Raw genomic sequence first — 57,671 nt, forward strand, 5'->3', positions numbered from 1 at the left:
ACCTATGAATCTTCAGGGCATTTGGAATTCATCTTTAGAACCATCATGGGGGAGCAAATATACGACTAACATAAATTTGGAGATGAACTATTGGCCGACCGAGGTTTTAAATCTCTCTGAATTGCAGGATCCTTTATTCCAAATGATTCAAGATTTGCATGTGGCGGGTGCAGAAACGGCCAAAGAATATTATGCTGCCCGGGGTTGGGTTTTACATCACAATACGGATTTATGGCGGGGTACAGCTCCCATTAATAATTCCAACCATGGTATATGGCCCACAGGTGGAGCTTGGTTGGTGAGACATCTTTGGGAACATTATCTTTACACACAAGATTTACACTTTTTAAAAGAATATTATCCAATTATTAAGGATGCTACCTTATTTTTTAAGGACTTTCTTGTCAAGGACAAAGTAACGGGATGGTTGGTCAGCTCACCTTCAAACTCCCCCGAGAATGGAGGGTTGGTCAAGGGACCTACTATGGATCATCAGATTATTCGCTCCTTATTTGATATTTTCAACCAAAGCTCCAAGATACTGGATAGCGATAATCTTTTACGGGATTCGATTAGCAACATGCGGAATCAGATTGCACCTAACCAAATCGGGCAATATGGACAACTGCAGGAGTGGTTGGTAGATATGGACGATCCGCAGAATAAACATCGACATGTATCCCATTTGTGGGGTTTATTCCCGGGAAATGAAATCAATCTGATTGGTACACCACAGCTGGTTGAAGCTGCAAAGCGCTCGTTGGTGTTACGGGGAGATGAAGGGACAGGTTGGAGCTTAGCATGGAAAATTAATTTTTGGGCGAGATTAAAAGACGCTCAGCATGCGTATCACATGGTAAAAATGCTATTGCGGCCGGCGGATAATGGAGGTGGTTCTTATCCAAACCTATTTGATGCCCATCCACCGTTTCAGATCGATGGGAATTTCGGTGGGGCATCGGGAATTGTGGAGATGTTACTCCAGAGCCACACGGATGGAATTGAGCTATTACCGGCATTACCGTCGGAAATCGGAACAGGAAAAGTCCAAGGAATCAAAGCGCGAGGCGCATTTCAGATCAATATGGAGTGGAAAGACGGTCAGTTGTTAGGGGTTACCGTTGAATCGCTTTCAGGAGAAGACCTCCATTTGCGTTATCAGAACCATGAAGTAAAGATTCAAACAAAGAAGGGCAAATCTTATGCCTTTGATAAAGAATTGAAGTTAAAGAAATAATGAAGATTAGATTGACGTTGTTCAGAAAACTGTTTTATTGCGTTTGTATGCTATTGTGCGGATCATTTTCGTATGCCCAAAAACTCCGTAAAACGATCACATTGGATTTTGAATGGGAAACCATAATGCATCAGAAAGATTCCGCAAGATACAATGGATTTCACAATGTGTCTTTTAAGACAGATAAGGACTGGCGGAAAGTGGATGTTCCTCATAATTGGGATGGCTACGAGGGTTATCGTAGATTGCTTCATGGCAATTTACATGGTTATTCTTGGTATCGAAAAAATTTCTCGATCAAACAGCAAAAGAACAAAAATAGGTTCTATTTATTCTTCGAAGGGGTAGGCTCCTATGCGACCGTTTGGTTAAATGGTATGCGCGTGGGATACCATGCGGGTGGAAGAACCACATTTACACTGGATGTCACTGATGCAATTAAATTGGATGGTACGCCCAATCTTTTAGCTGTACGAGCAGACCATCCGGCACATATTATGGATCTACCCTGGGTAGATGGGGGCTGTTCGACGGAAAGGGGATTTTCTGAAGGATCGCAGCCAATGGGAATTTTTAGGCCAGTGAGCCTATTGATGAAAAATGAAGTCTCTATTACGCCTTTTGGTGAGCATTATTGGAACGATGAGACTGCCGATCATAAAAAGGCTATTGTGCATCAAGCCGTCGAAATAAGTAATAAAAGCCAGGAAAGTAAATACTTGGAGATTGTAACCGAAGTTTTGGATCAAAATGGGAAATCAGTTCTTCGGTCTGCATCGAAAAATCAGGTTAAAGAAAATACAATAAAGGAAATTCGGCTGAAAGACCTGGTTTTGGCCAATCCGCAATTATGGTCTGTGGATTCACCCTACCTCTATCGCATAAAAATGCAGATCAAAATTGGTGGACAGATTACCGATGAGGTTGAAACACGTTATGGAATTCGGTCTGTTCGTTGGTCAAAAGGTTTAAAGCCCTCTGGCGACCCACGTCTCTTGGTTAATGGAAAGCCTATATTTATTAATGGCATTGCGGAGTATGAACATAAATTGGGGCAATCACATGCCTTTGATAAAGAGGAGATTGATGCCCGGATTAGACAAATTAGAACGCTCGGATTCAATTCTTTTCGTGATGCACATCAACCCCATAACCTGCGCTATCAACACGCATGGGATCGTCATGGCATTTTATTGTGGACACAGCTTGCCGCCCATATTTGGTTTGACACACCAGCATTTCGAGAAAATTTCAAAAAATTGTTAACAGAATGGGTACGAGAACGTAGAAATAGCCCTTCAGTAATTTTGTGGGGCCTTGAAAATGAGAGTACACTACCCGAAGATTTTGCACGGGAATGTACAGCACTAATTCGGAAATTAGATCCTACAGCATCTATACAACGGCTGGTGACTACCTGTAATGGCGGTAATGGTACCGATTGGGATGTTCCGCAAAATTGGACAGGCACTTACGGGGGAAATCAAAATACCTATGGAGAGGATCTCAAAAAACAGCAGCTTGTAGGAGAGTACGGCGCTTGGAGGAGCTTGGGCTTACATGCCGAACCACCCTATCTTCCCAACGAAAATAACTACAACGAAGAGCGCTTTGTCGATATACTACAAACAAAAGTTCGCTTAGCAGACTCTGTTAAAACCAAAGCAATTGGTCATTATCTATGGCTTTGGAACTCACATGATAATCCGGGGCGTATTCAGGGGGGAGAAGGAAATCGTGATATCGACAGGATTGGCCCGGTTAATTATAAAGGTTTATTAACCCCCTGGGGAGAACCTACGGATGCTTATTACATGTATCTGTCGCATTATGGTAAAAAGGAGCATCCAATGGTTTATATCGCCATGCATTCTTGGCCAAATCGGTGGTTGGCCCCTGGAGTGAAAGACAACATTCGTATTTTTTCGAATTGTGAGGAAGTCGAACTTTTCAATGATTTAGGATCCCTATCACTTGGAAAAAAGCAACATCCTGGTTTTGGAAAGCATATTGAATTTAATAATGTTGAGGTGAGGTATAATATATTGTACGCCGAGGGACGAATAGGGGGAAAGGTCGTTAGCCGTGACACCGTTATACTACATAATTTCCCCGAAAGTCCACATTTTCGAGACTTTTCCGTAGGCTCATCCAAGATGCTAAAACCAGATCTTGGATATCATTATCTCTACCGTGTGAATTGCGGTGGCGATAATTATACAGATGAATACGGGGCAGAGTGGAAAGCTGACCAACCATATCGGTCGAAATCGGGCTGGGGCAGTAAATCTTGGGCGGATAGTTTTGAAGGGATGAACACTTATTTTGCCAGTCAACGTGTTATTTTTGATCCAATTAAAGGAACTGGAGGCTGGCCTCTTTTTCAGAGCTTCCGCTATGGGCTGGATAAGTTGGGCTATCAATTTGACGTACCTAATGGAGAATATTTAGTTGAATTATATTTTGCCGAACCTTGGTATGGTAAGTTTTCGTCAGGCAACGGCGATCGAGTTTTCGATATTGCTATCAATGGTCAACTTGTAGAACATAAGTTTGATATTTATAAAAATGCGGGATTCCAGCGTGTAGTCAGAAAAAGGTATTCTGTCAAGGTAGTTGACGGAAAGATTGTTATCAATTTCCCGCGTGTTTATGCTGGACAAGCAGTGTTACAAGCGATTTCCATCGCCACAAAGAAGCATGTTCACCTAGTTTCAGAATCAAGCGGTCAAGATCATTATAATCTAGATTTAGCGCGTCAGAATATAAAACTCCATAGTTGGCTGGATATAGGCAGTGTATTGAAAAAGGATGGCGCTAGCGTAACATCGTTTTTTTCCTTGCCACCATCCTTGTTTGGCTCAGATTATTTTGAGCTTGATAGCAATAGCATCTATCATCTACGTTTTAAAGAACCTACCACTGCTTTCTATCTAGGAAATGAGAAACCTAAAGATTTTGAAGAGACCAAAGACAGTGTACAATTGAATACAGGAAAATATTTTGCCGTATTCCGTAGGGTGCTAAAGGCAGGCGAGGAAATTTTGCTGAAAACTGACCGCGGCGGAGATATTGTGGTCTTTCAGCAGCAAAGCGGGCTTCTTCCAGTATATGACTTGAAAGAGGTCAAAAACTATAAAGCCTATCAAACCCTTTGGCGGGAAGGGGTTTCCGAAATTGAGTTTGCCGGACAAAGACGTCTGGTATTTAATGCTAGTGAGAGTTATATCGCTTGGGAGTTTCAGGTCGGTGCAGCGGATGTGTATTCATTATTGATGAAGTATCATAATCCATTTAAGGAAATTCGTCGTGCTTATTATGAAATTTTAGACAAAAATAAGTACGTGTTGGTGCCTAAAACTCTTGTATCATTGCAACCTACGCGTTCTGGAAAGTGGAATTATATCAATACTGATACAAAGACAATGATCAATGCTGGGACCTACTTTATTAAACTCTATAGTGTTGATTCTAAGGGTGTTGTTGTGGACAATCTAGAGGTCAAATAGCAAGTGGGTCAGGATAGTACATGACGGTTGCCGATGAAATTTTCAGTTATATTGAGCACTTGAAATTTTGTGTCGTTTTGACGTTTATTTTGAGCAATTATAACGGAAATAAAGTTAAGGGACTTTATTTAATATTTAATAACCAAAAAAGGGATAAACCATTTCATGCCTATGAAACGTTTTACATTATTCACAATTTTATTTTTAAGCGTGTCTATGACATTTAGTCAAACAGAGGGCGCCTATTGGAAAACTATTACAGATCGGTCTGCAAAAATTGTGGCTAAACTAGCGCTAGCAGATCAGGCCAAGCAAGAGAGAGCGGTTCACATTATTCGTGATCAATATTATCTTTTGAATGCCTGTTATTCGCTTCGTGATTTGAAAATCAAGGAGAATACGGATAAGAGTCTAAAAGAGCAGATCGCACAGGAGACGCTTCAGGAAACTACCAATTTAAATCAAGCTTTCGTAACCCGGTTAAAACAAGTTTTAACACCGGCAGAAGTTGAAGCAGTTAAAAACGGCATGACCTATCATGTTTATCCGAACACCGTGAAGGCCTATCAAGATATGATTCCTAGTCTTTCAAAAGATGATGTACATATGATTGACAGTTTACTTTATGAAGCTCGAGATTTTGCCATGCAGGCCGAATCTTCGGAAAAAAAACACGCCTGGTTCGGTAAATACAAAGGCAAAATCAATAACTATTTAGCGTCTCACGGCTATAATTTAAAAGAGGAAGGTGACAAGTGGGCCGCGAGACTCAAAAAAACAAACCAATAAACAAGGACCTAAATTATGAATTACTTTATATTCCCAAGGAAATCTTCTATTCGGTTGGCAAAGCTGCTCACTATTGGAATAATGACAGGTGGGGCCATTCCATGCTTCTCTTATGGTGCGAATCCAAGTGAACTCAATCTGCTTTTTTTTAAAAATATAACAGGAAAGGTGGTTGATCAAAATGGAAAACCGCTTGCAGGGGTAACGATATCCATTAAAGGATCAAAGACTGCGACTTCAACGGATGCAGATGGTACGTTTAGGCTAAACTTGCCCGCTGGAAATGAAATTTTGGTGCTCAATTTTGTTGGCTATAAAAGATTAGAAATACCGGTTGGCAACCAAAGTGTGTTAAATATACGCATGGAGGCTGAAAGTCAGGAGCTCGATGAGGTTGTTACGGTTGGTTATACCACACAGAAAAAAGCACATTTGACAGGATCGGTTGTGGCAATAAAAGCGGAAGAGATAGAAGATTTGCCTACGACGAACGTGGCCGCTGGATTAGCGGGGCGACTTTTGGGAGTAAATGTTAGTGGGGGCGTATCAAGACCTGGCTCGAAAGCTACCATAGGTGTAAGAAGAAGTATGGCGGCCGGAAAAGATGGCGGGACTTCTGAACCATTGTATGTTATCGATGGAGTAGTTCAGGTTAATGGACAAAATCAACCTGATGCAACGCAATTCAATAACTTGGATCCCTCTGAAATAGAAAGTATCTCTGTGTTGAAGGATGGTGCTGCCGCAGTGTACGGGGTACGTGCTGCCGATGGTGTCATTCTGATCACAACAAAAAGAGGTAAGATCGGTGCGCCAAGAATCAGTTATAACGGTTCTTATGCCATCAATGATGAGGCCTATCGAACAAAAGTCATGAATGCCTATCAATTTGGGATGTACTTTAATATTATGAATGGACCGAACGGGAATAATACCGATCCCTCAAGGCCTGGTTTTGAAAAAGCATTTTTCTCACAGGATGAATTGGATTATTTTAAAGACCATTCTTACAATTGGTTGGATGATGCATGGAAATCCAGCTATTTGACCAAACATTCCTTAAATATTTCTGGTGGAGCAGATAAAGCTACCTATTTTGCGAACGTTGCTTATAACAAACAGAATGGTAATCTATCCACTTTAGACTATGACCGTTGGAACTTTAGAGCAGGTAGCGATATTCAAGTAGCCAGTAATTTCAAGGCGGCGATACAGGTTTTTGGAAACGTGGGAGATTTACAAAAAACCTTTAATAAAATTGGTGGTGAAAATGATGATAACGATTATAGGAACTTATTATTGGCCGCTCCGTATGTTCCTGCTTATGTAAATGGGCTCCCTGCACGATTGCCCGGAACATCAGGAGATTTATCTGCTTATCATTTCTTTGAGTTAGAGCGGTTAAATAATTTAGCAACCTCAGATTCTAGACAATTTGGCGTTAACCTAAGTGGGGAATATCAGGCACCGTGGTTAAAAGGTTTGGTCATTAGAGGATCTTATGCTAGAAACTTTACAAGTTCCCGTGGCACGCAGATCGGAACGAAATATCAAACATATACATTTACCAATGGTGGAGATAATAGACATATTTACGACGTCGGTACCAATCCCATTGCGGCAACTTTCAGCAATGGTAATCGTGTTTATTTTTCCAATGCGAATGGTAATAATTATCAGGCGAATTTTACTGCACTATATGATAAGAAATGGAAACAACACACGTTTTCAGGCCTGTTCTCCATAGAAAAAGGAGAAGCAAAGAGTTCACAGGAAGACGTTTGGAAAGACGATCCACTTGCAAACACCAATGGACAATTCGGTACAGCGTTTGGAGCCGTGGATGGACGTACTGCCGCTTACGAGTCAGGCACGCTAGGTTATGTCGGTCGTATCAACTATCGGTTTGGAGAAAAGTATTTGGCAGAGGTATTGTTTCGTTCGGACGCATCTACAAAATTTGCTCCAGAAAACTATTGGGCGAATTTTTATAACATCTCTGCAGGTTGGGTAATCAGTGAAGAAGAGTTCTTTAAAGTTGATGGGGTAGATTTCTTAAAATTGAGATTTTCGCATGGAAAATTGGGCAGCGATAAAATTCCATTGTGGAGTTGGCTACAACGCTATAGCTATCAGACTGGTAAAGGTGCCGTATTTGGCGGGAATGCCGGGGCGACGACTGGTATGAAAATGGAGAAAAGCCCCAATCGCGACGCTACTTGGAGTGCAGAGTATAAAAATAATGTTGGTATTGATGCTCGTTTTTTACGTAGCCGTCTATCGGCCACAATCGAAGGATTCTATTACAAAGGTCATGATGCATTGATCGAACGTACAGGTAATATTCCGATTACAGTTGGGGGATCAGTTGCTGCAGAAAATTTTGGGAGAGAGAATAATTATGGAATAGAGTTCGAATTAGGCTGGCAAGATAAAGTTAATAATTTTAACTACGGCGTTAGTACACGTTTTTCTTGGTCCGATGGAAGGGTCATTCAGGGTAATTTCAATGATATTGATATGTTATATCCTTGGAAACCCAGACCTAATGCCTCTTCTGACCTTGGGGCTTGGGGATACGATTACTTAGGAATGTTTAAGACACAAGCAGATATTGATAACTATGTAAGTCAGTATAACATTACACAAGTATTTGATCAGTCTGTCGATAAATTAAGACCGGGAATGCTATATTATCGGGACGTGAGGGGGCCCCTTCAGTCAGATGGTACTTTCGCAGGGCCTGATGGTATCATTAACGATAATGACCTGATCCAGTTGGCTAAACGTAAGGATAATCATTATACATTAGGCACTACATTAAGAATCGGTTATAAGGGATTTACGGCAGAGTCTGTTATTACAGGTTCGTTCGGAGGTTATTCGGAGATCACAGAGCGTAACAAGCTCAATAATGATATTTCTCGTGTGTATACCAATCTTCCTGACATTTGGGGAAATGTATATGATCCTGTTTTAAATCCCACCGGTACTATGCCGAATCCGCAATGGTCCAGTATTTACAATCAGCCTTCCAGTTTCTGGACTGTTTCGGCCTTTCGCATGCGGATGGCAAGCTTTAATATAGGCTATAAGTTGCCTCAAAGAATGACGCAGTATTTGCGGGTATCGAACGCTAGAGTTTACTTAAGCGCAATGAATCCAATGTCTATCTATAATCCATATAGTTATAAAGATGGAAATGGATCGGCTTGGGATGTCTATCCGAATTTGAGGACATATTCTTTTGGTATTAACCTGACTTTATAAGATTACGATGAGAAAGTTAACGATTTTAACGATGATGCTGGCTTGTTTAGCTTTGACAAATCAGAGCTGTAAGGACAAGTTTTTGGAGGATAAAAAAGACTTTACAGCAGTAAATGGCGATGACGTCTTTAAGGATCCGGTATTGGCTCAGGCGTATGTGGATTACGTCTACGGATTATTTTTGCCAGCAAATAATTCCCAGTCTTTTGTGGCTACAATGGACGCCGCGGAAAACGGTACCTATAATAATGTGTTCACGCAGACAACTGATGAATTAGCTGGCGAGACTGATTTTAATAAACAGTGGAATGCCATTTCTTTTATCAATAACCATGCAAATAAGTATTTTGGTCAACGGATGGGCGCCAACATTGCGAATAACGTGTGGACCCGAATGAAGGAAATTAACCTTTTTCTAAGCAAAATCGATCTTTATGGTATTGATGAGGCTACCCGTAATAAGATGAAGGGGCAGCTCTATTTTTGGCGCGCCTTTCAATATTTTCAACTCGTCAGGATGTATGGCGGTGTTCCTTTAATATTAGAGCCGCAAGTGCCAATTGTAGGTAACAATGAAGCAAATTCTATTCCGCGTAGTGCTACATCAGAGTGTATTGCCCAGATTGTGAAGGATTTGGATTTAGCAAAAAGTCTGTTGCCAGGAAAGTGGGACGCTGGAAATTGGGGGCGGATTACTAGTGGCGCAGCAGCGGCTTTGAAAGGACGGGTTTTATTAACTTATGCCAGCCCACAATTTAATCCAAACGATTCGCGAGATCGTTGGGAGGCAGCATATTCCGCAAATACTGAAGCCAAAACCTTATTAGAACAGAATGGCTTTGGGTTGTTTAGGACTGGGGGAGAGGCTAATGGTAAAGCCTGGGGAGACATGTTTTTGAAAGAAGTAGACAATCCTGAAGCAGTAATTGTTTATGGGTTTAATAATGCGGCAGCAACATCCACTGCTGTAAAGAATAATGGTTGGGAGCAAGCAATTCGCCCTAGAGAGCTTTCCGGTGCAGGATCGATTTCACCAACTAAGCAGATATTTGATGCATTTCCTATGCTGGATGGTAAAAATATTGATGATCCAACCTCTACCTATCCATACGACTCCAAGAAATTTTATAAAAACAGAGATCCGAGGTTTTCAAAAACTTTCGTATATAACGGGGCCTTATTTCCCTATGCAAATGGAACAAATTATCGCCAATGGACCTACTATTGGAAAAATGATAAGGGTGCGTATGTATCTACGGAAACAAGAGGTTCGAACGCAAGTGGCATCTATTTGCGTAAAGGATCTGATCCTGCAGCGTCGGGTACATCAAATGCCGCAGCCGGATTTCAGCAAAGTGGTACAGACTACATGGAAATGCGCTTTGCTGAAGTGCTATTGAATTTAGCTGAATCCGCTATTGGTGCGGACAAATTGATGGAAGGTTTGAAAGGTATTACTGATATCAGGGCACGTGCAGGTTTGGAAAATAAGGATGGATCTTATGGTTTAAGTAGTATCAGCGGAGACCGAAATAAACTTTTCGGCGCAGTGCTTAATGAACGTAAATTAGAATTAGCGTATGAAGGTAAACGATTTTATGACCTTAGACGTTGGAAGCTTTTTGAAGAGGATTCACCTACCGCCCAACGTATTGGTGTAAAACCATTAAATGGAACAAGAAGAACAGGCTTATTAATTACAGTGAAAAACAATGGCATGGATTATACCGGTGCTTCAGATCCGTTGGTTCGAAATGGCTCAAGTGTTCCTGTCGTTGAACGCCAACCATCAACTTATCCTGCTGGAATAGCTAACCAGGATCAATACCTCGATTACCTGTATGATAATTATTTTGTAATTGCCGAAAAAGATGATTTAGATCCGACAAATATCCCCTGGAAATTTAGATGGTATACGGAATATTACTTCTTTGGATTAAATCAAACAATCTTGTCTACTTCACCTTATTTACAACAAACTACTGGTTGGGACAGCATGAATGGAGCAGGAACTTTTGATCCTTTAAAATAGTTTCCCACATACAGAATCTAAAAGCAATGTATGCGTATTGTGACAGACATTGCTTTTGATAAATGTACAGTTGACATATATTTGAAATAGAAATTATAAACCCTACTAACTAGATAAACATGTTACATAAAATAACGCTAACAGCTTTGTTGAGCCTTTTCACATGCATTGCCTTTTGTCAATATCCCAAAATACCAGAAGACGTTAAGAAGTCTACAGATGAACTAATGAAAAAAGCATATCAGCAATCTGACGAAGCATGGCAAAAAGCTTTACCTGTCATAGAAGAATACGCAAAACAAGGTAAACCTTATATTCCATGGGCGGGACGACCGGACGATCTCCCACAAGCTAAGATTTTGGCTTTCCCGGAAGCGGAAGGTGGTGGTAAATTTACTTTTGGTGGTCGTGGCGGCCAGGTATATGTAGTGACTAGCTTAGAAGATAATGGTCCTGGTTCATTGCGGGAGGCCTGTGAAAAAGGTGGTCCTCGCATTATCGTATTTAACGTTTCTGGTATCATCCGCCTAAAAACGCCATTGATTATTCGTGCGCCGTATGTGACTATCGCCGGACAATCTGCACCAGGTGATGGTGTCTGTGTGGCCGGTGAATCTGTTTGGATCAATACACACGATGTCCTGATCCGACATATGAGATTTAGACGGGGCGAAACTTACGTTGGCCGTCGGGATGACGCCATCGGTGGTAATCCTGTCGGAAATATTATGATCGACCACGTTTCGGCAAGCTGGGGCTTGGACGAAAATATGTCCATGTACCGCCACATGTATAATGATAGTACTGGAAAAGCAGAAGAAAAACGTGGTACTGTAAATATTACCATCCAAAATTCTATTTTCTCTGAAGCTTTAGATACATGGAACCATGCATTTGGTAGTACTTTAGGTGGTGAGAACTGTACATTCATGCGCAATCTTTGGGCAAATAATGCGGCTCGTAACCCATCTATTGGGTGGAATGGTCTGTTCAATTTCTACAACAATGTTGTGTACAATTGGGTACATCGATCAATTGATGGTGGAGACTATCAAGCGACATACAACATTGTTAACAATTACTTTAAACCAGGACCAGCGACACCTTTAAATCAGCCTGTAAGTTATCGCATTTTGAAGCCTGAATCGGGTAGAAGTAAATTGCCTTATGTCGTATTCGGCCGGGCGCATGTCAAAGGTAATATTGTAGAAGGAAACGAGAAAGTAACGGCTAACAACTGGGATGGTGGTGTGCAACTGGAAAATAAAAAAGGGGATGCGATGACTTATGCTGAAGCTCAGCCTTATTTCGCTGCAATGAGCGTTAAGGAACCATTCCCACATGCTAGTTTCCCGGTAATGACTGCGAAGGAAACTTATGGCTTTGTTCTCGAACATGCAGGAGCCACCTTGCCTAAAAGAGACCCTATCGACACACGGGTTGTTGGTGATGTGAAAAATGGTAAACCAGTCAAATTATTAAGCAATGTGAAATTGCCGGAAAAAGATTTTGAACATCGAAGATTACCAAAGGATTCGTACAAAATTGGTATTATTACCGACATATCTCAAGTTGGCGGATATCCAGTATATAAAGGTACACCGTACAAAGATTCGGACAATGATGGTATTCCAGATACAGTTGAGAAAGAAATGGGGCTCAATCCAAATGATCCGAGTGATTCAGCGAAGATTACAGCATCAGGTTACGCGAACATCGAAATCTATCTGAATAAATTAGCTGCTAAATAAAGCTATGACATCTTTACTGAATCGAAATACTGTGTTGCTATTCGGGCTAATAAGCCCCATAGCGGCATTGGGCCAATATCCGGTTATTCCAGATTCCCTGAAAAGATTGGCTACAGAACGGGAAAATGCAGAAATCATACGCTCAGAAAAAGTCTGGGCAGAAGCACAAAAAATTATAAAGGAAGAAGGGAAGCCCTATATCCCTTGGGCTGCAAAACCGAGTGACTTACCGCAGGCAAAAATTAAAGCATTTCCTGGTGCTGAAGGTGGAGGCGCTTATACCGCTGGTGGACGGGAAGGAAAAGTTTTTGTCGTGACTAGTCTTGCGGACACTGGTCCTGGAACATTGAGAGAAGCCTGTGAGGCCGGTGGTTCCCGTATCGTTGTATTTAATGTTGCTGGTATTATTCAACTTGAAAAACCAATTGTTGTCAGAGCGCCTTATATTACGATTGCCGGACAGACAGCGCCAGGGGATGGGGTATGTGTGGCCGGAGAATCTTTTCTGATTGATACGCACGATGTCATTTTAAGGTTTTTACGTTTCCGCCGCGGTGAAACCGATGTAACGAGACGTGATGATGCTGTAGGAGGTAATGTGGTTGGCAATATTATAATTGACCACGTATCCGCAAGCTGGGGTTTGGATGAAAATATGTCTATCTATCGACATGTATACGACCGTGAAGGTAAAAATCTCAAATTACCTACTGTCAATATTACGATCCAAAATTCTATTTTTTCTGAAGCATTAGATGCGTACAACCACGCTTTCGGAAGTACAATAGGTGGTCTAAACAGTACCTTTATGCGTAACCTATGGGCATCAAATATCAGTCGGAATCCTTCCATAGGAATGTATGGTGACTTTGGATTTGTTAATAATGTGATTTGGAACTGGTGGAATAGAAGTGCTGATGGCGGAGATAATAAATCCTTATTCAACTTTATCAATAATTACTATAAGCCGGGGCCAATTACACCCAAAGATAGGCCAATTGCGTACCGTATCTTAAAGCCAGAATCTGGAAGAGATAAAGCCTTTAAAGATCAGTATGGGAAAGTATATGCACATGGAAATGTGGTAGAAGGTTTCCCAGAGGTCACTAAAAATAACTGGGCCGGAGGCATCCAGATTGAAGATCTACCGAATGTTGGTGATCGTGAAAAAGAAATCCGTGTGGATAAGGCGTTTCCAATGGTTCCTGTTACCACACTATCTGCTCAGGATGCTTACAACTATGTTCTTGAAAATGTAGGTGCATTTCTACCAAAACAGGACGCTGTTGATCAACGGATTATTAGGCAAGTGTCAGAGAATAAAGTGTATTATGATACAACAAAAGCCCAACATGGATTTGTGTCTGCATATGTTAAACGACGCCTTCCAGAAGACTCCTACAAACAAGGGATTATATCCCATATTGCACAAGTAGGCGGATATCCGACTTATCAGGGGATGCCTTACCAAGATTCGGACAACGATGGCATTCCAGATAATGTAGAAAAAAGTATGGGGTTGAATCCAAATGATCCAAGTGATTCTAGAAAGATAGCGAAAAACGGCTACGCCAATATTGAGAATTATTTAAATGGGGTGGTTGCAATAGATGCCGTCGTGCCAAAAAATAAAAAATAATCATGATAAAAAGAAGTTCGCTCTTTTCTTGTATCGCATTATATGCTTTCACCTGCATTGCTTATTTTGCACATGCACAAAAAATGAAGGCATATAGTCCTCTGGTATGGGATGAGGGCAAATTTGTGTACCATGCAGATTCCTTAGGAAATCAGATCCCTGATTTTTCTTACGCGGGTTATAAAGGGGGCAACGAAGCTATTCCTACCGGACAGATTGCCGTGGTTGTTCCTCTAAAAACAGGTGATGCTACACAGCGTATTCAAGCTGCTATCAACTATGTGTCAATGCTACCGTTGGGTAAAGATGGGTTACGAGGAGTGGTGCTTTTACAAGCGGGAGTTTATTCTGTTTCCGGTTCTCTTAAAATAAGTGCCTCAGGTGTTATTCTGCGTGGTAGTGGTTTCACAACAAATGGAACTGTCATCATTGGTGAAGGAACAACAAGAGAAACACTCATCCGTATTCTCGGAAAAGACGATATCACGTTTGCAAAAAAGACAAACGTAACAAGTACTTACGTCCCTGTCAACGCGCGGGTATTGGATATTGATCATGCAGCTTCCTATAAAGCTGGCGATAAAATTAGGATTACAAGACCTTCCACGCAAGATTGGATTAATCAGCTGGGTACTGATCATTTTGGTGGTGGCATTACTTCGCTAGGTTGGAAACCCGGGCAACGCGATGTTACTTGGGATAGAACGATTGTCGCAGTGAAAGGTAATGGTATCGAGATTGATGCACCAATCACAACAGCATTGGACAGACGCTATGGCCAAGCGACTGTTGAGCAATATAATTGGAAAGGAAGAATCGAAAATGTCGGTATAGAAAATATCACACTTAAATCTGCTTTCGATGCGAATAACCCGAAAGACGAAGACCATCGCTGGATGGCGATTACTATTGAAAATGCGGAAAATGTATGGGTGCGTCGCATGCAGTTCCAGCATTTCGCAGGATCAGCCGTTTACGCTTTAGCAAGTACCCAAAAATTAACTGTTGAGGATTGTATTTCCCGGGACCCGGTTTCAGAAATTGGTGGACAACGAAGATATACTTTTTTTACAAAAGGGCAACAAACCTTGTTTCAAAGGCTTTATTCTGAGTACGGCTATCATGACTTCGCTGTAGGCTACCTGGCAGCAGGTCCAAATGCTTTTGTCCAATGTCAGGCTGTAGAGCCGTTTAGCTTTAGTGGCGGAATAGGCAGTTGGGCGTCGGGAGTTCTTTTTGATAATGCAGATATTGATGCACAGGCACTAAGCTATAAAAACAGAGGCCAAGATGGGCAAGGGGCAGGTTGGTCGGCTGCAAACTCAGTATTTTGGCAATCAACAGCTGGACTTGTGGAATGTTACCAACCGCCGACGGCGCAAAACTGGGCTTTTGGTATCTGGTCCCAATTTCAAGGGAATGGCTATTGGGAGCAATCGAATGAATATATTAAACCCAAAAGCTTGTATTATGCCCAGTTACGGGAAAGAATTGGCCTAGCGGCTGATGAACGCGCAGTACTGTTGCCAGTGCTGACCGAAGCATCCAGTAGCCCTCCTGCCAGTGTTGCCATGGAGCTGACACGTCAGTCTGAAAATCCAATGACGAAACTGGTTGACTTTATTGCAGAAGCCGGTGATCGTTATCCCTTAAATACGACCGCAAATGTAAAAACCATCGATCAAATCGGCTATAAAGAGACTACTCCAGCAAAAAAACAAGCCGATATGCGTGTCGAAAACGGTTGGTTGGTACGTGGTGATGAAATACTCGTAGGAGCCAAATCGGATGTTCCCTGGTGGAGTGGCAGCGCTCGACCGCATGGTGCTGAAAAAGCTAAACCACATATCACGCGCTATGTGCCTGGAGAGGTTGGCGCGGGGTTGACGGACGATCTTGAAGAGATGACGGATTCATTAAAAAAAGATAATATTATCGCCATTGATCACAATTACGGACTTTGGTACGATCGGAGACGTGATGACCACGAGCGTATTCGTCGGATCAATGGGGAGGTGTGGCCTCCGTTTTATGAACTGCCATTTGCGCGTAGTGGCCAGGGCTTAGCTTATGACGGCTTGTCTAAGTATGATTTAACAAAGTACAACAAATTTTACTGGGCACGCTTGAAACAATATGCAGATCTAGCAGACCAAAAAGGTTTGGTATTGCTGCATCAAAATTATTTTCAACATAATATTATCGAAGCTGGTGCACATTACGCGGACTTCCCATGGCGTGCAGCTAATAATATCAATAATGTCGGATTTCCAGAACCGGTTCCTTATGCGGGTAATAAACGAATTTTCATGGCCGAACAGTTCTACGATATCGATAACCCTGTTCGTCGTTCATTACACCGCGCATACATCCGTCAATGTTTAAATAATTTTAAAGACAACTCGGGCGTTATTCAGATGATTAGCGCCGAATATACCGGACCGTTGCATTTCGTTCAGTTTTGGATTGATGTGATCAAAGAATGGAAGGCTGAGACGGGTAAAAATCCAATGATTGGTTTAAGTGCTACGAAAGACGTACAGGATGCTATTTTGGCGGATACCGAACGTGCCAAAGAAATCCAGGTCATTGATATCCGCTACTGGCACTACCAAGCCGACGGAAAGACCTATGCGCCACAAGGAGGGCAAAATCTGGCACCGCGTCAACATGCACGCTTGTTGAAACCAAAGAAAACATCGATGGAGGCTGTTTATAAGGCCGTATCCGAATACCGTACAAGATATCCAGATAAAGCAGTATTATACTTTGCGGACAACTACCCAACGATGGCATGGGCCTCCTTTATGGCCGGTGGTTCTATGGCAAACTTACCTAAGATAGGAAACAACGATTTCTACCGTGCAGCATCAGCGATGAAAGCAACAGAAATCAATGGCGCCTGGTTGCTAAAAGGTAGCCAAGGTCTGATCATTTATAAGGAAAAATCCGATGCAGAAGATATTGATCTATCCGATTATAAAGGCGGTTTTGAAATGACACGCATTAATCCGAAAAACGGAACGATCATCAAAATAGAGAAGATCAATCTCGGGAAGCATATTCATTTGAGCAATTATACAAAAGAGCCAGAAATAATTTGGCTAAATAAGAAATAAAAATATGTCTATTCGTAAGAAACTTATATTATTTGCAATTGCAGGAGCACTCTTTTCGTGTGCATCCAATAAAGAGACGAAGCACCTGTCACTATTGAAGATATCGGAAAATGGTAGGTACATGATGACAGAAGATGGAGAGCCCTTCTTTTGGTTGGGCGATACAGGCTGGTTATTATTTAATAAACTAAACCGTTCTGAAGCTGATCAATACCTAGAAGATCGAAAACAAAAAGGTTTCAATGTCATTCAGGCCATGGTGCTGCATACCGTTCCTTCTGTAAATAGTTATGGGGACTCTTCGGTGGTCAACAAAGATATTTCCAGACCGCTGGTGACCGAAGGGAACAATCCGGATAATGCGTTGGAATACGATTATTGGGACCATATCGATTACATCCTTGATAAAGCTGCCGAAAAGGGACTCTATGTTGCTTTGGTCCCGATTTGGGGGTCACCAGTGAAGGAAGGAAAAGTATCGGTAGAGCAGGCAGGAAAGTACGCCACATTTCTTGCGGAGCGTTGGAAAGATCGCCCAAATATCATTTGGTTAAATGGTGGAGACATCAAAGGATCAGATAAGATGGAAGTGTGGGAGAAAATTGGGCAAACAATAAAATCCATCGATCATACGCATTTAATGACTTTTCATCCTAGAGGACGAACGGCTTCTTCGGATTGGTTTCACGATAGACCCTGGCTGGATTTCAATATGGTGCAATCTGGACACCGTACCTACGCTCAGGACACTTCCGCGAATGAACAGAAACATTATGGCGAGGATAACTGGAAGTTTATGGCAGCCGACTGGGATATAAAACCCATTAAACCAACGATCGACGGGGAACCTTCTTATGAAGGCATCCCACAGGGATTACACGATATCACCCAACCGCGCTGGAAAGATGCTGACGTCAGAAGATACGGTTATTGGTCTGTATTTGCGGGCGCATTTGGGTATACCTACGGACAGAACTCGGTTATGCAGATGCATGGAAAGCAAGACTCTACCTCGGCCTATGGTTCGGATGAAGTATGGAGTTCGGCTATCAATGCACCTGGTGCTGCTCAGATGAAGTACTTAAAAGAACTTATGCTTTCCAAAGACAATTACTTTGATCGTGTTCCAGATCAGTCTTTAATTGCGGATAATGGCGAGAAATACAATCGCTTACTCGCAACAAGAACATCGGACTATGCATTTATCTACAATTACAACGGGAGGGAAATGAAAATTAATATGGGAAAAATCAATGGGGACAAAGTAAAAGCGTCCTGGTTTGATCCCCGAAATGGGTCGACCAAAGTGATCGGGGAGTTGGAAAATAAAGGTGTACAAACTTTTGTGCCTGCGGGAGGACAAAAGGACGGAAACGACTGGGTATTGATCTTAGATAGCATTTAATGAAGAATCCGGTCAAATTGTTTATTTTATTTAGTGTGGCATCGATCTTGGCTTCCTGTCAGCGGGATGTTTACCTATTTACCTCGTTCCACGAACCCGCCAATGAAGGTTTGCGCTATCTGTATAGCAAAGATGGCTACCATTGGAATGCAATTAATGGGGTTTATTTAAAACCAGAATTAGGAAAACAGAAAATCATGCGCGATCCGTCGATGATCCGGGATAAACAAGGAATTTATCATCTGGTATGGACCATTGGGTGGCAGGGAAATGAAGGAATCGGCTATGCACGTTCAAAAGACTTGATCCATTGGGAAAATCAACAGATCGTTCCAGTGATGCAACAAGAGGCAACCACCGTCAATGTTTGGGCGCCAGAGTTATTTTATGATGATATAGAAGACCGGTTTATTATTATTTGGGCTTCCACCATTCCTTATCGTTTTGCAAAAGGCGTAGAAGAAGAGAAAAACAATCACCGCATGTACTATACGACAACAAAGGATTTTAAATCCTTTACGGAGACGAAATTATTTAGCGATCCGGGCTTTAGTATCATTGATGCGGTCATTGTCAAAAAAGAGCAAAAGGATTATGTGCTTGTATTAAAGGATAATACGCGGCCCAATCGAAATCTAAAGGTGGCCTTTGCGAAAAATCCGTTGGGGCCATTTCAGCAGATCTCTGAGCCTTTCTCGCCGTATTTAAGTGAGGGACCTGCGGTGCTTAAAGTCAAGGATCAATGGTTAATCTATTTCGATTCATATGGTAGCAAAAGCTATGAGGCTGTGTCCACCAAAGATTTTAAGGTCTTCGAAAAAATCAACGACAAGATTTCCGTTCCAGAAGGGCATAAACATGGAACGATCTTCAAAGCATCCAATAAAGATTTAAAAAATTTGCTTCGGGTTGAAGCCAAAAAGAAATAGTATGTGTATCAAATTAGTATTAGTGGGGCTATCGCTGTCTTCTGTTATGAACCAGGCGGTAGCACAACAAGATACAGTAAAGTATATAGGAAAGACATTATCCAATGTAGACTATCACCACGGTCAGCTGACACCTGCTGTGGGTACGCACAATATCCAGGTATTTCGAGCAAACAGAGAATTCCCTGAATTAGCAGGCGGACACAACTTTACGTATAACCATCAGCCTTTTTTAGCCTATTGGATTGATACTTATTATTTACAGTTTCTGAGCAACCCTATTGGTGAGCATATCGCGGAAGGAAAGACCTTGTTGCTGACGTCAAAAGATGGCCGCAATTGGTCTAATCCAACGGATTTATTCCCGACTTATCTCGTTCCGGAAGGTTTTACCAAGCCAGGACGTACGGATAAGGCTGGGAAAAATTTATATGCAATCATGCACCAACGTATGGGCTTTTATCATGCAAAGAATGATAAACTGCTGACGCTCGCATATTACGGTGTAGCACTGGATGCCAAGGACGATCCAAATGATGGAAATGGTCTTGGGCGTGTAGTCCGAGAAATTCACAAAGATGGTAGCTTCGGACCTATTTATTTTATTCACTTCAATGCCTCATTTGATGAGAAGGGTGCCAAATATCCCTTTTATAAAAAGAGCAAAGACAAGGCCTTTGTACAAGCTTGTGACGAGTTGCTCGGCACACCACTTATGATGCAGCAATGGGTGGAAGAGTCCGACCGAAACGATCTGTTAATTCCTTTGCAACGTCCGGTAAAAGCATTTTCCTTTTATCATCTCAATGATGGAAGGGTCGTCGGTTTATGGAAGCATGCATTGACATCGATGAGCAAGGACAATGGAAAAACCTGGCAATATTCACCTTTGCGTGCGCCCGGGTTTGTGAACAGCAATGCGAAAATCTGGGGACAGAAAACTTCGGATGGCCGTTACGCAACAGTGTATAATCCATCAGAATTCAGATGGCCCTTGGCCGTATCGACCAGTAATGATGGATTGAATTACACGGATTTGTTATTGGTTAACGGGGAGATCACTACAATGCGTTATGGCGGTAACTATAAGTCTTATGGACCGCAATATGTCCGTGGTATCGTCGAAGGAAATGGCATGGTTCCCGATCGTAACATGTGGTTGACGTATAGTATGAACAAAGAAGATATTTGGACTGCAGTTGTACCTGTTCCGATCAAGTCTACTGTAGATGAGGCCGTGAACGACGATTTTGCGAAAAATGCAGGACAAGCCTATAACAACTGGAATATTTATAGTCCGCTGTGGGCAACTGCCAAGGTCGAAGGTACAGCGTTGGTTTTGCGAGATAAAGATCCTTTCGACTATGCAAAGGCAGATCGCGTCATTCAATCGGCCCAAAAAGGGACCATTGAATTTACGGTGACGCCACAGCAAAATGATCATGGCTCTTTACAGATTGAGTTGGTGAATGATAGTGGCTTAGCAGCTGCGAGAATTATCATGGACAAAGACGGAATTATTAAAAATAAAGCCGGGTACCGAAATGCATCGTTGACGAAATATGAGATGGGAAAGATGTATCATTTTGCGTTGACTTTCGATGTGAGCACCCGCTCTTATCAAGTTGCCATCAATGGAGAAGATAAAGGGACAAAGTTATTTTTCCAACCGGTAAGCAACGTGAGCAAGGTGTCGTTCCGTACGGGCGATGTCAGAAGATTTCCCAATGCGGATACGGAAACAGACCAAGATTTTGATGTTGAAAATGCAGGTGCTTCGATCAAAGAAGCCATTTATCAGATTACTTCGCTGAAAGCGGAAAAGGTAAAATAAATGAGACAGTTTATTGTACATATTGCTTTATTGGTAGCCGGTTTTTCGGCAAGGGCGAATGTCATATTGCCGAATATTTTTGCGAATCACATGGTTTTGCAACGCAACCAACCGGTCGCCATTTTTGGTTCAGCGAGCCCTGGCGAGCAGGTAAGCGTAGCTTTTCAAAACCAGTTGAAGACGACAGAAGCCGATCAAAATGGTCGTTGGAAAATTGAACTAAAAGCCATGCCGGCTACTGCGGTTGGACAGACGTTGACCATCAGGGGAAACAATACGATCGAACTTAAAGATGTTTTGGTCGGTGAAGTATGGTTGTGCTCGGGCCAATCGAATATGGAATACCAAATGCGTAAAATTGAGAAAGTTAAAGCTCCGTTGAGAGGTACCTGTTTCCCTAAAAACGAAGTTTCCGAAGCAAACAATCCCAATATCCGAATTTTTTTAGTACGCCGAAAATTTCTGGCCAAGCCGGATGGCCAATATGAGGGCTGGGCTGTAGCCCGGGATTCGGCACTGCGTCAATTTTCTGCACCGGCCTATTTCTTCGGGAAAACCCTACAGCAAGAATTAGGTGTTCCTGTAGGCATTATTTCATCAGCTGTGAGCGGCAGCAGAATCGAGCCCTGGTTCTCCGAAGAATATTGGACAAGTTCACCTTATCTGAAAGATAAAAAGAAAGAAGGCGATCCCGGTAAATTCTTTCATACGATGATTGCACCATTAGCGCCTTATACCTTAAAAGGATTTATTTGGTACCAGGGTGAATCCAATACCTTTCTAAAAGAGAATATTAGTTATAGCTATAAAATGAAGGCGCTGATCGAAAATTGGCGGACTCTTTGGGAGAATCCCAAATTACCGTTTTATTTTACCGAGATCGCACCTTTTTATTATTCTCTGGACGAAAAAGGCCATGTCCGTATGCCGAGAACAGTGTTACCAGAATTTCGGGAAGCCCAAGATCTGGTTTTACAATTGCCGCATACAGCACGTATCATTACGACAGATTTGGTCGATGATCCACACGATCTCCATCCAAGTTATAAATGGGAAATCGGTCGTCGTCATGCCCTTAAGGCTTTAAAATATGTCTATCATAAAAATATTGTAGCCGATGGCCCTGAACTAGCGGCCGTAAAATATCAAGGCAAACAAGCAAGGGTAAAATTGAAACATGCTGCCGGATTAAAGTCCGTAGACGGCAAGCCCTTAACATCATTTGAAGTTGCGGGTGAGGATGGCATCTTTTATCCAGCACAGGCTGCTATCAACGGACAGACAGTCGTACTTGAAAGTGAACAGGTACAACAGGTCCATCAGGTCCGGTTCGGATGGGACGAAGCTGCCCAGCCTAATCTGGTGAATGCTGCAGGTTTGCCCGCGGCACCTTTTAGAACAAATAATCCACTACAACATATTAAATTGAAATAGTCTTTAGCGATCATGAACTTGAAAACAAAAATAGCGTTATCCTTACTTTTTTTTGGGACTATGGGATTGCAGGTATCTGCCCAAAAAACAGCGAGCCAGTACCTCTCTGGAACAGGAAAGGATGATGGTGTGTTATGGGATTTTTATGTGACCGAAGGCTTGAATGCTGGGAAATGGACGAAAATACCAGTTCCCTCCAACTGGGAACAACAAGGCTTCGGAAAATATAATTACGGGTTCAATAAAGAGGCTGATAAAGGCAAAGAGGTCGGTCACTATAAATATAGCTTTAAGGTATCCGATGACTGGAAAAATAAGCAGGTTCGGATTGTTTTTGAAGGTTCGATGACCGATACCGAAGTCAAGATCAATGGTAAGCTGGCCGGCGCTATCCATCAAGGATCATATTATGTTTTCAAATACGATATTACGAAGCTATTGAAATTTGGCGAAGAAAATCTATTGGAGGTCAATGTTGCTAAGCATTCGGCAAACAAGTCGGTGAATGCGGCGGAACGGGAAGGTGACTTCTGGATTTTCGGCGGCATTTTTAGACCGGTCTATTTGGAGGCCCTGCCCCAGCATCATATTGAACGTGTTTCATTGGACGCAAAGGCCAATGGTACATTCCGGGCAAAAATAGCGACAGCGGGAGAAGCGGACGAAATTATGGTTCAACTGCTTGATGCAAAAGGAAAGAAATTTGGCAAACAGCTGAAAGCAAAGCTGTCAGACAAAAACAATTGGCTCGAGGGACAATTTTCAGCTCCGCAATTATGGTCTGCCGAATTTCCGAACTTATATACAGCGCAATTTACCTTGTCGAAAAATGGTAAGGTACAGCACCAGCTGGAGCAAAAATTTGGTTTTCGGACTATAGAAGTCAAAGAACGTGATGGCGTTTATGTCAATGGCATAAAGGTCCGATTAAAAGGTGTCAATCGGCATGCGTTCGTTCCGGAATCCGGACGGACGACGAGTAAAGAAGTTAGCATTGCCGATGTGAAGATCATGAAGGAAATGAATATGAACGCTGTCCGGATGGCCCATTATCCACCAGACAATCATTTTCTGGCTGTCTGTGATTCATTGGGGTTATATGTCATGAACGAGATAGCGGGCTGGCACGGACACTACGATAAGGAAGTTGGTACCAAATTATTGCGGGAGATGATGGTCGTATCCGAAAATAATCCATCCGTTGTTTTTTGGGCAAATGGGAATGAAGGTGGGCATAATACGGATCTCGATCCCATCTTCGCAGAGGAGGATATTCAAAAACGCCCTGTGATTTATCCTTGGGCCATACATGATGGTTTTGAAACAACTCATTACCGGGAATATAACTATGGTATTGGTACCTATGATCATGGGCACAATATCATTATGCCGACAGAGTTTTTGCACGGTATGTACGATGGCGGGCATGGTGCCGGATTAGATGATTATTGGAATGCGATGCTTGCCAATCCCCTTGCTGCAGGTGGTTTTCTTTGGGATTTTCGTGATCAGGGAATCGTCAGGACGGATAAAGGCGGTATTATAGATACTGATGGAAATCGTGGTCCGGATGGTATTATTGGCCCACATGGCGAAAAAGAAGGAAGCTTCTTTACGATAAAAGAGGTATGGAGTCCTATCTTCTTTGAAAAGCGGGAAATGACCAAGGGATTTGATGGGGCATTCCATATTGAAAATAGATACGCATTTACCAATGTTAACCAGTGTACCTTTTCGTACGAACTCAAAAAGTTGGGCGGTTATGATGAGGTTAAGGAAACAAAAAAAGGAACGATTGTCGCTCCCAATATCCGCCCCGGTGATAAAGGGATTTTAAAAGTTGATTTCCCTACAGGTTGGGAGGACTTTGATGTCTTATATATTACCGCAAAAGATGTGCATCAACAGGAACTCTTTACCTGGAGCTTTCCGATTATATTGCCGAATCAGGTGGCAAGTAGCCTCCTGAAACCAAATGGAACAGGGGATATTGCCGTACAGGAGACCGCGAATGCCTATCTGGTGAAAGCGAATGGCATTAGCTATCAAATCAATAAGACAAGCGGATTGCTGGAGCAGGTTCAAAATGCCAAAGGAGTAATTCCTTTCAAAAACGGACCTGTTTTGCAGGAAGCGGCGACAAATTATAAGAATTTCAAATTGGACCGTGAGGATGGAAAGGTGATTATCGCATCTACTTTTGATAAAAAAGAGAGTTACAATACCTTGCGTTGGGAAATCCTTGCTTCGGGACAGTTGAAGATGCATGTTCAATATTTTCCTGAAAGTTATTTTACACGTTTTGTTGGGGTGAATTTCGATTTTCCAGAAGATCAAATCGAAGGTGTTGAGTATCGGGGAATGGGCCCTTATCGGGTTTGGAAAAACCGGATGAAAGGGAATCAGTTTGGCGTGTGGAAAAAGAAGTACAATAACACGGCAACGGGCGAATCGCCATTCGAATATCCCGAATTTAAAGGGTACCATGCCAATATGTACTGGACCAAATTTATCGGAAAGGATCAAAGTTTCCGCGTGTTTACCGATCGGGAGGATGTGTTTTTGCGTTTATATACGCCAAAAGAACAGCAAGATACCGAATGGAAAAACATGGAACCTACTTTTCCGAAAGGCGATATTTCTTTTATGAATGGTATTTCAGCCATCGGCACGAAAACACAAAAGCCAGAAATGACCGGGCCGATGGGTATGAAGCATGTCTACTATGATTTTGAGAAGGAGCCAGCTCGGGCTTTGCATATGGTACTTTATTTTGATTTTGAAAACTAATGAAAGCTAATACTCTTGCATCCTTTTTATCCATGTTCTTGTCGATCTTGTGGCATCAGGCTACAGCGCAGATCACTGTTGCAAACCTGCGGACTGAATTACGTTCGAATCCGATCGGTATAGATGTCATTGCTCCAAGACTGAGCTGGCAATTGCAGGGCAGTGAGCGGTCTATCCGACAAGAAGCCTATCAGGTACTTGTCGCTTCCTCACAAGAAAAACTGGATCAGAATATCGGCGATTTTTGGGATTCTGGGAAACAGGTTTCGAATAATTCCACGTATGTTATTTATGCAGGCAGAGCTCTGCAGAGCCGCATGGAAGTGTTCTGGAAAGTAAAAGTGTATACGAATAAGGGTGAAAGTAGCTGGTCTGAGCCGGCTGGTTGGACTATGGGGCTGCTGCATTACAAAGATTGGACAGGACGCTGGATTGGTTTTGATCAGTATTTCCCATCAGACAATGAACAGACCGGGCAATTGGCTGCCCGTTATTTCAGAAAGGAATTTACAACAACCAAGCAGATTAAGCAGGCTACAGCCTATGTGATGGGGCTAGGACTTTATGAATTATATATTGACGGCAAGAAGATGGGCGATCAAGTGCTGGCTCCAGTGCCTACGGATTATACAAAGAACATCAAGTATAATGTTTTGGATGTAACAAAATCCCTCTCAGCAGGTAAGCATGCGATCGGAGTGATCTTGGGAAATGGACGGTTCTATGCCATGCGTCAAGCAAAACCTTATAAAATAAAAACTTTTGGTTATCCAAAAATGCAAATGCAGCTTATGCTGACTTATACGGATGGATCAACTGAGATCATTAAGACCGATGATTCGTGGAAAGGAACGACCGAAGGACCCATAACGGCAAATAACGAATATGATGGTGAGGATTATGATGCCAGAAAGGAGCTAACGGGATGGGCAAATCCAGATTATGACGATAAAACATGGCTAAAGGCTGCTTTTGTGCAGGAGCCCGGTGGCAATTATGAAGCGCAGTCGGAAGGTATGAAGGTGATGCAAGATATTGCACCAGTTTCGATTGTCAAAAAGTCTGAAGGAAAATACATCCTCGATTTCGGACAGAATTTCTCGGGTTGGGTAAAGATGACGGTGTCCGGTAGGCGTGGAACAGCAGTGACACTCCGTTTTGCAGAATCTTTGACAGAAGATGGCGAACTATTTACAACAAATCTGCGCGATGCCAAAGCAACGGATCATTATATATTAAAAGGTGGCGGAAAGGAAACCTGGGAACCGCGATTTACTTACCATGGATTTCGTTATGTGGAAGTCAGCGGCTATCCGGGCATAGCTTCAAAAAATAATTTTGTTGGCCGCTTTGTCTACGACGATATACCCAATACGGGAACCTTTGTGTCTTCCAACACACTCATCAATCGGATCCATCAAAATGCATGGTGGGGGATCGCCTCAAACTACAAAGGTATACCGGTAGATTGCCCACAACGCAATGAGCGTCAGCCTTGGTTGGGTGACCGTCCAGTCAGTGCATACGGTGAGAACTTCCTCTTTGATAACGCCAATTTTTATACTAAATGGCTCGAAGATATTCGGCTGTCCCAAAAGGAGGATGGCGCGTTACCGGATGTTGCACCAGCCTTCTGGTGCTACTATAGTGATAATATCAGCTGGCCAGGAACATACCTATTTATCGCCGATATGCTCTATCAGCAGACTGGCGATCTGCGCATTTTGGAAAAACATTATCCGGCCATGAAAAAATGGATGGATTATATGCAGTTACGTTATACAGGAACGGATGGTATTATTACCAAGGATAGTTATGGTGATTGGTGCTTCCCACCGGTAACCATTGAAGCCGGAAGAGGAAAGATTGCCGATAAAAAATATCCAAGTGCATTGATCGCAACTTCCTATTACTATCATTTGCTACAAATGATGAGCCGATTTAGTGTCCTCGTCGGCAACGGACAGGATCAAGCTAACTTTTTGGATCGTGCAGCGAAGATGAGAGTAGAATTTGATACCGCGTTCTATCACGATGCAGGCTATTATGGTAGCAATTCATTGACCGATAACCTACTACCAATGTCTTTGGGATTGGTAGAGGATGCGAATAGAGAAAAGCTCAGTAATCGGATCGTTGAGATTGTCGAAAAAGAAAATCAGGGGCACCTGAGTACAGGACTTATCGGGACACAATGGATTATGCGCACGCTGACCAAAATAGGTCGTGTGGATCTTGCCTATAAAATTGCAACCAATAAGACCTATCCTTCCTGGGGTTACATGGTCGAAAATGGGGCCACAACAATTTGGGAGTTGTGGAATGGGAATACTGCCCATCCCAAGATGAATTCACAAAATCATGTGATGATGTTGGGCGATCTCTTGGTATGGCTCTATGAGGATCTGGCGGGTATCAAATCAAAGGAGCATGCCTTTCAGACTGTTGTCATGAAACCGCAGGTCGTAGCAGGGTTCGATCATGTGGACGCGAGCTACAAAAGTGTTTATGGAACCATTCAATCCAATTGGAGCAAAAGCAAATCGACTTTTGAATGGAAGATTTCTATTCCGGCCAATACCAAAGCAGAGATCTATCTGCCCACAACGGTACTGTCATCTATCCTGGAAAGCAATCGAAAATTAAAAAACGAGAAAGATATTCAGATTCTACGACAGGAAAAATCAGGCACTTGGTTCGCTATTGGATCTGGAGATTACCAATTCAAAATTAAACTATAAGCAGTATTTAGTATACATGTATAATATTAAAAATACATTTATGAAGATAAAGATTAAATTAGCAACAGCCCTATTGTTTTTATATTCCTTGTGTTCTTACGGACAAAATCCGACATTAAAAGAATGGCAAAAAGGGGTCATAAAAGATGAGTTTATTTATGATACGGCATCTTTCCCTTCCTGTCATTCCGCTACAATGGCAGAGACCGATCAAGGTTTGGTTTATGCCTTTTTTGGTGGAACGAAAGAACGTCACCCCGATGTGGAAATCTATGTGAGTAGATACGAAAATGGACACTGGACGGCTCCTGCGTCAGCCGCAGATGGTATACAACCGGATGGGAAGCGCTTGCCGACCTGGAACCCAGTTTTATATCAAATACCCAACGGAGATCTCTTGTTATTCTATAAAATTGGACCGAAGCCATCGGAATGGTGGGGGATGCTCAAACGTTCCAAAGATGGCGGTAAGACTTGGTCTGCTGCCGAGAAGTTGCCCGAGGGCTTTATTGGACCGGTGAAAAATAAGCCTGTTCTTTTGCAAAATGGCACCTTGCTGAGTCCTTCCAGTACAGAAGGAAATGGCTGGAATGTACATTTTGAGGCGAGTTCGGATTTAGGTAAGACCTGGCGTAAAATAGGCCCTATCGCCCGTGGTGCAGATAATCTGGATGCCATACAACCGAGCATACTTGACCACGGAAATGGTCGATTGCAAATATTGGCGCGCACACGCAACCGTGCGGTCGTAACATCTTGGTCTAAGGACTGGGGCGAACATTGGACCCCACTGGAAAAAACGACGCTCCCAAATAATAATTCGGGGACGGATGCCGTAACGCTAAAAGACGGACGGCATGTGTTGGTGTATAACCACGTGCTTCCGGAAGGTAACTTAGCCAAAGGGGCACGTACACCATTGAATGTTGCTTTTTCCAAAGATGGCAAGCAGTGGCAGGCCGCACTTATACTTGAGGATTCGCCAATCAGTCAGTATTCTTATCCCGCAGTGATTCAAACCAAAGATGGGCTATTGCATTTTGGCTACACCTGGCGTAGAAAGAAAATGAAACATGTCGTCGTAGATCCGAAGAAAGTGAAATTAATCCCGATTGAGGATGGCATCTGGCCAACAAAAAAAAGATATAAAAAACCAGACCCTAATGCATATGTCAAAGAAGAAGATTAAGCTTGTTTTCACCGCATGTCTGTTTGTGGTTTCGCTTGTTGTCAAGGGGCAGGACAGCTTACTCAATTATGAGCATAAATTTAAGCAACCCCTGGAAAAAGTGCTTGCCTTGATGCAAAAACGGTATCAGGTCAAGATCAAATATGATCCACGTAATGTCAAAGACATTATGGTGGACTACGCACCCTGGAAGTTTAGGGCAGATCTTGTGGGCACAGAAGTCAATTTGCTGTATCCCTTGGGTTTTAAACTGCAGGAGGAAGCCAAGCCCAATACGTATAAATTAAAATCATACGAGTATTACCGCTGGAAACCACAGGAAGGTTGGGACTTTCTAAACTTACTGTCCAAAAAATATACGGATCAGGCAAGTTGGGAGAAGAGAAAAGATCAATTGCGTGTTGCGGTGAGACAAGCGATGTACTGGGATAAGCTGAAAAGTATACCGAATCAACCGATCCGATTGGGCAAGGCACGTCGCTATGCGGATTACCAAGTTCAGAATTTTGCCTTAGAAATTATCCCGGGAGTATATATCAATGGCAGTATCTATTCGCCGCTCAAGCAAAAGAAAAATATCCCTGTGATGTTATCTCCTGATGGCCATTGGCCAAATCAGCGGTATCGTTCGGATGCGCAAAAGAGATTTATCACCTTAGCTCGACTAGGATGTATGGCAGTAAGCTATGACCTATTTTCCTGGGGAGAATCCCTATTGCAGTTTGCCTCGACAGATCATCGCAGCAGCGAAGCCATGTTGATGCAGACCTGGGGAGCAGCACGAATTATGGAATATGTAATGAGCTTGCCTAATGTCGATCGAAGCCGAATAGGAATCAGTGGCGGATCGGGTGGTGGTAGCCACAGTATTTTAATGGCTGCTTTAGACGATCGCTTCACGTTGGTCGCTCCTGTCGTGGCAATGTCTTCTTATTTCTTTGGTGGATGTCCCTGTGAAAGTGGAATCCCCGTACATTTTGTCTGCGGTGGGACCAATAATGTCGAACTGGCTGCGATGACAGCTCCTAAGCCACAGCTTATGATCTCCGATGGACAGGATTGGACAAAGGAGACTGCTATCAATGATTTTCCATTTCTGCAACATATCTACGGTTACTATGACGAAAAAGATCAAGTGCAGCATGCACATTTTCCGGATGAAGGTCATGATTTTGGCTACAACAAAAGGCAGGCACTCTACAAATTCCTACTGGATCATTTTCATTTAGATCAGACTAAAGCTGCGGATATCATCGCGGAGACCGGTATTCAGATCGAGCCGGAGGAGTTGTTATACAGTTTTGGAAAGAAGGGGGAAAACTTACCAAAGAACGCGATTCGTGGGATGGAACAGTTGAAAGCATTGTTAAAATCATATCAAATTGAACTATGATGAACCGGAAAAAATTTATACGCGATACCTTGGCCTTAATTGCTGTAGTAGCCCTGCCTCCTGCTGTCTTTGCTGCACCTAAGCGACGCTACAATGTCGCTGTAATTGATCTGATGATCTTAAAGCGGCAAAAGCTAAGTGCATTTGAACTGGCAAAAGAAATAGGAGCAGACGGGTTGGAGGTAGATATGGGCGGACTGGGCAACCGGATTACTTTTGACAGTAAGTTTGGCGATCCAGCACAACGGAAGGCTTTTCTTGACAAAGCAAAGGAAACGGGAATAACGATCTGTTCGTTGGCCATGACCGGCTTTTATGCACAGTCTTTTGCTACGCGGCCGACTTATCAGCAGATGGTAGGGGATTGTTTGGAAGCTTGCCAGAATATGGGGGTTAAAGTCGCTTTCTTGCCTTTGGGCGTGACGTGCGACTTGGTTAAATATCCCGAACTGCGACCTGCTATTGTGGAGCGTCTTCGTATAGTAGGTGAGATGGCAAAAAAAGCCGGTGTGATCATCGGGATTGAAACAGCATTGGATGCAAAAGCTGAGGTTGATCTTTTAAAGGAAATTGGATCCAAACATATCCAGATCTATTTTAATTTTTCCAATCCGTTGAAAGAAGGGCGTGATCTGATTCAGGAGCTGACTATTTTAGGAAAGAAGCGGATCTGTCAGATTCATTGTACGGATGAAGATGGTGTATGGCTCGAAAATAACAAACGACTGCATATGCCTTTGGTAAAACGAACCTTGGACCGTATGGGCTGGCGCGGTTGGCTCGTGATCGAGCGATCCCGTGACGCTAATCTATCACCACGTGCCGTCAAAGAAAATTTTGGTGCAAATACACGTTACGTAAAGCAGGTGTTTCAATGAAATTAAACTGGATAATATCGCTTGTAGTTGTAGTAATGGGCATGCAGGGCTGTCGAAGTCTTTCGGTTAAAAAGCAACTGGATGAGACCCTGTTACGTGCCGATCAGGTAGGAGCGGGAGAGATGCCTCTTGAGCCAGATAAGATACAATCCCCTTTTACGGCATGGAAGGTCCAGCGGCCGACATTTCCGATGCGACATGATACTGCAGGGCCTGCTGAAAATATACAGGCTAAGCTCGATCAGCTTGCGGTACAGGGGGGAGGTACGTTAGTACTGAAAGGACATCACCATACAGGACGGATTACGCTAAAGTCCCATATTAATCTAAAATTGGGTGAAGGTTCCGTCTTGGAATTTAAGCATGAAATCAATGATTTTCTGCCTGTGGTGTTTACGCGGAACGAAGGAGTAGAATTATATAGCTTGGGGGCTTGTATTTATGCCAATGGGGCAGAAAACATTGCCATCACGGGATCAGGTAGAATTATTGGCCCCGGTGAAGGCAGCGTCCGGAATAAAACCATGACGCATGACGTCATTGAAAATATTGTCGATAGTAATACGCCTGTTGATCAACGGATCTACGATGGAAAGACCGCAGATTTCATCTTCCCACCGGCACTCATTGCGCCTATTAACTGCAAAAGTGTCTGGATTGAAGGTGTATCGCTCGAGCGTACTGCTTTTTGGAATATCGTGCCCACTTATTGTGAGGATGTCGTGATCCGTGGAGTTCGCATCCATTCTATGGGTATACCACGTGGGGATGGGATCGATATTGAATCATGCAACCGCGTGCTTGTGGAGTACTGCACCCTAAATACTGGAGACGATTGTATTGCCGTGAAAGCAGGACGTGGGTTCGACGGACTACGGGTAAATAGACCTTCGGAAAATATAGTTGTCCGCTATTGCTTTTCCGAAAAAGGTCATGGTGGATTTACAATCGGTAGTGAGACTGCCGGCATGGCCAAGCAGGTGTATGTCCATGATTGTGTGTTTGGAAAAACCAATGTTGGCATCCGTTTTAAGACCAGAAGGCCACGCGGTGGTGGTGGATCTGATATTCACTTTGAACGTATCCGGATGCAGGAGGTGGAATCAGCTTTACGCTGGGATATGCTGGGACAAGCCCAACATGTGGGCAATCAGGCTAGCCGTGATTTCGAAGTTCAAAAGAACGCTCTGACACCACGTTTCTCGGATATCCAAATAAAGGATATCTATATTGATGCGGCTAAAAATTGTATTAAGATCGAAGGTATTCCGGAGTCTGTTTTGGAAAACGTATCTATTGATCGTGTTTTTGGACGCGGAGACCAGTATCTGTCGATTAAAGATGCTAAAAATATCAAGATTAAAAACAGTGTTTTTTTGTGTAAAGATACAAGCATCTCAACAACCAATGTTTTGGGGCTGATACAAGATCGCGTACGTGTCATCACGGAATCGCCCTAATAGTTGGTTATGAATACAGTCGGGGAAAAAAGAAAAAGAATGAAGAATATTGTAAAACAGGGAATCGTTTTAGGAAGCATTTTCCTGTTATTGCTAGCTATGCCCCTAGTGGGTATGGCTAAGTTATCAGTAACGCGTGTTTTGATAGAAGGACGCGAAAACCCATTGGGTATAAATACATTAAAGCCTTCATTTAGCTGGCAATTGCACAGCGATAAATTTGATGTGCAACAACAGGCTTATCGTATCGAGGTCAGTAAAAGCACTCGTTTTGCAAAGCAGGATTTGCTTTGGGATTCCCAATGGGTAGCGGCAGAGCAATCCCTAAATTTGTTATACCAGGGAAATCCTTTAGCTACGGGTACAAGTTATTACATCAGAATACACGTTCGTGATAATAAAAAGGAGACAGCAACAAGTGCGGTGCAACGGTTCCACACAGGGTTATTGCAAGCCCAAGATTGGGGCAATGCCCGATGGATTGCAAAAGATATATTACCGGATTCATTGGTCAATCCACTGCCACTAAGCTCCAGCAAGCTCCGCCTGGATAAAAGTTATGACCTTCCGGTTTTCCGGAAATCAGTTCAGGTGAAAAAGAAGATCAGTTCTTCGATTGCTTATGTGGCAGGCCTGGGACATTACGAGTTGCTATTGAATGGCAAGCGGGTAGATGATGCAGTGCTACAGCCGGGTTGGACAAAATATGACAAGGAAGCCTATTATGTGGTTTATGATCTTACCCAAGCCTGGCAACAGGGAAAGAATACAATTGCTGCCCTATTAGGAAATGGGTTTTATTATATTCCACCAATTAAAGGCCGATTTCAAAAACATAAAGTTGCTTTTGGTCTACCAAAGCTCAAACTTAAGATCGTCAATATCTACACGGACGGGACGCAAGAAATCATCGTTAGTGATGCAGGCTGGAAAACACACCGGTCACCCATTACTTTTTCCAGCATGTATGGGGGCGAGGATTACGATGCACGGATTTTACCTGATCATTGGTCAGCCCCTGTTTACGATGACAGGAACTGGCAGCAAGCGCGCATAACGGATGGACCACATCTACGGGCTCAGGATATTGATCCGGTAAAAATTATGCAACGCTTCGCGCCCGTTGAATTACAGCAGGCTGATGGGGGGAAACGGATCACCTATGATTTTGGACAGAATGCGTCGGGCATTGTCACTATGCAAATGACCGGACAAGCGGGAGATACCGTACGGGTGTATCCGGCCGAATTGTTGACGGCGGATGGACGCCCCAGTCAAAAGCATTCAGGAAGCCCTTATTATTATCAATATATTTTTGCAAAAGATGGGACGGTATCCTGGCAGCCACGTTTTACGTATTATGGATTTCGCTATGCCGAAGTTCAGTTGCATCCTGCCGGTAGCAAAGCGGTTCGGATGGATGCGATACAGTTGGCCCATATCCGGAATAGTACAGCGCAGGTAGGAAGCTTTCAAAGCTCCGATACGCTATTTAATCAGATCCATGGATTGATCAATTGGGCTATTAAGAGTAATATGGTCAGTGTCTTTACCGATTGTCCACACCGCGAAAAATTGGGCTGGCTGGAGCAGCTACATTTAATGGGGCCGTCGGTACAATTTAACTTTGATGCTGAACGCCTGTTTGCCAAGTCGCTGCGGGATATGCGGCAATCTCAGACAAATGATGGTCTAGTTCCTGAAATAGCGCCCGAATATGTGCAGTTTGACTGGGGCGGTGATATGTTCAGGGACTCACCCGAGTGGGGAAGCAGCTCGATTATCTTGGGCTGGTATGCCTATCGCTGGTATGGAAACAAGTCTTTTCTTGCCGATAATTATGCCATGATGACCCGTTATATCGATTATTTGGGCACAAAAGCGAAGGGACATATTTTAACACAGGGTTTGGGTGACTGGTATGATTTGGGACCGGAGCGTCCCGGTGTTTCCCAGCTGACTACTCCCGGGATTACGGCTACGGCAATCTATTACTATGACTTGAAACTCATGGTAGACATCGCTATGCTACTTGGACAAAAAGAAGATGCCGAAAAATTTGAAACGTTACGGCAGGCCGTTTTCAGTGCCTTCAATCAACAATTTTATCGACCTCAGGAACATAGCTATGGCTCCGGTAGTCAGACAGCGCTGGCCATGCCACTGTATGTTGGACTGGTACCTCAGGAGGCCCAACAGGCAGTTTTTGAAAAACTAACAACAACGGTTTGCCAAAATGATACGGCGTTGACGGCGGGAGATATCGGTCATCGTTACCTGCTACAGGTGTTACACTCCAACAACCGTGATGATCTGATTTATGCCATGCACCATCGTGATGACCGGCCCGGATATGGATATCAGCTGCGAAAAGGTGCCACGGCACTGACCGAGTCTTGGGCGGGTCTTCCAAACGTCTCCAATAATCATTTTATGCTTGGCCACCTGATGGAGTGGTTTCATACCGGCTTGGGCGGAATACAGCAAGATGCAGCATCGACCGCATTTAAACACTTTCGAATCGAGCCCAAAATGCTGGATGCACTGAAAGACTGTGAGATAAGTTTTAGAAGTCCATATGGAAAAATTTATTTTAACCGAGAACAATCTAAAGGAAATTATCAAGTAGAGATACCTGTCAATAGCCAATGTACATTGGTTTTGCCAAAGGGAACTTATCAGGTCAATGGAAGAGCCATGGAGGTCCAAACTGTCAATGTAAACGAAGACCATGTTGAATTCAAATTGGGCTCAGGAAAATATACAATTACTCAATGAAAGCTGATATCGTGATTATTTTAGCCAGTTATAAACCCATTGAAATACCATTAGACAACAACGTAAATAGTTCAGATTGTACTAACGAAGAAAAAGAGTAGACAGATGAAAAGATTAATGCTATTGCTATCCATTGCTTTGGCCGGTCCTAAATTAAAGGCTCAGACTCCGGCAGTTTCCAGTGCGGAAATGACAAAAATTTATGAAGAAGTAAAGACCCCCTATAAGTATGGACTTGTTTTAGTACCTGCGCATAAAGGTGAACTGATGGATTGTCCGACTATTTATAAGGAGGGGAAATATTGGTATATGACCTACATTGTGTTTGATGGAAGTGGTTATGAGACCTGGCTGGCGCAGAGCTCGGATCTTTTGAACTGGAAGACCTTGGGGAAACAACTCTCCGTGGTACCAGATGGCAGCTGGGATGCTAAGCAGCGAGCAGGATATAATGCCTTGGTGGATACAAAATGGGGCGGGAAGTATAAGCTCAACAGCTACGCTGGAAAATACTGGATGTCCTATTTCGGTGGTTCCACAGCTGGTTACGAACCTGAGCCGCTGGCGATTGGGATGGCTTATACAACTAAAAAACCAACACAACCTGTGGAATGGCAACGGTTGTCTAAGCCCGTGTTGACCAGTACGGATCGGGATGTTTCCTGGTGGGAAAATCGGCATAAGCTATTCAAAAGCTATGTGATTGAAGATACTGATAAACAGACGGGCCATCGCTTCGTCATGTATTACAATGCCGTAGGCGATTCATTACCCAATAATAAAGCAACACGATGGTATGAACGTATTGGTATGGCTGTGTCAGATGATCTGGAAAACTGGAAGAGGTTCCAGCCGAACCCTGTGGTTCACCATCCGGTAGGAATTACGGGAGACCCTATGATTCAGCGGATCCATAATACTTGGGTCATGTTTTATTTTGGCGCTTTCTGGAAAGACCGTAAAGGGGCATTCAATCGATTTGCGGCATCCAAGGATCTAGTCCACTGGACAGATTGGGATGGTGCAAATCTGATTGAATCAAGTGAAAGTTTTGATCAGCAATATGCGCACAAATCATTTGTATTGAAAGCGGAGGGTGTTGTTTATCATTTTTATTGTGCAGTGGACGGCAAAGGTAACCGCGGCATCGCCTTGGCAACTTCGAAAGATTTAGGTACAAGTACGGTGCGTTTTAAAGACTTAAGCCGATGGCAAGAATAACCCCTCAGTCCTAGGTCACTTTTCAAAAACTATTCCTAATGGATAAACCCGAAGGAAGTTTAAATACCTCCATATAGACTAACGAATAAAGACGCAAGCACGAAGCCATCATTGATTGCAATGAAAGCAGTGCTTATAAATAACCATTTACTTATGAATTTATATTATTTTATTTCTATTCTCTTTTTATTTCAACTTCAGCTTGTATACGGACAAGGACGTTCAAAAATCAGCTTTAATGAAAACTGGCATTTTACGTTGCAGGATCAGCTGGGCTATCGCTTGAACGACGGAGATGCCCAAGCTTGGGAATCGGTTGAATTGCCTCATGATTGGAGTATCAAAGCTGATTTTGATGCTAGTTACCCAGCAGGTAATGCAGGAGGAGCATTGCCTGGCGGAATTGGCTGGTATAGTAAGGAGTTTAAGCTGCCGACCGCAGATCAGGGTAAAAATATACAGTTGTACTTTGGCGGAGTTTACCGTTATGCAGAAATATGGATTAATGGTGTTTATTTTGGGAAAAAGCCCAATGGTTACCTCTCTTTTACACTGGACCTGACTCCGCATGTTAAATTTGGAAATCAACCCAATCGCATTGCTATTCGTGTGGACAATAGTAAACAGCCAAATTCCCGGTGGTATTCAGGTTCCGGAATCTACCGTGATGTTTATCTCATAAAAAGCAGCGAAGTACACCTCGACGAACAAGAAACTTTTATCACTACGCCGGAAATACAGGGTGTATTGGGGCAGCTTAAAGTACGTTCTAAATTGAATAAGTTGGCGCGACCTAAAGGCGTTGCAGGGAATAAATATCAAATTACAGTATGGGATCCCAAAGGAAATATACTGTTAAAAAAGACAGGGGTTGAGAAAGATGGATATATTGATGCATCACTTCAAGTGGAAAAGCCACAATTGTGGAGCCTAGCGTCGCCAAATTTATATCGTGTGCAACTCACTCTTTTAACTAAAAATAATACAGTCGAAGATCAAATTGAAAAGAGAATCGGATTCCGGACAATTCGCTTTGATGCGAAAACTGGCTTCTACTTAAACGGCGAGGCCTTGAAAATTTTAGGAGTATGTATGCATCATGATTTGGGTGCTTTAGGAGCCGCTTTTAATAAGTCTGCTGCGAAAAGACAGCTTGTCATGATGAAAGAAATGGGTGCAAATGCCATTCGAACTGCACACAATCCACCCGCAGACGAGTTACTTGATCTCTGCGACGAAATGGGAATTTTGGTTTATAATGAAGCATTTGACATGTGGAAAAAGCGAAAAAATAAGTTCGACTATCATATTGACTTTCCTACGGAACATCTCAAGGATATTGAAGCATGGGTGCGTCGAGATCGCAATCATGCTTCGGTTATCCTATGGAGCATCGGAAATGAAATCCGAGAGCAATTTGACTCCACGGGTATTGCCTTAACGCAAGAAATGGCCAAATTGGTAAAATCTCTGGATCCCACACGCCCCGTTACTGCTGCCTTGACCGAAAATAATTATGTCAAGAACTTTATCGCACAGGCAGAGGCTTTGGATGTCCTGGGCTTCAATTACAAACATGAAGATTATGATAAATTACCTGTAGAATTCAAAAATATACCGCTGTTGGCATCAGAAACTGTTTCTGCCTTACAGACTAGAGGGGTGTATGACAAGTTGCAAGATACGATTCAGTTGTGGCCAGCATCATCAAAGGACAAATATGTCGTTAACGGGAATCCCGATTTTACAGTTTCGGCCTATGATAATGTTGCTGCCTATTGGGGCACAAGTCATGAGAAAGCTTGGCTAGCGGTCAAGAGTCGTCCTTTTTTGGCTGGAACATTTGTCTGGACCGGTTTTGATTATCTTGGCGAACCCGTTCCTTACCCTTATCCTGCAAGGAGCTCTTATTATGGTATTGTTGATCTCGCAGGTATTCCCAAAGATGTGTACTATATGTATCAGTCTGAATGGACAGAAAAAGATGTCCTTCATCTTTTACCGCATTGGAACTGGAAAATAGGTGATACTGTGGACGTGTGGGCTTATTATAATAAAGCTGACGATGTCGAGTTGTTCCTGAACGGCAAAAGTCTGGGAACTTCAGCCAAAACAGCAGATCGTCTGCATGCCAGTTGGAAGGTGCCTTTTGAAAAGGGGGAATTGAAAGTTGTTAAAAAGCGAGATGGTAAGATTGTTCAGGAAGCAAGTATGCGTACAGCGGGAGAAGCTAAGCGGGTAAAAGTCTCCTTAGAACATGAAAAATATGCCACAGGGGAATCCCGAGACCTTTATTTTGTGACTGCGGAATTGGTGGACCAAGCAGGACAGTCCGTGTTGCACAATGATCAAGAAATTGAGTTCATTGTAAAGGGAGATGCAAAAGTACTCGGGACTGACAATGGGTTTCAAGCCGATCTAAGAGGGTTGCATCGTCCCAACAGAAAAACATTTAAAGGAAAAGCATTAGGAATTATTCAAAAAATAGCGGATACGCCTTGCACCATAATTATCCGTTCGGTTTTGGGCGATCAACAAATATCGATCTAGGTACAGCGAGATATAGTTGTCATCGTTTTTTGGTGAAATTTAATTCAGGTTCGTTATTCAGTCCTAAGGTAAATAGCTGTACGAATGGTGTTGATGCCCTTCGGCCAATTCCGCAGGGACAGATGGACGCCATTAGCAACCCAGGCGAATTTCTTCAGAACAATGGCTATTGATAGCATTGTTCTGAGGCCATAAGCCAAGGTGAAACGAAGTAGTATGATATTTTAAAATTATTTTCAGATGAAGCAGACAATTCTCATATGGGTCTTTATATTTTTTTCGCTAGCTGCGTTCTCAGCTCAGGGAGGAGAGATCTATGTGGGTAAACAAAGCAACAAGGAAAAACGGGATGGCACCCGGGGAGCTCCATTTTCATGTTTGGAGGATGCCCTGCGTGAGGCTAGGGAATGGCGACGATTAAACGATCCGCGTATGCATCATGGCATCACAATCTGGATTCAAGACGGACAATATGTGCCTTCCCAAACAATTTTTATCCGACCTGAAGATAGTGGAACTGTCCAAAGTCCCACATGGATAAAATCAGTGGGCAGAGAGGCTATATTGTCCGGAGGAGTTACTATTGAAGGTTGGCAGCCCGTAAAAAATGACAAGCGATTGGATCCTGCTATAGCCAAATATGTTATGGTGGCAAATGCCCCCCAGGTCGGTGGCAAATACCTTTCTTTCCGCCAATTGTGGGTTGGCTCACGTAAGGCGATCCGTGCAGAAAGTCATGATGATGCTCATTTGCCAAGGATCATTAATTGGGATTTTAAGAAGCAGGCTGCTATTATTCCTAACGTATTTCCTGAAAAATTTCACTATAAAGCGGGAATGGAATTTTTTATACATCAATGGTGGGCAATAGCACAGCTTCGTATTCGTGAGACGATTGTTACAAAAGATAGTATCACACTATTTTTTCATGAACCGGAAGGGAAAATCCAGAACGAACATCCTTGGCCAAAGCCATGGCTATCCAAAGAACACGGCAACTCTGCATTTCGCTTGGTGAATGCGCTTGAATTTTTGGATCAACCTGGAGAATGGTTTTTGGATGAAGAAAATCATAAAGTATATTATTACAAAAGGCCTGATGAAAATGTAGACCAGTTAGATGTTGTTGCTCCTTACTTGGAGACAATTCTGACAATGCAAGGTACATTAGAGACGCCTGTTAGCCATGTGTATATCGAAGGGTTGAAATTTCAGCATAGTGCCTGGTTAAGACCTCATTATTACGGTCATGTTGCTTTACAGGCAGGTATGTATTTTTTGGATGCGTATAAATTAGCTAAGCCGGGGACTGTTGATAAAGCTGGGCTGGAAAATCAGGCTTGGTTGGGGCGCCCGCAAGCTGCAGTCCTACTCCGTCATACCGCGTTTACGAAAATTTCTGCCTGCCGTTTTGCTCATTTGGCCGCGACAGGAATAGACTACCGGGCCGGCAATTTAAAAGATAGTTTAAATGGAAATCTATTTCAGGATATTGGCGGATCCGGAATATTGCTCGGTCAGTTCTCAGACGAACAAATGGAAGCACATTTGCCTTTTCAGCCCAACAACGAGCGTATCTTGACCGATGGTGTTGTCGTCAGTAACAATCTAATCCAAGATATTGGAAATGAGGATTGGGGAACGGTGGGGATTGGCGCCGGATTTGTCCGCAATGTAGCTATTACGAACAATGAATTGCTGGATCTTCCGTACACAGGAATTAGCTTGGGCTGGGGCTGGACACCTACAGTCAATGCCATGCGAAATAATCGTGTTTTAAAAAATAAGATCACACGTTATGGTAAATACATGTATGATGTAGCTGGTATTTACACCTTATCGGCACAACCCGGAACAAAAATTCAAGAAAATTATATCGATAGCATCTATGTGTCACCTTATGCGCATATTCCTGAGCATTGGTTTTATCTCTATACCGATGAGGGTTCTGCCTATATGAATGTGAGTAACAACTGGTTTCCATCTAATAAAATATTGAAAAATGCCAATGGGCCGAGTGTTGAGTGGATAAAAAATGGCCCCGATGCGGATGTCTGGGTCAAAGACGAAGCAGGCATCGGTCTGCGTTATACCTATTTGTTGTCTGAAAAACGATCAATTCCTAAAAATGCCTCTTTCAATGCCTATATTCCTTTTACCAAACCTGTTTTTTTCCAGATCTATGATCCGCAACACAAATTGACAACACAAGCAATCAAAGGGTTTTTGGCAAAAGAAGGAGTGGGTGCTGAACAGATATATCGATGGAACGATTACACGCTCGTCATGACCAGTGATGAGATTGGTAAAAAATTAGCGAGTGCGTGGATTGCTCATTATCCTGAGGTTGAATACAAATTGTTTACCGATCTGTTCTACGACTTTGACCGAAGCCGCTGTGCTGGTAAAAAAGAGATTGATACCGATTTTGTGCTACTGACCGCCCAATTGATCGATGATAAGAAAGAACAGGAGGCCTATTACAACGCACATAAAACACAATTTAAAGAATGGCCCGAGGTTGCGGCAGGTTTCTGTAACGCTGGATTTGACGAAGTGCTCGTCTATCGCAATGGGCGTCAGCTGATGTTATATATTTCTTTTCCAAAAGGACAGGATTTTAAAACAATTGATCTGTTGACAACCAAGGATAATCCACGAGTTGTGGAGTGGAACAAACTCATGAGTTTCTATCAGGAAGGTATTCCCGGAACCCAAAAAAATGAAAAATGGATTTTTTATAAACAGTAAAATGGAAAATATACAGCAGTTAAAATTAGGGATTTTAGGATTAGGTGAGGGGCGCAGTACGATGTCAGCCGCATTGCAAAGCCCTCACATCGAATTGGTCAAGATTTGCGATCTGAATGAAGAGCTTGGACGCAAGCGGATGAAAGAGTTTGACTTTCATGCTTATACCAATGACTATCAGACCATGCTGGATGACGAAGATATTGAAGCCATTGCCATATATACTCCGGATCATCTACATGCGAAGCACATCGAGCTAGCATTGGCACATGACAAACACGTCATCTGTACCAAACCTTTTATCGATAATCTTGCTGATGCCAACGCTTTATTGGAACGCGCAGCTCAGAAAAATAAACGTGTTTTTGTCGGACAGAGTTCCCGTTTTTTTGAACCGGTAAAAAAGCAAAGAGAAGATTTTGACGCTGGACTTATTGGTGACTTAATTACGATCGAAGGTTATTATCACGCTGATCACCGCTGGTTTTTGGATAAACCTTGGTCTTTGCAGTCTTCTTTCAAATGGCTTTATGGAGGATTGAGCCATCCAGTTGATTTCATCCGCTGGTACCTCCCCAATATTGAAGAGGTGATGGGCTATGGCATGTTGAGTGTTAATGGGAAAAAAGGTGGGCTTCAAAATGTTGATACGATGCATTTTATTTTTAAAGCCGAAGATGGCCGGGTCGCCCGTGTGAGCGGGGCGTATACGGGTCCTGTACAGCCTGTCACACGAGATAGCGAAATGAGCTGTATTCTAAGAGGGACAGAAGGGGCGAGCCAAGCTGACTATATGGACCTTCGTTATGCGATTACCGATAAAACCGGTGAAGAGCGCATGTTGACTTGGGAGCATAAACTAAAACACTATTTCCGTTTTGAAGGAAAAAGCCATCACGCTGGTGAGTATCAAAATTACCTAGAGCATTTTGCAAAAGCCATACGTACTGGAGAGGAAGCCTATCCAGATATGAAAGAAGGTATTGGGACAATAGCTTTATTGCAAGCTATGGATGAATCATTGACAACAGGAAAGCCTGTCCGTCCGCAGGAACTGCTGGAAAGATATGGTGTCGACTTGAGCTTAGGAAGATGAACAGTATCTTAGACAAGTTAACCATTTACGACTATTGCATCGTCGTAGCCTATTTGTTAGTATTACTGACAATCGGCCTCTTGTCATCTCGTAAAAAGGTAGAAGGGGCAGAACACTTCCTAGCCAGCAAATCCTTAAGCTGGTACAGTATTGGCTTCAATATGTGGGCCACCAATGTTGGGCCATCTATGCTGCTCGCATTCGCTACAGTAGGTTATACAACAGGTATAGTTGCAGTCAATTTTGATTGGTATGCTTTTATCTATTTATTTTTGTTAGCGGTGGTGTTCGCACCCCGCTATATTGCTACTGGAGTACGTACCTTACCCGAGTTTATGGGCAAGCGGTTTGGTCCAAATACGCAGACTATTCTGGCTTGGTATTCATTGGTAAAAATGCTTATTTCATGGTTGTCGTTGGGACTATTTGCTGGCGGATTTTTAGTGCGGCAGATTTTAGGTATTCCCATGTGGCAATCGGTTACTGTTTTAGTCTCCCTAGCTGGTCTGTTTGCGTATACGGGTGGATTAAAGACAGTTGCTAAAATCAATATCTTTCAGATGATCTTGCTGATCGCCGTGTCGGCTTTTTTAACTTTTCTGGGATTGTCCAAAATCGGAGGGTTAAGTGCTTTGGCACAGCAGACTCCGACTAGCTATTGGTCATTGATCAGACCTGCGAGTGATCCAGATTACCCCTGGTATGCCATCGCCTTAGGATATCCAGTGGCAGCGATCGCTTTTTTCTGTACGGATCAAGCCATGGTACAATCAGTTTTGGGAGCCAAAAATCTCGAACAGGGGCAACTAGGAATTAACTTTATCGCTTGGCTCAAGATACTTTCCTTGCCGTTGTTTATCCTCACCGGTATCATCTGTTCGGTTTTATTTCCGGGACTTAAAGACCCATCTCTTGCTTATATGACGATGGTGACTAACCTGTTTCCTACAGGCCTGAATGGATTGGTAATCGTGGTGTTAATTGCTGTATTGGTGGGCACCATTGGTTCGTCGCTTAATTCCTTGAGTACGGTGTTCACCATGGACATTTACCTCAAGCATATTCGACCAAAAGCAAACAATCAGCAGATTACGCAGATAGGGCGATATACGGTGATTATGGGCTGTTTAACTTCGGTTTTCGTCGCACTGGCGATCGATCAAATTAAAGGACTTAATCTTTTTGATGTGTTCCAATCTATCCTTGGATTTATCGCGCCCCCTTTAGCGGTCGCTTTCCTGATGGCTGTGTTATGGAAACGGACTAATCGAGCAGCTATTAATACCATTTTAACCTTAGGAGCGCTACTAAGTTTGGGCACAGGAATATGTTATCTTTGGATATTTCCTAAAGATGTCTATACTTTTTGGCCGCATTACTTGATGCTTTCATTCAGTTTGTTTGTTCTATTGCTGCTTATTGGAATTGGTGTATCGCTGCTCCTTCCAAAATCAGCTTACGAATTAGCACATCAGCATATGGTCGATATCAAGATGGGAAAGCCAAGTAACCGGGTTAAGATCGCTTGGACAATTTTATTTGTCGTAATGCTATTGTTGTACACGGTGTTGAAATGACTTTTTCACCTTAATCCGAGATTGGATTCAATTTGTGATCGGCATTTTTCTAGGCTTGTTACAATGTCCTCCGTGGATACAGTATGCTCAGTTTGACGTCGGATGAGTTTTGAAACAGTGAGGCAGGCGATTATACCTGTTTCGTTGGTTCCAATAGGGACGGAAATATCGATAATGCCCTCTGCGTAAGCACTGGGCATCTCATAAAATCCTTTCATTCTAATATCTTCCAAATCGCTGTCAAACTGTTGACGCTCTGTTTTCTTCAAGCTTTTGTAATAGGAATCAGCTCCTAAAATGGATTTTCTTTTTTCAGCATCTGAAAAACTTAAAAGAAGCTTGCCAGAAGCCGTTTGTGAAGTATTGTACAGCTTTCCTTCTTCAACCACGATGCTGATGGGGGATGATCCTTTGGCGTAGGAAATTACCATGACTTGGTTATCGTAGATCACACAGAGATGACATGGATCCTTAATTTCATTAGAGCTCTCTTGCATTGGCAATAATGAGGTGGCCCGTAATTTCTCTACAAAAGAGTGGCGATGCGATAGATAGTATAACTTCAGGGAAAGCGAATATTTGGATGAAATCTGATCACGATGAATATAGCCATTGGACTCCAGCGAGGCAAGCATCCGATAGATCTCATTGGGACTTCGATTTAAGCCAAGGGCGATCTCGGATTGTGATTGCGCCGTTGGTTGCAAGGCCAGAAATTCCAGGATCTGCAATCCCTTTTCGAGTGCTGGCGCTTTATATTTATCGGAGCTATTTAATGTCATAAAATATTTTGCTAACAAATGATTGGGATAAAGATAAAAAAAGTATTTGAAGAGGCGTTTTTAGCGATTCAAAAAAACAGGTTAAATTTTTATATTCAAATATTGTATTTATATTTGAATATTATAAACCGCTTTTTTCATTGCGAAAAAGCATTAGAAGGGAAAAAGATTATAAACATATTTAATACCAACATTAGATTACAGTATTGCGCTGCTTATGCTATATTATCTTGCCTGGATAATCAAGAAAAACAGGATAAAAATAGCTACAACTACAATGTTATGTTTTACTGTTTTTGGAGATTGGAATAACTTGATGTTTGGTAATCAAATGGTTGATAAGGATCTCAACAAGACTACATAAAATAATACATAAATACAATGACAGAGAAAATCCGGTTAAAGGGGATTACCTGGGGGCATTCGCGAGGTTTTGTGCCAATGGTTGCAACGGCACAACGTTATGAAGAATTACATCCGGAAGTAGAGATTGTTTGGACAAAACGTACTTTGCAGGAATTCGCTGATAAGTCGGTAACGGATTTAGCCAAGGAATATGACCTGTTGGTGATCGATCATCCGTGGACGGGACATGCCGCTGCTAAGGGGATGCTGGCTCCATTTGATGATTATCTGTCTACGGAGTTTTTGGCCGGTCAACAGGCGAATAGTGTTGGGAAGTCTTATGAAAGCTACAACTTTCTAGGCAAGCAATGGGCCTTGGCTACAGATGCGGCGACACCAGTGGCTGCAAGTCGCCCAGATATTTTACGTTCGCTAGGTGTGCCGCTCCCGCGTACCTTTGAAGAAGTCCTGGCCTTAGCTAAAGCAGGACGGGTTGGATTTTCACTGTTGCCGATTGATTCTTTGATGCACTTTTATGGTCTTTGTTGTTCTTTGGGTGAAGAACCTTGCCAAAACGACGAAAAAGTAATCAGCGAAGCCGTCGGGGTACAGGTCTTAAAATTATTCAAATCACTTGCGGATGAATTGGATGCTGGATTTTATGAGAAAAATCCATTCAAAGTGTTCGAAGAAATGACGCAGCGGGATGAAATTGCCTATTGTCCATTTGCGTATGGTTATTCCAATTATGCGCGAACTGGTTATGCCCGTAAAGTATTGCATTTTCATGATTTAGTGTCGTTAAACGGTACGCCAATGATTAGCACACTGGGTGGTGCGGGATTAGCAGTATCCTCTCAGAGCAAACATATTGCTGTGGGTATGGATTACGCCCAATTTGTTGCGTCACCAGAAATTCAGGCAACATTATATGTCGAAAATTGTGGTCAGCCGGGACATTTAGGTGCTTGGGAAGATGAGCAAGTCAACGCCTATACGGCCGACTATTTTAAAAATACCCTGCCTACATTGGAGCGTGCCTATCTGCGCCCGCGGTATGATGGTCATCTGTATTTTCAGGATCACGCCGGTGATATTGTAGTTGACTATCTCAGACAGGGCGGGGATGAAGTTGCCGTATTAGAAAAGATGAACAAGATGTATCGGGAATCATTAGTGGACAAAGAAGACAATGGATAATAAACCACTGGAAGGACTTTTAGTTCTCGAGTTTTCACAATTTATGGCCGGGCCAACCGCTGGCCTGCGGTTGGCTGATCTCGGCGCCCGAGTTGTCAAAATCGAGCGTCCTGGCGCCGGAGAAGGCGGACGACAGATTGCGATTAAAAATATTTTTGTAGATGAGAGCAGCCTGGTGTTTCATACCATTAATAGAAATAAAGAATCGTATGCGGCCAATTTGAAAGACGAAAATGATCTGGAAAATATTAAGAAATTAATCCGTCAGGCGGATGTAATGACACATAACTTCCGGCCGGGGGTGATGGAAAAGATCGGTTTGGATTATGAAAGCGTACGGAAAATCAATCCAAAGATGATCTATGCCACAGTAACGGGCTACGGTAATGAAGGGCCATGGTCCAAAAAACCGGGTCAGGATTTGCTGGTGCAGTCGCTGTCGGGACTTTCTTGGCTATCAGGCTGTGGGCAGGATGGACCAGTACCTTTTGGATTGGCTGTGGTCGATATGTATTGCGCGACACATCTGACACAAGGTATATTGGCGGCATTGTTGAAACGTGCCCGTACCCAACAGGGCGCTCTTGTTGAAGTCAGTTTGCTTGAATCTGTGTTGGATATGCAGTTTGAAATGCTGACCACACATATCAATGATGGACGTAAGTTGCCACAGCGCTCGGCTGTTCGAGGCGCAGGCCATGCTTATTTAAGTGCGCCCTATGGACTTTATAAGACACTTGATGGTTATCTAGCTTTGGCTATGGGCAACGTGGGACATATTGCAGAAACAATAGGTCTGTCTAGTGAGCCTTATCAAGATGCTTCAACCTGGTTTTCGCGACGTGATGAAATATTGGAGGCCTTTGCTACAGTATTGTGCCAGAAGACCACCAGCGAATGGGTATCCCGTTTGGAATCGGAAGGGATCTGGTGTGGTGCAGTCAACGATTACCATCGTTTTTTTGAGGAGCAAGGTTTTAAGGAGACAGGGATGTTGCAGGAAGTCAGTTTACAAGACGGTACCGCGCTAACCACCACCCGTAGTGTTTACCAGATTGATGGAAAGCGTTTATATGCGGACAAACCTGCACCAAAAGTGGGTCAGCATACTGCATCAATTGTTCACGATTATTTAGAAAATTAATATGTTACCATTAGCAGGCTATACCGTAGTCGACTTTAGTCAATTTTTATCCGGCCCATTAGCAAGTTTACGGCTAGCCGATTTAGGTGCGCGGGTGATAAAAATAGAAAAACCAGAGACGGGTGATATTTGCAGGCAATTATATACCTCGGATACCATACTCAATGGTACTTCAACGGTGTTTCATGCCATTAATCGGAATAAAGAAAGTCTGGTGTTGGACTTAAAAAGTGAATCCCACAAACAGATCATACGTGATTTAATCGCACGGGCAGATGTGGTGCTGCACAATTTTCGTCCAGGTGTCATGGAACGTTTGGGCTTTGACTATGCAAGTGTCCGAGAGATCAATCCGACGGTGATCTATGGAGAAATTTCAGGGTATGGAAAAGAAGGACCTTGGGTGAAACGACCTGGACAAGATTTACTCTTGCAATCACTTACCGGGATGACCTGGTTGAGCGGCGACGCAAATAATGGTCCAGTGGCCATGGGACTTTCCATTGTGGACATGTTTGCCGGCTCGAATCTATGTAGTGCCGTCTTGGCTTGCCTGTATCGTCGTGCGATACACCAGATGGGGGCACACGTGCATGTTAGCATGTTGGATTCTGCTGTAGATATACAATTTGAGGCTGTCACAACCTATTTTCGTGATGGTAAATTGTTACCCCAACGTAGCGAGGTGAGCAATGCACATGCATATTTGGCTGCGCCATATGGCGTTTATCGTACTCAAGATGGTTTTCTGGCACTTGCTATGGGCTCTATTCCTTTTCTTACCAAGTTATTAGAGTGCACAGCGCTGGAAGGCTTCGCGGACGGTGAACAGGCTTTCCGCGAAAGAGATACCATTAAAGCGATATTAACGGAACACTTGGCAACAGCATCGACGGCGCATTGGTTGGCAATACTGGAAGCAGCAGACATCTGGTGTGCCGATGTATTGGATTGGCGCCGTTTGACCGAGCACGATGCTTTTAAAGTGCTAGACATGCTACAGGAAGTAACGATGGGCGACGGCTTCCATTATGAGACCACCCGTTGTCCGATTCGTATCGATGGCGAGCGTTTGACTGCGACAAAAGGTTCGCCCAAATTAGGTGAGCACACCGCTAAAATACTGGAGGAACTGTATGGATAAGTTACGTTTTGCTGTCCGGAAATTCGACCCCTTTGAGCGTGCCCTGGAGAAATGTTGGGTGGCTTATCAGGAGCTATATCCATCGGATATGGAGATAGAGTTTGTTCCATTAGATTTAGAGGAATTGACAGCAGCCTTCTTTGAAAACCAAGGCCTTCATAATGGTGATTGGGATATTGTCCATATCAATACCGATTGGATCGCACGTGCTTACGATACGAAAGGTTTAGCTAATCTCGATCTTATGCTCGATCAATATCCACCCGAAGAACGCGGAGTGTGCATGGCCCGAAAGTTTACAGGCTTTACAACGTTTTGATGGACAAGTGTTTGGTTTACCTTTTCATGATGGTCCCGAATGCCTGGTCTTTCGGAAAGATCTGTTCGATGATCCACAGGAGCAGAACCGTTTTCACGCGCTTTACGGAAAGCCTTTGGCTGTTCCAACAACCTGGACTGATTTTTTAACCGTTGCCACATTTTTTACCCGTCCGGAAGATAATTTGTACGGAACCGTGTTTGCCGGTTATCCTGATGGACACAATGCGGTATTCGATTTCTGTATTCAACTTTGGTCCCGTGGAGGCGATTTGCAGCAAGGAGAGATACCTGTTAAGCTGGATCAGCCATTGGCTGTAGAAGCATTGGATTTTTATAGAGGGTTATTTAAAGAGAATAGGGGATTGCACCCCGAATCGGCCAATTATGAATCCGTGCAGGCCGGTGCCGCCTTTGCGCGGGGAGAAGTAGCCATGATGGTCAATTGGTTTGGATTTGCATCCTGGGCACAAATTGATGCGGCGTCGGCAGTGCAAGGTAAGGTAGATGTAGCAGCCATTCCTTCAGCAGAAGGGGGAATGTCTCCTTCATTAAATGTGTATTGGTTGTATGCAATCCCAGAAGGTAGCCGTCATAAGCAGTTGGCTTATGACTTTATACGTTTTGCAGTCGGACGCCAACAAGATAAGCTGCTTACTGTCGAAGGCGGAGTAGGCTGTCGTTATTCCACCTGGTATGATTCCGAAATCAATCAGATGATACCCTTTTATAATAAATTGGCTGAATTGCATGATACTGCACGTACATTACCGCGCTTGGCCAACTGGCCGCAGATTGCACATATCATTGATGAGACCGTCATAGCAGCGATTAATTCCGAGGAAAGTAGTCTTTCATTATTGACTAAAGCACAGAAAAAACTAAATACATGGATAGGATAGACATTCAATATAAAACCTTATTACCCCAAATGTCTTTGCCCATTATTATAATAGGCGCAGGCGGTATAGTGAAAGATGCACATCTCCCGGCTTATCGTAAGGCCGGCTTTCATGTGCATGGTATTGTCAATCGTACAAGGGCGAAAGCAGAAGCATTGGCACAGGAGTTCGGTATTCCGAATGTGTACGATACGGTGGCGGATGCCGTCGCGCAGGCACCCGAAAATGCGGTGTACGATATGACGACTATGCCGAATATCTATATCGAAACCTTAGAGACTTTGCCCGATGGAGCAGCGGTATTGATCCAAAAGCCGATGGGCGATTACTATGCCGATAGCCAGGCAATCTTGGAGGTCTGCCAGCGCAAGGGTTTGGTGGCTGCGATCAACTGTCAGTTGCGTCAGGCGCCTTTTGTCAATGCGGCTCGTTGGCTGATCGATCAGGGCTACATCGGCGAACTCTACGATATGGAGGTGCGCGTAGCCGTGCATACCCCTTGGCAGCTTTTTCCACACGTGATGGTGCATCCGCGTTTGGAAATACTGTACCATAGCGTGCATTATATAGACCTGATCCGTTCTTTTTTGGGTACACCGGCATCGGTTTATGCCAAGACCTTGAAGCATCCAGCCAAAGAGCTATCTTCGAGCCGGACAACCTTGTTATTTGATTATGGGGATACTATGCACGCGGTGGTTAATACCAATCACGACCATGAATTTGGACCGCACAACGAAGAAAGTTACATCAAATGGGAAGGGACTAAAGGAGCGATCAAAGCTACAATGGGCTTATTGATGGATTATCCGCACGGCGTGCCCGATGTATTTGAATATTGCATTAAACCGACCGACGGTAGTAAGCCGCAGTGGGTACAATTCCCGATCGAAGGGACTTGGTTCCCCGATGCCTTTATCGGAAGCATGGGTAGCTTGATGCGCTTTAAACTGGGCGAAATTGCTGTGTTACCGGCGGCGGTGGAGGATGTTATCGAGACCATGGCCGTCGTGGAGGCTGCTTATAAAAGCAGTGCTCAGGGCGGTGTACCTATCGTAGAGACTAGAAAATAAAGATTGGAGATCAGCGAGCAGGAACTTGAGGTTATAAACATAAATTAAACAATATGCATTTTGAATCGATTTTTTTTGAAGACTATATATTAAACGACAAACGGACGACATTGGGCCGTACGATTACCGAAACAGATTTTGTTGTTCATGCTGGACATACAGGCGACTTTTTTCCACATCATCTCGATGCGGAATGGTGCAAGACCCAACCTTTTGGACAGCGCATCGCGCACGGAACAATGATCTTTGCGATTGGTATCGGACTGACGGCCTCAGTTATTAATCCGGAAGCATTTTCCAAAGGCTACGATCGCCTTCGTTTTGTCAAGCCTGTGTTTATTGGCGATACCATTCGTGCTGAAGTGACTATTTCGGAAAAATCCGCTGCGAAAAATCCGGAGTTCGGTACCGTAGTTGAACATGTGGAAATTATCAATCAACATGCTGAAGTCGTACTGGTTGCAGACCATATCCTGCTGGCAAAACGCAAGGAAGCGTCAACTTAACTGATAGGGACATGGAAATCGGTACAAAATCATCGATCAAATCAACCGAGACATTGTCTAATAAGCGCTACCTGCTTGCTTTCGTTCTGATTGTCAGTCTGTTTTTTTTATGGGGTATGGCTCATAATTTAAATGGCATTCTGATTCCGCATTTGAAGAAAGCCTGTCAGTTGGATAATAGCCAGTCAGCACTGGTAGATACATCAATATTCTTCGCTTACTTTATTATGGCTCTACCGGCAGGTTATATATTACGCAGGTGGGGTTATAAGCTGTCTATTATTATCGGACTGCTGACTTTTTCCGTCGGCGCATTTTTATTTCTCCCTGCGGCAGATCACCGGATGTATGAGCTCTTTTTACTGGCTTTATTTATTATTGGTTGTGGACTAGCTTTATTAGAAACAGCGGCTAATCCCTATGCTGCAGTTTTGGGCAAGCCCGAAGCGGCAACCCACCGCCTTAATTTGGCGGCCTCTTTTAATGGATTGGCAGCAGTGGTGGCACCAGTGATAGGTACGACCTTTATTTTGTCGGGTACGAGCTATTCAGAAAATGAACTGGCGGCTATGACAGAGAGCAGTCGCTTAGCATACCTGCTCCATGAGGCATCTGCAGTAAAAATGCCTTATTTGATATTAGGATTAATCCTAGTTGTTGTAGCGTTCATCTTTTTATTTATAAAACTACCTGAAATACAAGGTGATAAAGTCGAAGGAGATAAAGAGAAAAAGACTGGCTTATTTACTGTACTTCGACACAAGCACTTGAGTTTTTCTGTGATCGCGCAGTTTTTCTATGTTGGAGCACAGGTTTGTGTAACGAGTTTTTTTATTCGTATGGCACAGCAGGGAGCAGGTGTCGATGAGAAAACTGCGGGGTATTTCCTAGGTGTATATGGTTTGCTCTTTATGGGCGGACGTTTCGTCGGTACCCTATTGTTGCGTTATACGACCGCGCAGCGTTTATTGGCTATTTATGCTGTTTGTTGCGCTATATTGGCAACTGTAGCCATTTCAGGTACAGGTATGATCATTTTGTATGCACTAGGTGGACTTGGCTTCTTTATGTCAATTATGTTTCCAACGATCTTCTCACTAGGTATTGCTGGACTAGGGAATGAGACGAAACAGGCTTCTTCTTGGTTAATTATGTCCATTGTCGGAGGCGCGGTATTTCCATTTGTAACGGGAAATATTATTGATGCGGTACATGATAATACACCGATTGGCTATAGTGTACCCTTGGTTTGTTATCTCGTTATTTTATGGTTTGCACTGAAAGGATATAAACCGGCAAAAGCCTAAGTTGTGTCTCAGCGTGTATTTTAGTGAGCAATTAAAAAAATATAGCGCGTGTTTTACTAGTGAAAAACACATATACCGCCGAAGTTAACATTGGTTTTGGTGTTAGTGAATTGATTAACAATGATTCGAATATGAATAAAATTATTTTAATTATAGGTTGTTTAATTGCAACAACGACAGCATTTGCACAACAAATAAGTACCTGGATCTGGTATCCTGGAGATTATGAAGTGTGGTTGAGCAACAACATGCAAAATCGTCGTACGGACAGAGGAACCTTCTTTCCTCCGTTTTGGAAGATGGATAGTCACTATGTTCTTGTCGAGTTCAGTAAAGAATTTGATTTGCCTGCTGATGAAGAAATCAGTATTTATGCCGAAGGTAAATATAATGTCAAGATCAATGGAAAAATGCTTCCCGGTGCACCTACTAAAGTGATGCTTCAAAAAGGAAAGCAAAAAATTAATATTAAAGTTTACAATCAGGGGAATGTTCCGGCACTGTATGTTGCAGGAAAAAACGTAACGACAGATAGCGATTGGAACGCAACCTATGAAGATAAGGAATGGATTGATGAGACAGGTAAAGCGTCTGATCAATCTGGAACAAGCTATGTGAAGGCTGGTAAATGGAACTTTAACGGACCAACAGCTCGACCATCCACGTTTAAATTGCCTGTGAAACCACAACAGGCACTTTCGCAAGAAAAACAAGGCAAAGGTATCTTGGTCGATTTCGGAAAAAATACATTTGGTTTTCTTACCCTGCATAAGCTTGTGGGGACAGGCCGATTGAACATCTATTATGGCGAGTCCCGTGAAGAAGCACTTTCGACGAAAACCAGCGAGACCATTGATCTTCTTGAGATACATAATCAACAGCCACAGGATAGTACTCTTGATCTATCCAAAGCTTTCCGCTTTGTTTATTTAGAACCCGAAGGTACAGTGAGGTTCGATGAGGTATCCATGCAATACGAATACCTACCAGTTGCAGATCGCGGGTTCTTCCGTAGTTCCGATAACGAATTAAACAAGATATGGGATGTAGCCAAATATACCATGGAGCTAACCACACGTGAGTTTTTCATTGACGGTATCAAACGCGATCGCTGGATCTGGAGCGGTGATGCCTATCAGTCGTATGCTATGAATTACTATTTGGGCTTTGATTCCGAGTCCGTCAAGAGAACGATTTTAGCCTTACGGGGTAAAGAGCCTACAATCAGCCATATCAATACCATAATGGATTATACCTTCTATTGGTTTTTGAGTATCGCAGATTATTACCGTTATACCGGTGATAAGGAATTTATAGCAGGCATCTATCCACGTATGAAAAGTCTGATGCAGTTTTGTTTGGATAGAAGAAATAGCGATGGTTTGATGAAAGGTTTAGCTGGCGATTGGGTATTTATTGACTGGGCCGAAGGTCTCAGCAAGCAGGGGGAAGTGAGCTTTGAACAATTATTGCTGTGCCGCAGTCTCGAAACCATGGCGATGTGTGCCGATTTGGTTGGCGAGCCGAAAGACAACCAACACTATCAACAAGAAGCTCAACAACTCAAAGATAAGCTATTTGCCTATTATTGGAACGATCAGAAAAAAGCCTTTGCACATAGTCGTATTGATGGTAAGCAAACCGATAACGTGACACGCTACAGCAATATGTTTGCGATTTTTTTTAATTATCTGAACGAACAGCAACAGGCAGGCGTGAAGGCTAATGTCTTGTTAAATGATCAGGTACAACAGATTACCACCCCTTATATGCGTTACTATGAACTTGAAGCATTGTGTGCACTTGGTGAAAAGGACTATGTGATGAAAGAGATGAAAGACTATTGGGGCGGTATGCTAAAACTGGGTGCGACGACCTTCTGGGAAGAATTTAATCCAGCGAAAAAAGGAGCCGAGCACTATGCGATGTATGGAAGAGATTTTGGTAAGAGCCTTTGTCATTCGTGGGGAGCAAGCCCGATCTATTTGCTGGGCAAGTATTATCTTGGTGTACAACCAACGGCTGCGGGTTATTCGCAGTACGAAATCAAGCCCTATTTGGCATCCTTAGCGTGGATGCAGGGAAAAATACCAACACCAAAGGGTGAGATTGAACTTTACGTGTCGAAAAACAAGATCAAGGTAAAATCACCTGTTGGAACAGGGACATTAAAACTGCGGAGCAAGGTTGTTCCACGTGTAAAACAAGGTCAAGTAAAACATATCTCAGGAAACGACTATGAACTCGTTTTGGAAAAAGGAATAGCATATGAAGTCGATTACAAATACTAGGTTATATAAAAAAATAGTCGTATCCAAGCTGAGTGTTGCCCTGTTGCTGTCGATGTCTGCGATTTCAGTACAGGCACAAACGGTTGACGGTAAACCGGCGGTCATCCCACCGGTGCCGAATGGTCATATTGCCGCGCCTTGGGAAAATCCGATGATTACTTCCATCAATAGAGACCCCTCACGTGCGACAGGATATTCTTATGCCACGATTGAAGAAGCCTTGAAGAATGAAAGAGAAACAAACAAACGGATGCTTTTTTTGAATGGCGAATGGGATTTTAAATTTGCCTTTAAACCGGCCGATGCACCGCAAGATTTTCATTTATCCGAGGTCAGCGGATGGGACAAAATCCAGGTGCCTTCCAATTGGGAGATGGAAGGTTATGATATTCCCATTTACCGTTCGGCAGTCTATCCATTTAGCCCAATTGATCCGCCGCGTATTCCCAAAGATTACAACGGTGTCGGATCTTATCAAAAAACATTCGAATTGCCCGAATCTTGGGATGGAATGAATATTACCTTACATTTTGGAGGGGTTATCTCTGCCTATCAGTTGTGGATTAATGACAAATACGTAGGTTATGCGGAAGACTCCTGCCTGCCATCTGAATTTAATGCCACACCCTATCTTAAAAAAGGTAAAAATCGCATCTCTATCCAAGTCTTGCGTTGGAGCGATGCTTCCTATCTAGAAGATCAAGATCATTGGCGTATGAGCGGTATTCACCGCGAGGTATTTTTGATGGCCGAGCCAAAAGTTCGTATTGCTGATTTTCATTGGCAGGCAACTTTAGATGCTGATTATCAAGATGCCAAATTCTCGCTTCGTCCAAAAGTTGATAATTTTTCAGGCGACAGCATCAACGGTTTTACGCTAAAAGCACAGCTGTATGATAGCAAGAATAAACCTATTTTCGACAAACCATTAGAAAAAGATGCTTCGGCTGTCGTTGATGAAATCTATCCGAGATTGGACAATGTGAAGTTTGGACTAATGGAAACAACGCTCAAAAATCCAAAGAAATGGTCGCCGGAAGAACCTAATCTCTACCGTTTAGTACTGACATTGTACGATAAAAATAATCGATTGCTAGAAGCGAAGACCTGTCAAGTAGGGTTTCGGAGCATCGCTTTCTCTCCAAACGATAGCAAACTTCTGATCAATGGTAAAACGACCTACCTCTATGGTGTCAACCGTCATGATCACCATCCCGAACGGGGGAAGGCACTGACACGGGAGGATATGGAAGCGGATATTCGCCAAATCAAACAATTTAATTTTAA

Annotated in this window: 35 protein-coding genes (2 of these 35 running past the window's edge); 34 read left to right on the plus strand and 1 reads right to left on the minus strand. The window is 43.1% G+C overall.

Features of this window, described 5'->3' with window-relative positions:
• The 24 genes from QE382_RS03875 to QE382_RS03990 all read left to right on the plus strand — a co-directional run.
• Window positions 1-1,237, plus strand: partial view of a glycoside hydrolase family 95 protein gene (locus QE382_RS03875; RefSeq protein WP_307184756.1) — the end only. 1,514 nt of this gene lie to the left of the window's left edge; only the last 1,237 of its 2,751 coding nucleotides appear in the window; its start codon lies off the left edge, out of view; its stop codon occupies window positions 1,235-1,237.
• Window positions 1,237-4,746 carry a malectin domain-containing carbohydrate-binding protein gene (locus QE382_RS03880; protein WP_307184757.1) on the plus strand — a complete coding sequence of 1,170 codons (3,510 nt, stop codon included), beginning with the start codon at window positions 1,237-1,239 and terminating at the stop codon, window positions 4,744-4,746. Before QE382_RS03875 ends, QE382_RS03880 begins: the two co-directional genes overlap by 1 nt.
• 216 nt (window positions 4,747-4,962) lie before the next feature.
• Window positions 4,963-5,535 (plus strand): DUF3826 domain-containing protein, encoded by a 573-nt coding sequence (locus tag QE382_RS03885; RefSeq protein WP_307184758.1) that lies wholly within the window; start codon window positions 4,963-4,965, stop codon window positions 5,533-5,535.
• A gap of 15 nt (window positions 5,536-5,550) precedes the next feature.
• On the plus strand, window positions 5,551-8,805 hold the full coding sequence (locus QE382_RS03890) for a SusC/RagA family TonB-linked outer membrane protein (protein WP_307184759.1): 3,255 nt from the start codon (window positions 5,551-5,553) through the stop codon (window positions 8,803-8,805).
• Window positions 8,806-8,812: 7 nt separating this feature from the next.
• Entirely contained in the window at window positions 8,813-10,837 is a 2,025-nt protein-coding gene (locus QE382_RS03895; protein WP_307184760.1) for a RagB/SusD family nutrient uptake outer membrane protein, read from the plus strand.
• 119 nt (window positions 10,838-10,956) lie between these two features.
• Complete coding sequence (locus QE382_RS03900) at window positions 10,957-12,588, plus strand: polysaccharide lyase (RefSeq protein WP_307184761.1); 1,632 nt, start codon at window positions 10,957-10,959, stop codon at window positions 12,586-12,588.
• 4 nt (window positions 12,589-12,592) lie between these two features.
• Window positions 12,593-14,227 carry a polysaccharide lyase gene (locus QE382_RS03905; protein WP_307184762.1) on the plus strand — a complete coding sequence of 545 codons (1,635 nt, stop codon included), beginning with the start codon at window positions 12,593-12,595 and terminating at the stop codon, window positions 14,225-14,227.
• A 2-nt stretch (window positions 14,228-14,229) separates the two neighbouring features.
• Window positions 14,230-17,346, plus strand: a complete 3,117-nt coding sequence (locus tag QE382_RS03910) for a DUF6298 domain-containing protein (RefSeq protein ID WP_307184763.1) — start codon at window positions 14,230-14,232, stop codon at window positions 17,344-17,346.
• A gap of 4 nt (window positions 17,347-17,350) precedes the next feature.
• Window positions 17,351-18,751 (plus strand): glycoside hydrolase family 140 protein, encoded by a 1,401-nt coding sequence (locus tag QE382_RS03915; RefSeq protein WP_307184764.1) that lies wholly within the window; start codon window positions 17,351-17,353, stop codon window positions 18,749-18,751.
• The gene (locus QE382_RS03920) at window positions 18,751-19,680 is read left to right on the plus strand and encodes a glycoside hydrolase family 43 protein (protein ID WP_307184765.1); all 930 of its coding nucleotides are present in this window, start codon (window positions 18,751-18,753) and stop codon (window positions 19,678-19,680) included. The genes QE382_RS03915 and QE382_RS03920 overlap by 1 nt, the downstream gene beginning before the upstream one ends.
• Window position 19,681: 1 nt before the next feature.
• Complete coding sequence (locus QE382_RS03925; RefSeq protein WP_307184766.1) at window positions 19,682-21,514, plus strand: exo-alpha-sialidase; 1,833 nt, start codon at window positions 19,682-19,684, stop codon at window positions 21,512-21,514.
• Window positions 21,515-22,948, plus strand: coding sequence for a sialate O-acetylesterase (locus QE382_RS03930; RefSeq protein WP_307184767.1), 1,434 nt, complete (start codon window positions 21,515-21,517; stop codon window positions 22,946-22,948).
• A gap of 12 nt (window positions 22,949-22,960) precedes the next feature.
• Window positions 22,961-25,738, plus strand: a complete 2,778-nt coding sequence (locus tag QE382_RS03935) for a glycoside hydrolase family 2 protein (RefSeq protein WP_307184768.1) — start codon at window positions 22,961-22,963, stop codon at window positions 25,736-25,738.
• Complete coding sequence (locus QE382_RS03940; RefSeq protein WP_307184769.1) at window positions 25,738-28,479, plus strand: alpha-L-rhamnosidase; 2,742 nt, start codon at window positions 25,738-25,740, stop codon at window positions 28,477-28,479. Before QE382_RS03935 ends, QE382_RS03940 begins: the two co-directional genes overlap by 1 nt.
• A gap of 40 nt (window positions 28,480-28,519) precedes the next feature.
• Window positions 28,520-29,668 carry a sialidase family protein gene (locus QE382_RS03945; protein WP_307184770.1) on the plus strand — a complete coding sequence of 383 codons (1,149 nt, stop codon included), beginning with the start codon at window positions 28,520-28,522 and terminating at the stop codon, window positions 29,666-29,668.
• Window positions 29,649-31,061 (plus strand): acetylxylan esterase, encoded by a 1,413-nt coding sequence (locus QE382_RS03950; RefSeq protein WP_307184771.1) that lies wholly within the window; start codon window positions 29,649-29,651, stop codon window positions 31,059-31,061. The genes QE382_RS03945 and QE382_RS03950 overlap by 20 nt, the downstream gene beginning before the upstream one ends.
• The gene (locus tag QE382_RS03955) at window positions 31,058-31,939 is read left to right on the plus strand and encodes a sugar phosphate isomerase/epimerase family protein (protein ID WP_307184772.1); all 882 of its coding nucleotides are present in this window, start codon (window positions 31,058-31,060) and stop codon (window positions 31,937-31,939) included. Before QE382_RS03950 ends, QE382_RS03955 begins: the two co-directional genes overlap by 4 nt.
• A complete protein-coding gene (locus QE382_RS03960) occupies window positions 31,936-33,399 on the plus strand; it encodes a glycoside hydrolase family 28 protein (RefSeq protein WP_307184773.1) in 1,464 nt (487 codons plus the stop codon). The genes QE382_RS03955 and QE382_RS03960 overlap by 4 nt, the downstream gene beginning before the upstream one ends.
• A 39-nt stretch (window positions 33,400-33,438) precedes the next feature.
• On the plus strand, window positions 33,439-36,177 hold the full coding sequence (locus QE382_RS03965; protein ID WP_307184774.1) for a family 78 glycoside hydrolase catalytic domain: 2,739 nt from the start codon (window positions 33,439-33,441) through the stop codon (window positions 36,175-36,177).
• A 105-nt stretch (window positions 36,178-36,282) separates the two neighbouring features.
• Window positions 36,283-37,398 carry a glycoside hydrolase family protein gene (locus tag QE382_RS03970; protein ID WP_307184775.1) on the plus strand — a complete coding sequence of 372 codons (1,116 nt, stop codon included), beginning with the start codon at window positions 36,283-36,285 and terminating at the stop codon, window positions 37,396-37,398.
• A 153-nt stretch (window positions 37,399-37,551) separates the two neighbouring features.
• Entirely contained in the window at window positions 37,552-39,948 is a 2,397-nt protein-coding gene (locus QE382_RS03975) for a glycoside hydrolase family 2 TIM barrel-domain containing protein (protein ID WP_307184776.1), read from the plus strand.
• A 240-nt stretch (window positions 39,949-40,188) separates the two neighbouring features.
• A complete protein-coding gene (locus QE382_RS03980; RefSeq protein WP_307184777.1) occupies window positions 40,189-42,699 on the plus strand; it encodes an L-rhamnose mutarotase in 2,511 nt (836 codons plus the stop codon).
• A gap of 1 nt (window position 42,700) precedes the next feature.
• Window positions 42,701-43,795: a Gfo/Idh/MocA family protein gene (locus tag QE382_RS03985; RefSeq protein WP_307184778.1), complete on the plus strand. Its 1,095-nt coding sequence runs from the start codon at window positions 42,701-42,703 to the stop codon at window positions 43,793-43,795.
• Entirely contained in the window at window positions 43,792-45,372 is a 1,581-nt protein-coding gene (locus QE382_RS03990) for a sodium:solute symporter family transporter (RefSeq protein WP_307184779.1), read from the plus strand. The genes QE382_RS03985 and QE382_RS03990 overlap by 4 nt, the downstream gene beginning before the upstream one ends.
• Before the next feature lie 5 nt (window positions 45,373-45,377).
• Here QE382_RS03990 and QE382_RS03995 read toward each other — a convergent pair whose 3' ends face one another.
• Window positions 45,378-46,154, minus strand: coding sequence for an IclR family transcriptional regulator (locus QE382_RS03995; protein ID WP_307184780.1), 777 nt, complete (start codon window positions 46,152-46,154; stop codon window positions 45,378-45,380).
• 381 nt (window positions 46,155-46,535) lie between these two features.
• On the opposite strand from QE382_RS03995, the gene QE382_RS04000 reads away from it, so the two are divergent.
• The 10 genes in view from QE382_RS04000 to QE382_RS04045 are tightly spaced (at most 59 nt apart) and all read left to right on the plus strand, a layout consistent with a single transcriptional unit that may run on beyond the window.
• A complete protein-coding gene (locus QE382_RS04000) occupies window positions 46,536-47,699 on the plus strand; it encodes an ABC transporter substrate-binding protein (RefSeq protein WP_307184781.1) in 1,164 nt (387 codons plus the stop codon).
• Window positions 47,692-48,843 (plus strand): CaiB/BaiF CoA transferase family protein, encoded by a 1,152-nt coding sequence (locus tag QE382_RS04005; protein WP_293956946.1) that lies wholly within the window; start codon window positions 47,692-47,694, stop codon window positions 48,841-48,843. The genes QE382_RS04000 and QE382_RS04005 overlap by 8 nt, the downstream gene beginning before the upstream one ends.
• A gap of 1 nt (window position 48,844) precedes the next feature.
• Entirely contained in the window at window positions 48,845-49,987 is a 1,143-nt protein-coding gene (locus tag QE382_RS04010) for a CaiB/BaiF CoA transferase family protein (RefSeq protein ID WP_307184782.1), read from the plus strand.
• Window positions 49,980-50,306 carry a hypothetical protein gene (locus QE382_RS04015; protein ID WP_307184783.1) on the plus strand — a complete coding sequence of 109 codons (327 nt, stop codon included), beginning with the start codon at window positions 49,980-49,982 and terminating at the stop codon, window positions 50,304-50,306. The genes QE382_RS04010 and QE382_RS04015 overlap by 8 nt, the downstream gene beginning before the upstream one ends.
• Before the next feature lie 7 nt (window positions 50,307-50,313).
• Window positions 50,314-51,207 (plus strand): extracellular solute-binding protein, encoded by an 894-nt coding sequence (locus QE382_RS04020; RefSeq protein ID WP_307184784.1) that lies wholly within the window; start codon window positions 50,314-50,316, stop codon window positions 51,205-51,207.
• The gene (locus tag QE382_RS04025; RefSeq protein ID WP_307184785.1) at window positions 51,195-52,280 is read left to right on the plus strand and encodes a Gfo/Idh/MocA family protein; all 1,086 of its coding nucleotides are present in this window, start codon (window positions 51,195-51,197) and stop codon (window positions 52,278-52,280) included. The genes QE382_RS04020 and QE382_RS04025 overlap by 13 nt, the downstream gene beginning before the upstream one ends.
• Window positions 52,281-52,333: 53 nt before the next feature.
• The gene (locus QE382_RS04030; protein WP_307184786.1) at window positions 52,334-52,786 is read left to right on the plus strand and encodes a MaoC/PaaZ C-terminal domain-containing protein; all 453 of its coding nucleotides are present in this window, start codon (window positions 52,334-52,336) and stop codon (window positions 52,784-52,786) included.
• A gap of 11 nt (window positions 52,787-52,797) precedes the next feature.
• A complete protein-coding gene (gene fucP / locus QE382_RS04035; RefSeq protein WP_307184787.1) occupies window positions 52,798-54,093 on the plus strand; it encodes an L-fucose:H+ symporter permease in 1,296 nt (431 codons plus the stop codon).
• Window positions 54,094-54,152: 59 nt separating this feature from the next.
• Window positions 54,153-56,384, plus strand: coding sequence for an alpha-L-rhamnosidase-related protein (locus tag QE382_RS04040; RefSeq protein WP_307184788.1), 2,232 nt, complete (start codon window positions 54,153-54,155; stop codon window positions 56,382-56,384).
• Window positions 56,362-57,671, plus strand: the 5' end (the start) of a protein-coding gene (locus QE382_RS04045; RefSeq protein ID WP_307184789.1) for a glycoside hydrolase family 2 TIM barrel-domain containing protein. It continues 2,011 nt past the right edge of the window; 1,310 of the gene's 3,321 nt are visible here — the first part of the coding sequence; it begins with the start codon at window positions 56,362-56,364; the stop codon falls past the right edge of the window. The genes QE382_RS04040 and QE382_RS04045 overlap by 23 nt, the downstream gene beginning before the upstream one ends.

The sequence above is a fragment of the Sphingobacterium zeae genome, assembly GCF_030818895.1.
GTDB classification, from domain to species: domain Bacteria; phylum Bacteroidota; class Bacteroidia; order Sphingobacteriales; family Sphingobacteriaceae; genus Sphingobacterium; species Sphingobacterium zeae.

What these genes read in the sequence shown, in the direction of transcription:
- QE382_RS03880 (WP_307184757.1), top strand. Translation starts at nt 1,237, where the DNA reads ATGAAGATTAGATTGACGTTGTTCAGAAAACTGTTTTATTGCGTTTGT.
- QE382_RS03885 (WP_307184758.1), top strand. Translation starts at nt 4,963, where the DNA reads ATGACATTTAGTCAAACAGAGGGCGCCTATTGGAAAACTATTACAGAT.
- QE382_RS03890 (WP_307184759.1), top strand. Translation starts at nt 5,551, where the DNA reads ATGAATTACTTTATATTCCCAAGGAAATCTTCTATTCGGTTGGCAAAG.
- QE382_RS03895 (WP_307184760.1), top strand. Translation starts at nt 8,813, where the DNA reads ATGAGAAAGTTAACGATTTTAACGATGATGCTGGCTTGTTTAGCTTTG.
- QE382_RS03900 (WP_307184761.1), top strand. Translation starts at nt 10,957, where the DNA reads ATGTTACATAAAATAACGCTAACAGCTTTGTTGAGCCTTTTCACATGC.
- QE382_RS03905 (WP_307184762.1), top strand. Translation starts at nt 12,593, where the DNA reads ATGACATCTTTACTGAATCGAAATACTGTGTTGCTATTCGGGCTAATA.
- QE382_RS03910 (WP_307184763.1), top strand. Translation starts at nt 14,230, where the DNA reads ATGATAAAAAGAAGTTCGCTCTTTTCTTGTATCGCATTATATGCTTTC.
- QE382_RS03915 (WP_307184764.1), top strand. Translation starts at nt 17,351, where the DNA reads ATGTCTATTCGTAAGAAACTTATATTATTTGCAATTGCAGGAGCACTC.
- QE382_RS03920 (WP_307184765.1), top strand. Translation starts at nt 18,751, where the DNA reads ATGAAGAATCCGGTCAAATTGTTTATTTTATTTAGTGTGGCATCGATC.
- QE382_RS03925 (WP_307184766.1), top strand. Translation starts at nt 19,682, where the DNA reads ATGTGTATCAAATTAGTATTAGTGGGGCTATCGCTGTCTTCTGTTATG.
- QE382_RS03930 (WP_307184767.1), top strand. Translation starts at nt 21,515, where the DNA reads ATGAGACAGTTTATTGTACATATTGCTTTATTGGTAGCCGGTTTTTCG.
- QE382_RS03935 (WP_307184768.1), top strand. Translation starts at nt 22,961, where the DNA reads ATGAACTTGAAAACAAAAATAGCGTTATCCTTACTTTTTTTTGGGACT.
- QE382_RS03940 (WP_307184769.1), top strand. Translation starts at nt 25,738, where the DNA reads ATGAAAGCTAATACTCTTGCATCCTTTTTATCCATGTTCTTGTCGATC.
- QE382_RS03945 (WP_307184770.1), top strand. Translation starts at nt 28,520, where the DNA reads ATGAAGATAAAGATTAAATTAGCAACAGCCCTATTGTTTTTATATTCC.
- QE382_RS03950 (WP_307184771.1), top strand. Translation starts at nt 29,649, where the DNA reads ATGTCAAAGAAGAAGATTAAGCTTGTTTTCACCGCATGTCTGTTTGTG.
- QE382_RS03955 (WP_307184772.1), top strand. Translation starts at nt 31,058, where the DNA reads ATGATGAACCGGAAAAAATTTATACGCGATACCTTGGCCTTAATTGCT.
- QE382_RS03960 (WP_307184773.1), top strand. Translation starts at nt 31,936, where the DNA reads ATGAAATTAAACTGGATAATATCGCTTGTAGTTGTAGTAATGGGCATG.
- QE382_RS03965 (WP_307184774.1), top strand. Translation starts at nt 33,439, where the DNA reads ATGAAGAATATTGTAAAACAGGGAATCGTTTTAGGAAGCATTTTCCTG.
- QE382_RS03970 (WP_307184775.1), top strand. Translation starts at nt 36,283, where the DNA reads ATGAAAAGATTAATGCTATTGCTATCCATTGCTTTGGCCGGTCCTAAA.
- QE382_RS03975 (WP_307184776.1), top strand. Translation starts at nt 37,552, where the DNA reads ATGAATTTATATTATTTTATTTCTATTCTCTTTTTATTTCAACTTCAG.
- QE382_RS03980 (WP_307184777.1), top strand. Translation starts at nt 40,189, where the DNA reads ATGAAGCAGACAATTCTCATATGGGTCTTTATATTTTTTTCGCTAGCT.
- QE382_RS03985 (WP_307184778.1), top strand. Translation starts at nt 42,701, where the DNA reads ATGGAAAATATACAGCAGTTAAAATTAGGGATTTTAGGATTAGGTGAG.
- QE382_RS03990 (WP_307184779.1), top strand. Translation starts at nt 43,792, where the DNA reads ATGAACAGTATCTTAGACAAGTTAACCATTTACGACTATTGCATCGTC.
- QE382_RS03995 (WP_307184780.1), bottom strand. Translation starts at nt 46,154, where the DNA reads ATGACATTAAATAGCTCCGATAAATATAAAGCGCCAGCACTCGAAAAG.
- QE382_RS04000 (WP_307184781.1), top strand. Translation starts at nt 46,536, where the DNA reads ATGACAGAGAAAATCCGGTTAAAGGGGATTACCTGGGGGCATTCGCGA.
- QE382_RS04005 (WP_293956946.1), top strand. Translation starts at nt 47,692, where the DNA reads ATGGATAATAAACCACTGGAAGGACTTTTAGTTCTCGAGTTTTCACAA.
- QE382_RS04010 (WP_307184782.1), top strand. Translation starts at nt 48,845, where the DNA reads ATGTTACCATTAGCAGGCTATACCGTAGTCGACTTTAGTCAATTTTTA.
- QE382_RS04015 (WP_307184783.1), top strand. Translation starts at nt 49,980, where the DNA reads ATGGATAAGTTACGTTTTGCTGTCCGGAAATTCGACCCCTTTGAGCGT.
- QE382_RS04025 (WP_307184785.1), top strand. Translation starts at nt 51,195, where the DNA reads ATGGATAGGATAGACATTCAATATAAAACCTTATTACCCCAAATGTCT.
- QE382_RS04030 (WP_307184786.1), top strand. Translation starts at nt 52,334, where the DNA reads ATGCATTTTGAATCGATTTTTTTTGAAGACTATATATTAAACGACAAA.
- fucP (WP_307184787.1), top strand. Translation starts at nt 52,798, where the DNA reads ATGGAAATCGGTACAAAATCATCGATCAAATCAACCGAGACATTGTCT.